This is a genomic window from Staphylococcus marylandisciuri, from assembly GCF_025519785.1.
Lineage (GTDB): Bacteria > Bacillota > Bacilli > Staphylococcales > Staphylococcaceae > Staphylococcus > Staphylococcus marylandisciuri.
Map to the genome: position 1 here is coordinate 1 of NZ_JAOPKZ010000011.1, position 57,671 is coordinate 57,671.

Sequence of the window (57,671 nt, forward strand, 5' to 3'; positions counted from 1 at the left end):
ACAGATTGTGTGTAGGCATATAAAATAATTTTCAACATCATTTTGGGGTGATATGAGGTAGCACCGCGATGATGCTTGAATTCATCGAATTCATTTTCAGGAATTGTTTCAACGATTTCATTAACATGTCGTGATAGATCATTTGTGGGGATTAGAACTGATGTTTCTATTGGTAGTGTAAGTTGAGTCATGTTATAATTTTTATACATAAGGCACCTCGTTAATTTAGTTTTATGGACTTAATTAAATTATACGAAAGGGCCTTATTTTTTTAAAGTATTTTGATGTAAATTTACATGTTAACACTGAGTATTTGTGGCGAGACTCCTGAGGGAGCAGTGCCAGTCGAAGACCGAGGCTGAGACGGCACCCTAGGAAAGCGAGCCAATAATACGAAGTATGGAATATGAAGAAGCACTCAGATGAAATGAAATAAATCATCTGAGTGCTATTTTTTTTGGGATTTATGTCCCAGCCTCTTTCTCTCTAGTCAAAGACCTTTATGTCCCAGCCTCTATGTTGGGGCCCACCCCAACTCGCTGTGCTTGTTGGGGGCGGGACAGAAATCTAATTTGAATAAAATGATTTCGTAGTCCTGCCCCGGCAAGGATGACTAGAATTGAAAAAAGCTTAATACAAGCGCATTTTCAAATCAGTCATCTACTGCCAAGATGTTGAAGAGGCTGGGATTTATGTCCCAGTTTCTCTTTGTTGGGGCCCCGCCCTCAGGAGTCTAAACACTTCGAATTAACATGTCATTTTACTTTTAAGGAGGTCGGGACATAAGCATTTCTGTCGACAATCCTGCTTTGGGACGGTGTTAATCGGTTTCCCAAAGCACAGAAACTTTATGTCTCAACCTCCGTTGAAATTGATTAACATCTTCTTAGATGATTGGTTAATCCCATAAGTTCGTCAATAAGTTTGTTTGGTTACGATCAGGACCCACAGAGAAGATTGAAATGCTTACGCCACATATTTCAGAAATACGTTCTAAATAACGACGCGCATTATCTGGTAACTCATCTAATGAGCGACAAGATGTGATATCTTCAGTCCAACCTGGAAGCTCTTCATAAATTGGCTTACATCGTTGTAACTCATCTAAGTTAGCTGGGTATTCAGTAATTCGTTCGCCATCAAGCTCATAAGCTGTACAAATCTTCACTGTTTCTAAACCTGTCAACACATCAATAGAATTGATAGATAAGTCTGTGATACCACTAACACGACGTGCATGACGGACAACGACTGAATCAAACCAACCCACACGTCTAGGGCGACCTGTTGTAGTACCATACTCACGTCCTACTTCGCGAATGTGGTGACCATCGTCATCAAATAATTCTGTTGGGAACGGACCGTCGCCTACGCGAGAAGTGTAAGCTTTACATACTCCAATCACTTTAGAGATGAAGGTAGGACCTACACCTGTACCTACTGTAACGTTACCTGCCACTGGGTTACTAGATGTAACGAATGGGTACGTTCCGTGGTCTATGTCGAGCATCACGCCTTGCGCACCCTCAAATAATACTTTCTCATCTTTCACAAAGGCATCATCTAATGTCTTCGCAGTATCTGTCACGAACGGAGCTAAACGTTGTCCTGCTTCATAATATGTCTCGAATATCTCATCAAACGTTGGACACGATTTATTGAACATACCTTGGAAGTAAGCTTCTTTATAATCAATATTTTCTTGCAGACGTTTTTTAAAGGACGCTTTATTTAGTAAATCAGCCATACGGATACCCATGCGCTGTGCTTTATCCACGTATGCTGGACCAATACCTTTCTTCGTTGTACCAATCTTATTATCGCCACGACGTTCTTCTTCGTATTCATCTTGCTTTAAATGGTAAGGCAAGATGACTTGCGCACGATTAGAAATGCGTAAGTTGTCTGTGGAAACACCGCGTTCATTTAAGCCATCTAATTCTTTTAAAAGTGCTACAGGATCTACTACTACACCATTACCGATCACTGCGAGTTTATCTTTATAAAAAATTCCAGACGGTACTAAGTGTAATTTATATGTTTCTCCATCAAACTTGATAGTATGACCAGCATTATTTCCGCCTGAAAAACGTGTAATGACATCTGCTTGTTCTGCTAAGAAATCTGTAATCTTCCCTTTACCTTCGTCTCCCCATTGTGTCCCAACTACTACGATTGATGACATATGAGCACCTCCAAGTTTATCTCATTTTAACCATTCAGTATTTTACCAATATTACTTTAAGATTGCAAATAAAAATCGAACATTATCATAAGTAATCAAAATTCTGTCCATCGAAGTTTCAACCTATCTTTACAGATCTTGAAAACTTTAATATCAAGCTATTATGTAGCTTAGCAAACATTATTTTAGCCGTACTTCCTAGTTTTAATAAGGCACCTAAACAAACATAAACCGTACAATAATTACGAATACGCAATTTATCGTACGGTTTAACACTTATTAACGATGTTTACATGTCTGCATGTGCATAATCGATATCAGTGAATTTATTATATTGTTTCATGAAGTGAAGCTTAACTGTACCTGTTGGGCCGTTACGCTGCTTAGCGATAATGATTTCTATTTCTCCATTATCATTATTGACTTGAGGTTCCATGCCTATATCCTCATCGTCATCATCTTCTCCTGCACGCTCGTAATAATCATCACGATATAGAAACGCTACGATATCAGCATCTTGCTCAATAGAACCAGACTCACGAATATCACTCATCATCGGACGTTTATCTTGCCGTTGTTCTACGCCACGGGAAAGCTGACTTAAAGCGATAACAGGACATTCAATTTCTCTGGCTATTGCTTTAAGTGTGCGGGATATTTCAGATACTTCTTGTTGACGGTTATCAGAGAAACGAGATCCACTACCTTGAAGTAACTGTAGGTAATCAATAACAACCATATCTAGCCCGTGCTCTTGTTTAAGACGGCGGCACTTAGAACGCACATCAGTTACACGAATGCCTGGTGTGTCGTCAATAAACAGTTTAGTATGAGATAGTTTACCAATAGAAGTAGTGAATCGATTCCAATCTTCCTCTTCCATGGTACCTGTTCTCAATCGATTTGAATCAATGTTACCTGTACTGCACAGCATACGCGTAACGAGTTGATCAGCGCCCATCTCTAGGGAGAAGATGCCGACGGTAAAGTTATCTTCGTGTGTTGCTACTTTTTGCGCAATATTTAGAGCAAAGGCAGTCTTACCCACTGAGGGACGTGCTGCTATGATGATTAAATCATTGCGATTAAACCCGGCAGTCATATTATCTAAATCACGATAACCAGTAGGGATACCTGGAGTTTGACCGCTATTTTGATCGAGCAACTCAGCGTTTTCATACACTTCTCCTAAGACATCAACGATATCTTTAAAGCCTTCACTTTCACGTGTAGAAGATATTTCTAAGATTCGACGTTCGGCATCATTAAGTACTTCATCTAATTCTAATTCGCTGTTATAACCATCATTTGCGATGCTCTCTGCTACTTGTATCAATTTGCGTTTAGTAGACAGTTTGAGCACGATGTCTGTGTAGTATTGAATGTTTCGAGTGGTCGGGACGTTGTTAGCTAGTTCTGCGAGATATTGAGGCCCACCCGCTTCACTTAGACATCCTTCTTGAGACAGTTGATCTACTAATGTGACACTATCGATATTCTTATTATCTTCATGAATGTGCATCATCGCACGGAAGATGTGTTGATGTGCACCTCTATAAAACGACTCAGGAAGTAAGACTTCCTGAGTTGCATTCATGAGTTCGGGATCGAGAAAAATGGCACCTAAAACAGATTGTTCCGCTTCATTACTATGCGGCATTTTGTTTTGTTCATACATTCCGTCCATTTGTTCTACACCTCATATCTCAATCCGTAATTAGTTTTGTTCTACTGTGTGCACGCGTATTGTTCCTTCTACTTCTTTGTCTAGCTTAACTGGAACATTCGTATAACCTAAGGCATGGATACCATGAGGTAAATCCATCTTACGCTTATCGATTTTAATATCATGTTGGTCTTGTAGTGCTGAAGCAATTTGTTTAGTGCTGATAGAACCGAAAAGCTTTCCACCTTCTCCAGTCTTAGCACTCACTTCTACTTCAATATTTTCTAGGCGTTCTTTTAATTCTTTGGCCTCGTCAATTTCTTGTTGTCTTTCTTGTTCAGCCCGTTTGTTTTGTTGTTGTAATTGTTTTAGATTGCCACTGTTAGCTTCTACAGCTAAGTTCTTTTTAAATAGGAAGTTGTTAGCGTAACCTACTGGTACATCTTTAACTTCACCTTTTTTACCTTTACCTTTAACATCTTGTGTGAATATTACTTTCATGCTTCGTCACTCCTACTTATTTGTTCTGTTATTGCCTGTTGTAATTGTTCTATCGCTTCATCTACTGTAACATCTTTCATCTGTGTAGCAGCATTCGTTAAATGCCCGCCTCCACCAAGTGCTTCCATAGTTAGCTGAACATTAAACGCACCGAGTGAGCGTGCAGACATACCTACTAAATTATCTTCACGTCGCGCTACTACATATGATGCCTCTACACCATCTAAACTTAACAACTCATCGGCAGCTTGTGCAACGGTGACGGGATGATAGATCTTGTCATCCGGTCCATGCGCTATAGCGACGCCATTATCTTGAAGATCTACTGTACGTATTAATTCAGTACGATTAATATAGGTATCTATATCATCTTTAAGGAAGTGTTGCGTTAGAATCGTATCGGCGCCGTGTGCTCTTAAATAGCTAGCAGCGTCAAACGTTCTTGAACCTGTGCGCAATGTAAAGTTACGAGTATCCACAATGATTCCGGCAAACATGACGGTTGATTCAAGTCTAGTGAGCCGTTGCTCAGTTGGTTGATACTCTAATAGTTCTGTAACCAGTTCTGCTGTAGAGCTGGCATAAGGTTCCATATAGACAAGTAGCGGATTAGATACAAAGCTTTCGCCCCGTCTGTGATGATCGATGACAACTTTTCTATTAGATTTATTTAGAATATTTTCATCGAGAACCATTTCAGGTTTATGCGTATCAACTACGACTAATGTTGTCTTAGAAGTCATGATATCCCAAGCTTCGTCAGAGGTAATGAAACGCTCTTTTAACTCTGGTTTCTCATCGACAGCATTCATGACCCGTCTTAATGTCGGATCGATATCGGACTCGTTAAGGACGACGTATGCATCGAGATTATTCATCATCGCAAAGCGCGTCACACCGATAGCAGCACCGATAGCATCTAGGTCAGGACGCTTATGACCCATCACGATCACTTTGTCGCCTTCCATAATAATATCTTTTAACGCGTGAGAAATAACTCGTGCTCTAACACGCGTACGCTTTTCCATAGGATCAGTCTTACCGCCATAGAAACGTACGTTACCGTTAATATGCTTAATCGCTACTTGGTCACCGCCTCTTCCTAGAGCTAAGTCTAGCCCGGACTGAGACAGTTCACCTAGATCAATCAGATTCTCAGAGCCTTCTCCCACACCGATACTGAGTGTGAGCTGCGCGCGATAACCGACGCTTTTCTCTCTTAATTGACTTAAGATATCAAAGTTACTATCTTCTACTTCATTTAATATACGTTGATTCAAATACGCCACAAACTGATCAGAACTGTAACGTTTAAAGTAAATATTGTATTCAGAAGCCCATCGGCTAATTACACGTGTTACCATTGAGTTAATTTCTGAGCGTTGCGTATCATTCATATTTTGCGTAATTTCATCATAGTTATCTAAGAAAAGCGTTGCAATGATCGGTTTTGATTCTTCATATAACTCGTTCGTTTTAACCTCTTCAGTTATATCGAAGAAATACAGGATGTTTTCATCTTCTGCATGGCGTACACGATAATGATAGCCATGATCTTCAATTTCAATTTCTTGCGTCTTCTCTAACTGCTTTAAAATATTTGGATAAACCTCATTGACTGGATCTGAAATCACATTACGCTCAGAACGTTCAGTCATAAATTTGTTCATCCATTCAATATTTTCATTCTCATCTAAAATAATCATTCCGATAGGTAATTCTTTAATTGCAGTATCACTGCCAGCTGATATGTGTCCACTTAATTCTTCAACATAATTATCCATTTTTAACAAAGCTTTACGTACTAAGTATACCGACACGCTGATCATGACGATAAGTACGATAGCCGCAATCGTTGCCCAAACGTGGTTAAAGACAAACCAAGCGATGACAATTGCTACACCTGTTAACACCATTAAGATAAATGGCAAGATTAAAGCTTTTTTAGTGGATTGCCGGTTCATTCTTCCACCTCAAATCATTTTTTAATGATAGCTTTTAAATTCATCAGTAAGTCTACCATACCAATTAAGATAATGATTGGTGCAATTAATGAGATCAATGACCCTATCACCATCAACAGAATAATAATTGCTAAAGGCATCGCTTTCGACTTACCAAAGAAATGAATGACACTTAATCCCTGAATATACATACATAATGATAACACAACTTTAAAGTTTAAGACGATACTTTGAAAGGTAGAAGGTTCACTCACCGATGTAAACATAGTACATACAATTGCGATCACATATATGAACAGTAAAAAACGTGGCATTTGCCAAGCATAAAGCGGTTTAAATACCGGCGTTGCCACTTTAAATTTGCGTAAGATAGGAAAAGTAATCAACAAATTAAGTAACACAATGATGAAGATACTCACAATGATGTGACTTGGAAACTCCATTAAGAATTGATTCGTTGCAACATCTATTACCTGGTTATATTGATCTAACACACTCGTGCTCAGCTCTTTATCACTAAGAGTTGTGGGAAGATCTAACATCGTTCTTAGTGGTTGAACCAAGTCTTGTCCCTTAGGAAAGCGGTGAGTTACTTGTAAGATAAGTATAGCTATTAAAGTAAATAAACTTAAGTATGTAGTTGTGACGTAGAAAATACGCTCTTTAGTTGCGCGTTCTTTCAATAATTGTCCTATTACCCATCCTGTAATCAAGACGACGACCATAGCACTTAGCGTGATAACGTTACCGAACAAAGTAGTAATGATCACTGATACTAACGCTACTATGCCAAAACTTTCTTTATATTTATGCCATAATACAACGCCAGGAATGGTTGCGAAGAAACACAACACGAAACCTAGTGGAGGCAATAAATTTGTGACTAAAGCTACAATAGCAAATACGATAATACCTATGATGGTAGCTTTAGGATTTACTTTTGAAAACAATTTCGCCACTCCTATACTAAATTTGACTATAATAACCATTTTAACCTCTTTAAAAGGTTTATACAATTATTGTCAATTCTCCAAAGCGAATGTAAGAAGTGTTTTTTCTAGAATATAAAATTCAAAAATTAACGTCTAACTTTAGATATTTTTAAGAAATGATATAAGTTAGGTGCCCAATCATTAAAATTAAGTAAAAAACCATCGTGGCCGACATTATCGGGTACAAAGAAATGACGATGATATTTAAAGCGACGCCCCATCGCTCGTACTTGATCATCTGGATAGAGCAAATCATCAGTAAATCCAAGTGTTAATACTTTCGTTTCAAGAGACCCTAACACTTCATCTACATCATCCCGTCCTCGATCCAAATTATGACTATCTAAGACGTCAAGCAGCGTATAATAACAGTCTAAATCAAAGTTCTTCTTAAATTTATTCCCTTGATGTTTCTGATAGGAGACAACTTGATCAGGTGTGAACCGTTCATCATAACTTTTAGAGGAACGATAAGTTAAAAATCCTAGTTGACGAGCTATGCTTAACCCTTCTACTCCCCCTATATCCATCGCTTGTCTTGCTATTTCATTGAAAGCGCGGCTATAAGAAGACGTCTTATCCGTGGCAGCTAGAATGATCGCTTTATCCACTTGAAATTGTCTATTATATAAGAGTTCTTGAGCTTGCATACCACCTAAAGAGCCTCCGATTAATACGTTTATACGCTCATAGCCTAATGTTTTAATACCTAATTCTATGGCACGCACAATATCTCTCAGTGTTAGTTGGTGGGGAAAGTGCTCATCAGTCAGAGGTGAACTTGAACCAAAGGGGCTACCAATCACGTTGAAAGTTAAGAACTGATAATCGTGTACAGGCATGTAGCCACCATCAATAATTTCACGCCACCAGCCGGGGGCATCGTCAGTTCCATATGTGAGGTGATTGCCTGTTAGAGCATGACAAACGAGCGCGAGCGGCTGCCCTTTGTAACCTACGTGCTCATAACGTAACTTTAAATTCTGGATCAGTTCGCCAGATTCTGTCTGAAACTCACCTAGTTCTAAAGTATCAACGGTATAATACGTCATTATATTCGCCCCCTATTATTGAATAAACTTCTAGACTTTCCTCATTATTACTTAAAAGCTGACAGGTTCTGCGATATTTCGAATCAAAAAGGAGGTTGAGACGTAAGTTTCTGTGCTCTGGGATACCGATTAACGGCATTTCAAAAGGGAGCGGGACAGAAATCTAATTTGAATAAAAAGATTTCATAGTCCAGCCCAGGCAAAGACCATTATGTCCCAGTTTCTCTGTGTTGGGGCCCCCTGCTCAAACCCTCATCGCTTGTGTCCCGACCTCCATTAAATACTTATTATCCGAGTAACATATCGTTGGTAGTAGCACCGTGCTAACATAGTTGGTTGCTGAAGCTTCTCAGGGCCAAATCCCTCCGCTTCTCTGAATAAGATCATATTCATAATGTCATATTTTTAGATTAGTATAAGTTAGACTATATTCTAATAGAAAATTGCGAATAGTTCAATAAATATTCTTAGGGGTTAGACTTCCGTTTGTCTGATGTTAGACATACTTCTGTATTAAATCTCCTAGTCTTCCCTTTTCACCGCCTTAGTGTGATCGCTAGCACTTAGACTAGGTACTAACAAAAAAGGTTAAGACGTTAAGTGCTAGGTCGAATATCAATCTATACACTATCGTCTTAACCTCTCATTATACAGCACGACTATTATTCATCGACGCGTATTTCAGTCTTTCCACCCATAAACGGTACGAGTGCTTCAGGAATAGTTACTGATCCATCTTCATTTTGATAATTTTCAACAATAGCAGCAAACGTACGTCCCACTGCGAGACCGCTACCATTTAGTGTGTGTACAAATTCTGGGCGCGCATCTTTATCGCGTTTGAAACGAATATTTGCACGTCGAGCTTGGAAATCAGTAACGTTTGAACAAGAACTGATTTCTTTATAATCATTATAGCTTGGCAACCACACTTCTAAATCATATGTTTTACTCGCTCCGAATCCGATGTCACCAGTACATAAATTCACGCGACGGTATGGGAGTCCAAGTTCCTCTAAGATAGCCTCAGCGTTCAATGTTAGTTCTTCAAGCGCATCCCATGAATCTTCAGGCTTCTCGTAACGCACCATCTCAACTTTATCAAATTGATGTAGACGGATAAGTCCACGTGTATCACGTCCGGCAGATCCAGCTTCACTTCTGAAGCAAGCAGTCTGACCTGTAAATTTAGCAGGTAACTGATCTAAATCAATAATTTCATTACGGTAGAAATTAGTGAGTGGCACTTCAGCAGTTGGAATGGTATATAATCCTTCTTTCTCTACTTTAAACAGATCCTCTTCAAACTTAGGTAATTGTCCTGTACCGTACATTGAATCGGCATTGACTAATTGGGGCGCCATCATTTCAGTATATCCATGTTGTGTCGTATGTTTAGTAATCATGTAGTTCATCAAAGCACGTTCTAGTAAAGCGCCATCTCCAGTCAAGAACACAAAGCGAGCACCAGACACTTTAGCTGCACGATCAAAGTCTGCCATCTTCAAATCTTCTACTAAGTCCCAATGCGGTTTCGCTTCAAATTCAAACTCTCTCGGAGTACCCCAACGTTTCAACTCTACATTGTCTTCATCTGACTCACCTTCCGGCACATCATCATGGATTAAGTTTGGAATGCTCGCAAGCGTGTCTTTAAGTTCTTGGTTGACTTCATTTAGAGACGTGTCTACTTCTTTAATCTTGTCTCCTAACTCACGCATAGCTTTGATCACATCGTCAGCATCTTCTTTGTTGCGTTTCTTCTCAGCAATTTCACCGCTTACTTTATTACGTTCTGCTTTCATCTCTTCAGTCTTACTAATGTAATCACGACGCTTTTCATCCAATTCAAGGACACGATCGACAACAGATGGATCCATGCCACGCTTCGCAATCTTGTCCTTTACCATGTCTGTCTCAGTACGGAATAGTCGAATATCTAACATTGCTCTATCTCCTTCTTTAAATATATTTAGAGTTAGACGCATAAAAAATACCACGTCCCTCACAAGGGACGTGGTCTACGCGTTGCCACCCTATTTAACAGCTTAATGACTAATGATTAAGTCTGCACTCTCACTAAAATAACGGTTATTGCCGATTGTTCAAATATGTAGGTAGATTCACATTAAGGACGAATACTTGTTCACACCACCCACAAGTTCTCTGAAATCATCTCATTAATACTACTTAGCCTACGAACAATTTTATATTGAATTAACCTAAATATAGCAAATTGTTTAAAAACTTTCAAGCAGTCCCATCAGAGTTAATTTCGTTCTCTTTCAAATTATTGGGGGGAAGGTCACTATGTAACGCCTCTATTTAAAGGATATTCAAGTGAGTGGTCCCTAGATTAGAACCTCAACTTACTGACCTCCATCTATACTTCCCTTATAGGCACCTTCCTTTAAATAAGTAGCCACAGCTTCTATATCTTTATGAAACGGTCGATCTTCGGTTATTGAAGGTACTATATTTCGCAACGCATCATATTTAACACGCGTCTTAGGCGATAACTTATCTATACCTTGATATTCAACTGCTTGAAGCGCGATAATACTCTCGATAGCTAAAACACGACGCGCGTTTTCTACAATCTTGTAGCCATGGCGGGCAGCTATAGTTCCCATAGAGACGTGATCTTCTTGATTGGCCGAAGATGGAATTGAATCGACACTTGCCGGATGGGCTAACGTTTTATTCTCCGACACGAGGCTTGCAGCTGCATATTGCATGACCATAGCCCCACTTTGTAAACCTGGTTGGGGGCTCAAGAAGGCAGGCATACCATTATTTAATTGGGGATTAACTAATCGTTCCAGTCGCCGTTCTGCTACATTAGCTAACTCACTCATACCAATTTTTAAGAAATCTAACGCAAAGGCTACCGGTTGACCGTGGAAATTACCTCCAGAAATAACTAATATTTCGTCATCATCATCAAAGATAAGTGGATTATCATTCGCCGCATTCATTTCAAATTCCAGCTTTTCTTTAACATAATTAAATACTTGGAAGCTTGCCCCATGGATTTGCGGGATACAGCGTAAAGTGTAAGCGTCTTGAACGCGTAGTTCTGCTTGACGTGTCGTCAATTGAGATCCGTCTAACCAGTCTCTCATGCGCGCTGCTACCTCGATTTGTTCTTGAACATTTCGCACTTGATGCACTTTATCATTATAAGCGTCTATAATGCCATTTAACGCTTGATGTGTAAGTGAAGCAATCCACTCTGCTTGATAGCCTAAATGTTCCGCTTCAATATAACTTAACACACCCTGAGCAGTCATTGCTTGCGTTCCATTGATAAGTGCTAGACCTTCTTTGGCTTGTAATCGATGAGGAGCATGGTTTAACTCTTGTAGAACACTGCTACTAGCTCTAATTTCACCCTGATAACTCACATTACCCTCACCAATCAAAGCTAACGCTAAATGCGATAATGGTGCTAAGTCACCCGAAGCTCCAAGTGACCCTTGTTGTGGTATAACTGGTAAGATGCGCTGATTGATGAAGTACTTAAGCTGCTCAATTAGCTCTACTGTAACCCCTGAGTGACCTTTCAATAAAGTATTTAAACGTAAGATCATCATGACTAAGCTGACTTCTTCCTCAAAAGCTTCACCCACACCACACGCGTGGGAACGAATTAAATTGACTTGTAATTGATTGTATTCAGCATCATCAATGCGAACATCACTAAATAGGCCGAAGCCTGTAGTAATCCCATAAACCTTTGCTTTGCCTTTAATGATACGCTCCACAGTAGCACAACTTTGAGCTACTCGCTTCAGTGAATCTTCTGTTATTTCTACTTGTCCTTCTAAAGCTAAGAAGTGTTGAATATCACTAATAGATAATGTTTCCCCATTGAGCTTTAATTTCATAACCCATTCCCCCTTACGAGCATTTGTAAAAAGTATACGCTTACATTTCATTAGTGACAATGCTTCTTCCACAATCCGTAATGAGGTATTGAGTTAACATATTAGTAAGATAAAGTAGGGTGATAGCACTTCCCTTTCGAGTGCCTTGATTGACCTATATAAAAAATAGTTAAATTCTATTGACTATTAAGTTTACGAGGTATAGTATGATTTATTGTATTTGAAACATAGAGGAAAAAGTCAGATAGAAATCTAATGCGTGTTTGTTACACTTTCGTACCGTTGACCAAGATTCTAACAGAGCCAAGCAACTAGCACACGAGTCAATGTGTATTCGCTAGTCCGCATAATTCTAGTGTTAAATTTCCAAGCTCTTTCACTAAACTCATAGTAAAAGAGGCAAAAGCATTAATACTTTAACTACGCTCATGGATAATGAGAATGAATCAATGGTAAATCATTCAATTTCTTCTATAAAAACGAATGAGGACTCAAAGTCTAAGGGAGGTTCTCCAATGATGAAAACTTTATCAACAACTACTATCCCTCGTCGTAACGATGAAACACATAAAGGTGATTACGGTCGCATACTCTTGATTGGCGGCAATGCCAACATGGGTGGTGCAATCATGATGGCCGCAACTGCTTGCGTCTATAGTGGTAGTGGGCTTATTACTGTAGCTACTCATCCTAATAATCATGCCGCGTTACATTCTCGTTGCCCTGAAGCAATGGTGATTGATATGAATGATACGAAGACGTTAACTCAACATATTGAGAGTGTAGATTGTATACTCATAGGGCCAGGCCTTGGATGTGATTTCAAAGGTAATAACGCTATTACATTTCTTCTACAAAATATTCAAGAACATCAAACCTTAATCATCGATGGAGATGCGATTACAATATTTAGTAAGTTAAAGCCTCAATTACCAAATTGTCGTATCATCTTTACTCCACATCAGATGGAGTGGCAACGTTTAAGTGGTATTGAGATTGCCGATCAAACGCCGGAACGTAATTTAGAAGCGGCGCGTGAATTAAATGCTACAATTGTGTTAAAGCAACATGGAACCGAATTATACTTCGAGGAAAACACTTATAAGCTATCTATTGGAACACCTGCCATGGCTACTGGCGGTATGGGAGATACGCTAGCTGGTATGATTACAAGTTTTGTCGGCCAATTTGATAATCTTGAGGATGCTGTGACGAGTGCAACGTACATCCATAGTTATATTGGCGAAGAACTCTCCAAAACGATGTATGTCGTTCCGCCTACAAGTATTATTAATGAAATCCCACGAGCTATGAAACAATTAGAAGAGTAGTGGAGTTTCATGAAGTTGAGACATAAAGTTTCTGTGTTCTGGGAAAATGTTTAACGGCGTCCCAACACCAGGATTGTCGACAGATACGCGCACGACGCGACAAAATTTACAAACCCATTGTGCTCATCGTTCGGTGCTGCTCAACTCCTCAACGCTTTAGTCCGACCTCATAAATTCTTAAAAGAGGGGAGCGGGACAGAAATCTCTTTATTCAAATTAGATTTCTGCCCCGCTCCCTCTTATTTATACCATAATAGCTTTGCGACGTTCGACTGACATTGCTCGTAGAAACTCATTAACTCGTGGTTTAGCGTAAAAAAATTGAGGCTGGGACATAATGTAATGTCTCAACCTCTTCAACATCTCGGCAGTAGATGACTGATTTGAAAACTCGCTTGTATCAAGCTTTTTTCAATTCTAGTCATCCTTGCCGGGGCGGGACTACGAAATCTTTTTATTTAAATTAGATTTCTGTCCCGCTCCCTCTTTCAGCATCTTGGCAGTAGATGACTGATTTAAAAAGGCGCTTGTATCAAGCTTTTTTTAATTCTAGTCATCCTTGCCGGGGCGGGACTACGAAATCTCTTTGTTCAAATTAGATTTCTGTCCCGCTCCCTTCAACATCTCGGCAGTAGATGGCTGATTTGAAAACGCGCTTGTATCAAGCTTTTTCAATTCTAGTCATCTTTGCCGGGGCGGGACTACGAAATCTTTTGTTCAAATTAGATTTCTGTCCCGCTCCCAATTGATCGATGAGTTTAACGTATTGAGCTACTCGTTATCGTCCTCATCCTGTTGAATATCCTCATTAACACGATCCATAAAGTCTTGTCTTAATTCTGTAGGCCCTTCGTCAGTAGACTGACCAGAAGCCTCTTCGTGTGTATCTAATTCTGTATGAATGGCATTACCTGGTGCGTCATCTTCAATGACTTCTTCTTGAGTTGGAGTGCCAGGTTCAACATTTTCACTGCCTTCCTGTGTATCCTCCGCTTCTTCTTCTTTAACTTTAGCTACGGTAGCGACGTGTTGATTCTCACCTAAGCGAATGAGCCTTACACCTTGAGCTGCACGACCATTCTGAGATATGTTTTGTACATCCATCCGTATGATCACACCATGATTAGTCACTACCATGATATCCTCGTCGCCGTTCACTGTAGTGATGCAAACAATATTTCCATTACGTTCAGTGACAGTAGCTGTCTTAATACCTTTTCCACCACGGTTTGATAGACGGTATTCATTAACCGGCGTCCGTTTACCATAGCCGTGTTCAGTTACTACGAGAATTTCATCTTCACTGTTCTCATGTGCGACATCTAAACCGACCACTACATCATTTTCTCTTAAACTAATCCCTTTAACACCAGCCGCATTTCGACCTAGTGGACGCAACGTACTTTCTTTAAAGCGAATTAGAGAGGCATGCGCAGTACCTAATAAGATGTCTTCTGAACCATCTGTTAAACGTACCGCTATAAGCTCATCATCTTCTTTGAAACTAATTGCTATCTTACCGTTTTTATTTATATGAGAGAAGTTACTTAATGCTGAGCGTTTGACGATACCGCGTTTCGTCGCGAAGACCAAGAAGTGATCTTCAGTAGTAAGGTCTTGAACAGCTATCATGGTGCTGATACTCTCATCTGTATCGAGCTCTATAGCGTTAACTACCGGTATACCTTTAGACTGACGTGAGAGTTCTGGCACTTCGTAACCTTTGAGTTTATACACACGTCCTTTATTAGTGAAGAAGAGCACGTGATCATGGGTACTTAACGTCACTAGCTGACTTACAAAGTCCTCTTCAAGCGTATTCATACCTTGTACGCCCCGGCCTCCTCGATTCTGAGAACGATATGTAGAGACGGGTAAACGCTTAATGTAATTATTATGACTTAAAGTGATGACAATTTGTTCTTCAGGTATGAGGTCTTCATCCTCAATGTTGTCGATACTACCGAGCTGAATTTCAGTTCTTCGCTCATCTCCGAAACGATCACGTATCTCAATCAATTCATCTCGCACAATTTGTAATAACAACTCGTCATCAGCTAAGATTTCTTTTAATTCTTTAATATATTGCACAAGCTCGTTGTATTCTGATTCAACCTTATCTCTTTCTAATCCTGTGAGGCGTCTCAAACGCATATCTAGGATAGCTTGAGCTTGTCTGTCGGTAAGTTTAAAGCGCTCTTGTAAACGCTCCATAGCGATCTTATCAGTTTCAGATTCACGAATTGTATTGATGATTTCATCGATGTGATCTAATGCTATTCTTAAACCTTCTAATATATGAGCGCGATCTTGTGCTTTCTTAAGATTATATTCCGTACGGCGACGCACTACTACTTTTTGATGATCTAAGTAATGTACTAAAGCCTCTTTGAGGGAGATCAGTTTAGGTCGGCCATTGACTAACGCGATCGTATTTACTCCGAAAGACGTTTGCAATGGCGTTAGTTTGTACAAGTTATTTAAGATAACGTTCGCATTGGCGTCTTTACGGATATCAATAACTACGCGTACGCCTGTACGAAGACTTGTTTCGTCTCTCAAATCAGTAATGCCATCTACTTTTTTGTCTCGTGCAAGTTCAGCAATTTTTTCAATCATACGTGCTTTATTAACTTGATAAGGAATTTCTGTTACAACGATGCGTTGGCGTCCTCCGCCACGTTCTTCTATTTCAGCACGGGCGCGCATTTGAATAGCGCCCCGTCCTGTTTCATAAGCTCGTCGAATACCACTTTTACCCATAATCAAGCCTGCAGTAGGGAAGTCTGGACCTTGAATATCTTCCATCAACTCTCCGACTGTGATGTCTGGATTATGACTTAAACTTAATACACCATTAATGATTTCCGTTAAATTGTGAGGTGGGATGTTCGTTGCCATACCCACTGCGATACCACTTGCACCGTTAACGAGCAGGTTAGGGAAACGTGAAGGTAAGACTACTGGTTCTCTTTCTGTACCGTCATAGTTATCGATAAAGTCGATCGTATCTTTATTAATATCACGTAACATTTCTAAGGTGATCTTAGTCATCTTAGCCTCAGTGTAACGCATAGCTGCTGCGCCATCGCCGTCCATCGAACCAAAGTTACCTTGCCCGTCTACAAGGGGATAACGATAACTGAAGTTCTGAGCCATTCTCACCATGGCTTCATATATTGAAGAGTCGCCGTGTGGATGGTATTTACCCATGACATCACCAACGATACGCGCTGACTTTTTATATGGTTTATCAGGCGTCATTCCCTGCTCATTTAACCCGTACAATATACGACGATGTACAGGTTTGAGTCCATCTCTTACGTCTGGTAAGGCACGCGATACGATGACACTCATCGCATAGTCTAAGAACGATTCACGCATTTCATTCGTAATATTACGTTCATTAATTCTTGATTCAGGTAGTTCAGACATCAAGGTGTCCTCCTTCAAAATTTCGGTTCATGATTTTAGAAATCTAGGTTGGCGTAAACTGCATTATCTTCTATAAATTGTCTACGATTCTCAACTACGTCGCCCATCAACATTTCAAACGTTTGGTCGGCATCTATGGCATCGTCTAAAGTGACTTGTAACATTGAGCGATGCTCAGGGTTCATCGTCGTTTCCCACAATTGATCAGCGTTCATCTCACCCAAACCTTTGTAACGAGAAATTGATAACTTTTGAGATGAAGATAACTCTGATTTCAATTTATCTAATTCACGATCGTTGAAGACATAGTATTTTTGCTTGCCTTGCGTCACTTTATATAAAGGTGGCTGTGCAATATAGACATAACCCGCTTCAATTAACGGTCTCATGTAACGGTAGAAGAATGTGAGTAATAACGTCCGTATATGAGCCCCATCCACATCTGCATCTGTCATGATAATGATGCGATGATAACGCGCTTTACTGAGGTCGAATTCACCGCCAATACCTGTACCGAAAGCGGTAATCATTGAGCGAATTTCATTGTTGTTAAGGATTCTATCTAAGCGTGATTTCTCGACATTTAGGATCTTTCCTCTCAACGGTAAGATAGCCTGAGTCGTCGAATCTCGACCTTCTTTCGTAGACCCCCCGGCAGAGTCCCCTTCGACGATAAATATCTCACTCACTTCAGGATCTTTACTTGAACAATCAGCGAGTTTACCTGGCAGGCTAGAGACTTCTAAAGCTGACTTACGGCGTGTCACCTCGCGTGCTTTTTTAGCAGCTACTCTCGCTCTTGAAGCCATTATTCCTTTATCCACGATCACGCGTCCTACTTGAGGATGTTCATATAGGAAGCGCTCAAATTGTTCCGAGAATAACTTGTCTACGATTTGGCGAACCTCAGAATTACCGAGTTTAGTTTTCGTTTGACCTTCAAATTGTGGATCACCATGTTTGATGGAGACAACTGCTGTCAGACCTTCTCTAGTGTCTTCACCGGATAACTTATCTTTATCGTCTTTAATAATCTTACTCTGAATTCCATAACTATTAAGGATGCGTGAAAGCGCACGTTTAAATCCTTCTTCGTGCGTGCCCCCTTCATAGGTATGAATATTATTAGCATACGTGAGTAAATTTGTAGCGAAACCGCTGTTATATTGCAAAGCGATTTCTACTTCGACATCGTCTTTAGTTTGATGAATGTAAATCGGTTCATCGTGAAGTGGTTCTTTATTCTCATTCATCATTTCAACGTATGACTTGATACCACCTTCATAGTGATACTTGTCCTCAGTTACTTCATCTTCATCACGTTCGTCACGCAACGTAATCATGATACCTTTATTTAAAAAGGCAAGCTCCTTAATACGTTGTTGTAAAGTATCATAATCATATACTGTCGTTTCCGTAAAAATATCAGAGTCAGCTTTAAATCTTATTTCTGTACCTGTATGATCGTCGTCTGTTTCACCTATTACTTTAAGGTCGAAAAGCGGTACGCCGCGTTCGTAAGCCTGATGATAAATCTTGTTATCGATATGTACATAGACTTCTAATCGTTCAGATAAAGCGTTAACCACAGAAGAGCCCACGCCATGAAGACCACCTGAGACCTTGTAACCGCCTCCGCCAAATTTACCACCGGCATGAAGCACTGTTAGTATGACTTCCACTGCTGGGCGCCCCATCTTTTCATGCATACCTACAGGGATACCACGACCATTATCAGTTACCTTGATCCAATTATCCTTCTCAATCGTCACTTCAATAGTATCTGCATAGCCTGCTAACGCTTCATCGATACTGTTATCTACGATTTCCCAAACGAGATGGTGTAGACCTCTCTCTGACGTTGAACCGATATACATTCCAGGACGTTTGCGTACTGCTTCAAGACCTTCTAATACTTGTATTTGTCCAGCGCCATAATTTTCCGTGTTGTTCACATCTGACAATGCTTCCACCTTCACTTTCTATTACTTAGTAATTTCGCCTTCTTTAATGCGATACAGTTTCGCATTTCTCATAATCTCATGATCAATACCATCTACTGAGGTTGTCGTCACAAATGTTTGTACTTTGTGTTGAATCGTGCTCAATAAATGCGATTGACGTGAGTCATCTAACTCACTTAACACGTCGTCTAATAGCAGAATGGGGTATTCGCCTACTTCTACCTTCATCAGCTCAATTTCTGCAAGTTTAATTGACAAGGCGGTCGTACGTTGCTGACCTTGCGAGCCATAGGTTTGTGTGTCCATGCCATTGACGTCGAAACCTAAGTCGTCTCGATGTGGTCCATATAAACACACGCCTCTTTCTATTTCCCGATCCATGTTATCGCTTAATGTCTTGAAGACGTCTTCAATTAATTCCGATTCCTTCCCACTCATATCACTTAATTTAATACTAGGTAAGTACTTGAGTTTGAGTTTCTCGCGCGCATCTGTAATACCTTCATGGATTGGTTGGGCGAGAGCTTCAAGTTCCTTAATAAATTGATTTCTGCGTATCGTAACTTTATAAGCGTATTCGGCAAACTGTTGATTTAAGACTTCCAGCATAGTGCTATCAGTCTTATTTCCATGTTGTAGTTGCTTTAAATAGTTGTTTTTTTGCTTGAGGATACGTTGGTATTGAGCTAGATCATTAAGATATACTGCTGAGATTTGTCCTAGCTCCATATCGATAAATCGCCTTCTAATTTGCGGGGAACCTTTAACTATATTTAAATCCTCGGGCGCAAATAATACGACGTTGAGATGGCCGACATATTGAGTGAGTTTGCTTTGTTCTAAATGGTTTACCTTGACCTGCTTACCCTTTTTAGTGATAAACATGGTGAGTGGCATCTCTCCGAATCGGTAATCTAGCGCGCCCTCTATCTTTGCGTAATCACTGTTGAAGCGAATGAGTTCTTTATCATGAGAAGTACGATGACTTTTCGCTAATGCAAGCACATAAATAGACTCTAGAAGATTGGTCTTACCTTGAGCGTTATCACCTATTAAGATGTTTACCTCTGGGTGACAATCAAGTTGAATCGATTCGTAATTTCGATAATTTTCAAGTTGGAGTGTGTTTAATTTCATTCTTCACCTTGATACGCAATGAGGTAAGAGCTTATTTCAGGTATTTCAGGAATATCAATTCTGTCTTGATGAGCAAGCTTCTTGCCACGTCTTGTTTCACGTACGCCGTTTATTAAGACTTCGAAATCTAGTAAAAACCATTTCGCTTGTCCACCAGATTCAATAATTGCTTCATTCTTTAAAAATTGACCTAAAGTAATCTCATTATCAACGACTACTGTTTCTACCAACTGACTCACTCCAATCCATGTTGTTACTACATCATTATACCTTTTTTCAGCTAAAATTTCATGTCTTGACGGGTTAAAATCAACTGATTTTTACGCATTTACAACTTAATTATTTATCTGCGCGTACGATAAAACTTTGTAGTATCAACTATTGAGTATGTATTGATAGTAATCTACTGAATTTTGAATTTTAAGGGGGTATTTAGAGTAAATAACCCATTCTTGATAGATATATCCTTTTTTAAAATTATAGCTAAAATTAAAGCTCTAAATGTATTTAAAATCTAAATATGGATTACCTTTCTAATATTTTAGCTCACTTAGAATAATAAATAGGAAAACTCGGCCTTTACGTTTAGAGCCACTAGATGATCAGGGGGCCCCAACAAAGAGAAACTGGTAAACCAGTTTCTACAAGCACAGCGAGTTGGGGTGGAAAAGCAAAGCCATTCAATATGAATTATTGATTATAAAGAAGTAGGGAGCGGGACAGAAATCTAATTTGAATAAAAAAATTTCGTAGTCCCGCTCCGGCAAGGATGACTAGAATTGAAAAAAGCTTGATACAAGCGCATTTTCAAATCAGTCATCTACTGCCAAGATGTTAAAAGGCTGGGATTTATGTCCCAGCCTCCTCTGTTTCGCTGATATTATATTTTAAAAGATTTACGGTTGCTAGATTGAAGACGATGTAGAAATTGTTAATAAGTACGAATCGGTAATATCAATTGAGTGACTGTGTCATCATCCTTAGGTTTGAGGATGAATGGTTTCATCGTTCCAAAGAATTCTACATCTACGTCATCATTATCGATGGCTTTTAAGGCGTCCATCATGTATTTAGAGTTAAATGAAATCTTAAGGTTACCACCTTCAACTTCATTTGCTTCAACTTCTTCTTTCACCGTACCAATTTCTGGAGAAGTAGAGGAAAGTTCAACTATTTGATTACCTGTACTTAATTTGATGACATTGTTTCCACCTTCACGCGCTAATAAAGAAGCTCTGTCAATCGCGTGGTAGAATTCCCCATTATTTAACCCTAATTTAATCTCATAATTCTCAGGGAATAAACGAGACGTATCAGGATAATGGCCTTCTAGTAAACGAGAGATAAAGTTAATATGACCTACGCGGAATAAGACTTGATTTGAAGCGAAGAAGATATCTATCGTTTCGTCACTATCTGAAACAATCTTATTCAACTCAGCTAGAGCTTTACCTGGAATGATGACATTTTTATCATCTGATTCATCTTCTAAAGCAAGCTTTCTTACAGCTAAGCGATGAGAGTCAGTTGCTGTGCATATTAATTCATTGTCTTGTATAAGCCAATTCACTCCCGTTAATACTGGCCGTGTTTCTGACGTGGACACTGCAAAATTGGTTTGTGCAATTACGTTTTTTAGCACTTTTACCGGAATTTGAATAGCGTCATCTCTTGAAACTTCAGGTAACAGTGGATATTGGTCTGGGTCTAAACCGCTTAGGTTAAATTCAGAATGACCAGAAGTGATAAGTGTTTGGAACTGTTCATTAGTTGCTAATTTAACATCTCTGCCTGGCAATTTCTTGATGATATCCACAAAGAAACGACCAGGGAGGACAACTGAGCCTTCTTCAGAAATAGTGACAATGTCTTCGCCGTCAACTTGTTTAGGTATAGTAATTTCGATGGAGATTTCAGAGTCCGAACCGGTAAGTATGACTTCACTTTGTTTAGCGTCGATCTTAATACCGGTAAGTACAGGTAAAGTAGTTCTAGGTGAAATGGCTTTGAGTGTGTCATTCAGTTGATTAATAAAGTAATCACGTTTAATTGAAAATTCCATTATAATTCTAAACTCCTTCCAGTCGTTTATATTAATTATATAGGTTTTAAATTCGTAGTAATAGTAGTAGGGCCTGTTAATTAGTGGATAACTCGATTCATTTCAGAGTCGCCAAGGTTATGAACATGTGGATAAAGTGTGGGTGGTCTGTTTCCTTTTTCCACAATATCCACAATTACACGTTTAGTTTTACCACTTTTTTTACGTCATCAAATCTAAATTTATTATTTTGTACTCAATTATATTTATAGATTACGAACTTCTTTTTCTAAGTTCTCAACTTCCTGTTTAAATGTAGGATCGCCTTGCATATCTCGAGCAACTTTATCATGCGCGTGTATCACTGTAGTGTGGTCTCTGCCGCCAAATTCCTCACCGATTTTAGGTAAAGAAAAATCAGTTAGCTCACGTGATAGGTACATAGCAATCTGCCTTGGATAGGCAATGGATTTCGTTCTCTTCTTAGCACTAAAGTCCTCTATGCGCACGCTATAATATTCTCCCACTACTTTTTGGATGTCTTGTATAGTAATCTTTTTAGATTTAGGGGTTTGAATTAAGTCTTTCAGAGCAGTGGCCGTCAGCTCTGTAGTGACAGGCTCGCCCTGTAACTTAGACAGTGCGATAACGCGTGTTAAAGCGCCTTCTAACTCTCTGATATTAGTCTGGATTTGATTCGCAATATAAGTTAATGCTTCGGTTGGAATCTCTAAATTCTCTTCCTCAGTTTTCTTCTGTAAAATTGCCATCCGTGTCTCATAATCTGGTGGCGTAATATCAACGATTAGTCCCCATTCAAAGCGCGAGCGTAAACGATCTTCTAATTTAGAAATCTCTTTAGGTGGCCGGTCACTTGAGATCACAATTTGTTTATCCGCTTGATGTAGCTCATTGAAAGTATGGAAGAACTCTTCTTGTGTTTGTTCTTTATCTTGAATAAATTGAATATCATCAATGAGTAAGACGTCGATGTTGCGGTACTTCTCTCTGAACTTATCTGATTCATTTTGACGGATGGATTGAATAAACTCGTTCGTGAACTTCTCACTTGAGGTATATAACACTTTCATATTTGGATTTCGCTCAAGCACGTTATGACCAATGGCTTGCATGAGATGCGTCTTACCTAGTCCTACGCCTCCATAAATAAAGAGTGGATTGTAGGCTTCGGCTGGAGCTTCTGCTACTGCAAGGCTTGCAGCGTGCGGGAAGCGGTTACCTGGCCCGATGACGAACGTTTCAAATGTATTGTGGTCATTAAACTGTTCTTTACCTATAGAAGCTTCATCTACACTTGGAGTCGGCTGCGTATTGAGTTGTTGCGTGCTGGGTGCTTTAGCTTTCTGGACTTCTGCATATTCTTCTTCAGAGTAGAAGATCGGTGCAATTTCATGATCGAGCGCTCTGTAAAGTATCGTTTGAATGAGTTCGAAATAATGTTTATTCAACCATTTAGCTTCAAAGCCACTTTCTGTAAGAATGACAGCTTCATCATTCTTTAAGGATTCTAATCTTGTAGGCTTGAAGAAAGTGTTGAAACTAACGTTAGAAACTTCTTCTTTAACCAACGAGAGCACTTTGTCCCAAATTTCTTGTTCTGACATAATCACTAACTCCATTTTCATAAATTTTTAGTTATACACATTACTAACAATAGTTTGAGTAAAAAACTAACAGGGTGTGAATAATTATCCACAACTTAATCACAAACAGTGGATAACTTTCTCAATTTATTCTATTATACACAATAAATATGACTTTTTTCAGATAATATAATTATTGATGTAGCAACACTTTAGATGAGTTATCCACACAATTATACTTTTTAACAAATACTACTGTCAAATAGGTGTGAATATGTGCTCATTTTATGAAAAAAACTGTGGATATTATTATTTTATCCACAAAATATTATAACTTATCTGTGTATAAGGTGGATAACTGCAAGGTCTTTTAGCACACTTTTTGGGAAATAATTGCTCGACTAAATAAACAACGATGTATAAAACTGTTATAATACACGTGGGAATTGTTATAGTCGTGAATCATTTCGTTAATATAAATCGCAATATAGGGGCAGCTATGCGAGGTAAAAATCTGCTTGCTTTATAAAATTGAATTTGTTATATTGTAGTAGTTGCTTGAATTATGAGTAGAATTCACATTAATTAAATCAAGACATAAACGATCAGACGATAGGATCGTATCTGTACGGTAACCAATTATCGATTAATATGGAGGTGTACTGAATGGTCAAACGTACTTATCAACCAAATAAACGTAAACACAGTAAAGTTCATGGTTTCAGAAAACGTATGAGCACTAAAAACGGACGTAAAGTATTAGCACGTCGTCGTCGTAAAGGCCGTAAAAAATTATCAGCATAAGACTGATGGAGGCTGGGACATAAAGGTCTTTAACTAGAGAGAAAGAGGCTGGGACATAATGTAATGTCTCAGCCTTTTTCAGCATCTTGGCAGTAGATGACTGATTTGAAAATGCGCTTTTATCAAGCTTTTTTCAATTCTAGTCATCCTTGCCGGGGCAGGACTACGAAATCTATTTATTCAAATTAGATTTCTGTCCCGCTCCCTTTTTTATGGGGAGAGTAAACGATTCTTATATAAATGAATAAATAGCAGGTGAACCCTAATGGAAAAAGCATATCGAATTAAGAAGAATAATGATTTCCAAAAGGTATATAAAAAAGGGAAATCTGTGGCGAACAGGCAATTTGTGGTTTATACGAGAAAGAATAAGGACTTAGAGCACTTCAGGTTAGGTATCAGTGTTTCTAAAAAATTAGGTAATGCAGTGCAGCGCAATAGGATAAAGCGGGCTATTAGAGAAAACTTTAAGGTTCATAAAGATGATATTATTCCTATCGACCTTATAGTGATCGCTCGGCAACCTTCTAAAGAAATGACTACGCTTCAAATTCAAAGCAGTTTAGAGCATGTATTGAAGATCGCTAAGGTCTTTAATAAGAGGATAAAGTAGTTAATAGACTGCGGGCAGTGTTAGGGCAGACAAACGTCACACTAACCTGTCAAATAATTAAACAAGTTGCTCGCATTATTACACTAAAGTGATTACAATATTATAATGATCATTTCGTAAGCGAGGAGGCGAGAATATGATGGATTTAGATACGATAACGAGTATTTCGACACCTATGGGAGAAGGAGCCATTGGTATTGTGCGTTTATCTGGACAAGATGCTATTCAAATCGTAGATAAGTTATATAAAGGTAAGAAAAGCCTTGCTGAGGTGTCTACTCATACCATTAACTATGGACACATCGTAGATCCTGAGACAGGCGAGGTAGTTGAAGAAGTCATGGTTTCAGTGCTTCGAGCGCCTAAGACATTTACGAGAGAAGATATCGTAGAAATAAATTGTCACGGTGGTATCCTTACAATTAATCGAGTATTAGAACTTACTATGACACACGGCGCTAGAATGGCTGAGCCTGGTGAGTACACGAAGCGCGCTTTTCTCAATGGACGTATTGATCTATCACAGGCAGAAGCGGTGATGGATTTCATCCGTTCAAAAACGGATCGTGCCTCTAAAGTAGCGATGAATCAATTAGAAGGCCGACTTAGTGATATGATTAAACGCCAACGTCAATCTATTCTCGAAATCCTTGCGCAAGTCGAAGTTAACATTGACTACCCTGAGTATGATGACGCAGGTAATGCGACGACTGAGTATTTACTTGGTAAATCTCGTGAAATTAAAGAGCAATTAGAGCGACTGCTTCAAACGAGTACGCAAGGCAAGATCATGCGTGAAGGGTTATCAACAGTTATTGTAGGTAAGCCTAACGTTGGAAAGTCCTCAATGTTAAATAATTTAATTCAAGATAATAAAGCGATAGTTACAGAAGTAGCCGGCACAACGCGTGATACGCTTGAAGAATATGTCAGTGTTAGAGGTGTCCCATTGCGTTTAGTAGATACTGCTGGTATTAGAGACACTGAAGATATAGTGGAGCGTATTGGGGTGGAACGTTCTCGAAAAGCATTAAGCGAAGCTGACTTGATATTGTTTGTACTTAATTATAATGAACCGCTCTCTGTTGAAGACCGTAAATTATATGAGGTTATCAAAGATGAAGATGCTATTGTCATCGTAAATAAAATGGATTTAGAGCAGAAGCTTGATTTAGAGGAAGTTAGAGAAATGATAGGCGATCTTCCGCTGATTGAAACGTCTATGTTAAAGCAGGAGGGTATAGACGAGCTTGAAACGCAAATTCGCGACTTATTCTTTAGTGGAGAAGTCCAAAATCAAGATATGACGTACCTTTCAAACTCACGCCATATTTCGTTGATCAAACAAGCAAGTCAATCAATTCAAGACGCTATTGAGGCAGCTGAAGCAGGTATACCAATGGATATGGTACAAATAGATCTTACGCGAACTTGGGAAATTCTAGGAGAGATAATTGGAGAATCAGCAAGTGATGAGTTAATCGATCAATTATTTAGCCAATTCTGTCTCGGTAAATAAGAAGGAGGTTTAAAGATGGCACAACAATATGATGTTGTAGTAATCGGAGCGGGTCATGCAGGTATTGAAGCGGGCTTAGCTTCTGCTCGTCGTGGTGCAAAGACACTCATGCTAACAATTAATTTAGATAATATTGGCTTCATGCCGTGCAACCCTTCAGTAGGAGGTCCTGCTAAAGGGATAGTCGTTCGTGAATTAGATGCGTTAGGCGGCCAAATGGCTAAGACAATTGACCGTACTCATATACAGATGCGTATGTTGAATACAGGTAAAGGTCCGGCTGTGCGTGCGCTACGTGCTCAAGCTGATAAAGTGTTATATCAACAAGAAATGAAACGTGTGCTCGAAGATCAAGATAATTTAACTGTTATGCAAGGCATGGTGGATGATCTGATTATAGAAGATGATCAAATCAAAGGTGTGCGGACGAATATAGGTACTGAATACCACGCAAAGGCAGTAGTTATAACTACAGGAACTTTCTTGCGCGGAGAAATTATACTAGGTGAAGTGAAATACTCTAGTGGACCGAACCATCAATTACCTTCCATTTCACTTGCAGATCAACTGAGAGATCTCGGTTTTGAAACAGTTCGTTTTAAAACAGGAACGCCGCCGCGTGTAAATTCTAAAACTATTGATTACAGTAAAACAGAAATTCAACCAGGTGATGACGTAGGGCGGGCGTTTAGTTATGAAACTACAGAATACATCTTAGACCAACTTCCTTGTTGGCTCACTTATACAAACGGCGATACTCATCAAGTTATCGATGACAACCTTCACTTATCGCCGATGTATTCTGGAATGATTAAAGGTACCGGGCCAAGATATTGTCCATCCATTGAAGATAAGTTTGTGCGTTTCAACGATAAGCCACGTCATCAACTATTCTTAGAACCTGAAGGTCGTTCGACAAATGAAGTTTATGTACAAGGATTATCTACAAGTCTTCCTGAAGATGTTCAAAGACAAATGTTAGAAACGATTCCAGGATTAGAGAAATCAGATATGATGCGCGCAGGTTACGCGATAGAATACGATGCGCTCGTACCGACCCAATTGTGGCCAACCCTCGAGACGAAGAAGATTAAAAATCTCTATACAGCGGGTCAAATTAATGGCACGTCTGGTTATGAGGAGGCCGCTGGTCAAGGGATTATGGCAGGCGTTAACGCAGCCGGACGCGTGTTAGGTAAGGAAGAGAAAATCTTAAGTCGCTCAGATGCTTATATCGGTGTGTTAATAGATGATTTGATTACAAAAGGAACGAATGAGCCTTATCGCTTACTCACATCACGTGCTGAATACCGTTTATTGCTGCGCCATGATAATGCTGACTTGCGTTTAACTGATTTAGGATATGAATTGGGTCTAATTTCAGAAGAGCGTTACGAGTCTTTTAATAAAAAAAGGGAAATGATTAAATCTGAGCAACAACGCTTGAGTGAGATACGTATTAAACCGCAAGCCCACGTACAAGAAATTATTGAAAAACATGGTGGTTCTAAACTTAAAGATGGTATACTTGCTATTGATTTATTAAGACGTCCAGAAATGACTTACGACATCATTCTTGAACTACTTGAAGAAGAACATCGCTTGCCTAAGGAAGTAGAAGAGCAAGTCGAGATTCAAACTAAATATGAAGGTTATATCAATAAATCATTACAACAAGTCGAAAAAGTTAAAAGAATGGAAGCGAAAAAGATTCCTGAAGACCTCGATTACAGTAAAGTGGATAGCTTAGCATCTGAAGCGCGAGAAAAACTAGCGGAAGTGAAACCTTTAAATATTGCTCAAGCCTCACGAATTTCAGGTGTTAACCCAGCAGATATTTCAATTCTATTGGTTTATCTAGAACAAGGAAGAATTCAAAGGGTGAAACAATAACATGAGTTTAGATTGGCTAACAAAGAGTTTAAGCGAACATGATATTGAGTTAAGTGATAAGCAAAAAGAACAATTTCAAACGTACTATGAGATGTTAGTAGAGTGGAATCAGAAGATGAATTTGACTAGTATTACTGATGAAGCGGAAGTATATTTGAAACATTTCTATGACTCACTCACGCCTAGTTTCTATCAGGATTTCAACCAGCCTTTATCTATTTGTGATGTAGGAGCTGGGGCAGGATTTCCTAGCATTCCGTTAAAAATAGTTTTTCCTGAAATTAAAGTAACTATTGTAGACTCATTAAATAAGCGAATACACTTTCTAAATCAACTTGCAGATGAATTGAAACTGACTGATGTCAGCTTTGTACATGACCGTGCAGAGTCTTATGGTAAGGGAGACTATCGGGAGTCTTATGATATTGTCACGGCGCGAGCAGTTGCTCGTTTAACTGTGTTGAGTGAATTGTGTTTACCTTTAGTTAAAAGGGGAGGACAATTTATAGCAATGAAGTCCTCTAAGGGTGAAGAAGAACTTGAAGATGCCCGCTTTGCTATAGGTCTTTTAGGTGGTAAAGTACGTGAAATTGAAACCTTTGAATTACCTGAAGGTGCTGGAGAACGGCAGATGATATTTATAGATAAACGCACTAAGACACCGAAAAAATATCCACGAAAACCAGGAACACCAAATAAATCGCCTCTGGTTGAATAAAGTATAAATGCTGAATGTACAACAAATCATTTAGAGGGAGCGCATAACTCATGAAAAAACCTTTTTCTAAACTATTTGGTTTGAAAAATAAAGAGGAAATACTCAGCGATGTTGATGAAGACAAGAATAGCAAAGTGGAGTCTGTACCTGTAGAGCGGATTGTTCCCAACCGCTATCAACCGCGACAAATCTTTGAACCTGAGAAGATTAAAGAACTTGCTGAATCAATAGAAGAACACGGTTTATTGCAGCCTATCGTAGTGCGTTCAATCGAAGAAGGTATGTATGAAATTATAGCGGGTGAAAGACGATTTAGAGCTTTATCACTACTGCAATTTAAATATGCAGATGTTATCATTCGTCAATTAAATGATGAAGAAACTGCTGTAGTAGCGCTCATCGAAAACATTCAGCGTGAAAACTTATCAGTAGTTGAGGAAGCTGAAGCTTATAAGAAACTATTAGATATCGGCGATACGACGCAGGGAGAATTAGCCAAAAGTGTAGGAAAGAGCCAAAGTTTTATTGCTAATAAGCTGCGTTTGTTGAAATTAGCTCCTAAAGTATTAGATAAATTAAGATATGGTAAAGTAACTGAGCGTCATGCTCGAGCATTGCTCAGTTTAAATCATGAAGAACAGGAACAATTCGTTGATATTATCATTCAGCAGAAATTAAACGTCAAGCAGACTGAAGCGCGAGTCAAAAATAAAAGTACTTCTGAAAAAGTAAAAGCTCAAACATTTGGTTTCACAAAGGATCTGACAGAAGCTCGTGATAAAGTTGGTCAAAGTATTGAAAGCATTGAACAAAGTGGCGTTCACGTCGAACACCAAAGTAAAGAGCATGATGATTATTACGAAATAAAGATTAAACTATATAAGCGTTGATTGTGATAGAGGTAAAGATGTAAGTGCTTATCATTGTAAGAGATGAGGAATTTAAGCACTTTATGTCTTTACTTTTTTTATTGAGAGAAATGTTTAACGTGAAACATAGTGGTGAGCTTACCTTATCGCATGCGGAAATAGAGCTATATGTGATAAATTTAAACAAACTCAACGAATATATTAAGGGGAGGACTTGTTATGACTGAACGTGAATTGCCAACGCTTGAATACAAAGGGGATGCCACTAGCGCTGTACCATTGCTTGACAGTGAGAAAGGTATTCAGACAGTTACTGCAGAGCCGTGGTTAAAAATCTCAGATGAAGGACTGCAATTAGAAGGTCTGTGTTTTGATAGAGATCATAATTTGTTTCTATGTGAAGTATTTGGTGGGAAGATCTTTAAGGTAAATTTACCGGAGAAAGAAGTCCAGCACGTGTTTACTTCGGAAAAGGATAATCCTGCTTCAGTTAAAATTCATAAAGATGGTCGCCTTTTCATCTCTTGTTTAGGAGACTTTAAAGATTCTGGGAGCATTATTGCGACCCAAACAGATGGGAGTCAACTTGAAGAAATCATCTCTGAAATTAATACAGAATACTGTGTGGATGATCTGGTATTTGATAGCAAAGGTGGCTTTTACTTTACAGATTTCCGAGGTTATTCGACAAATCCATTGGGCGGTGTTTACTATGTTTCACCTGACTATCGACAAATCACACCAGTTATTCAGAATATCGCTGTAGCGAATGGAGTTGCTTTAAGTACTGACGAAAGAATATTATGGGTGACTGAAACGAACGCTAATCGTTTACATCGTATTGAATTATTAGACGACGGGGTAACGATTGCTCCGTTTGGTGCAAAGATACCATATTACTTTACTGGTCATGAAGGCCCAGATTCATGCTGTATTGATAGTGATGACAATCTATATGTAGCTATGTACGGGCAAGGGCGTGTGCTTGTATTTAACAAATATGGACATCCAATTGGACAAATCTTACTTCCTGAACGAGAAAAAGGTAAAATGTTGAGATCGACGCATCCGGCCTTTATTCCAGGCACCGATCAACTCATTATCTGTTCGAATGACATCGACAATGGGGGAGATTCTTGGTTGTTTACAGCACGCGGGTTTGCTAAAGGCCATGATAGTTATCAATTTCAATAAGTAAGGGTAAAAGTAGGATCATAGTTAATTCAAACTTTGAATATATCATTCTACTTTCTAATAAGCGGAACTTTAATACAATGGCGAGATTTCTATATTTTAATTGGTTATATGAAGCAACAATTATTTGAATTTGTTAGCTCTATATTAAGTAGGAGTAGTGATTCAATTACCGATCATATTTAGTTTAGAGTATAAATATTAGCTATGAAGAAATCTATTGGTATAGGTTTCTTCATAGCTAATCTAAGTATGTGTAATCTTGTAAGTAATAAATTTGGTTTTTTCAAAACACCATCTTACATTAAAATTTTTAAAGATTTATTTCTATAATTAGAGATAGATTAAATAATCCAATTAAAATCAATTAATATTTGTTTTATTTTCTTATACTTTTCTGGAGTGATTTTAATCGAATTATTACTGTTTGATTTTAAAATGTAACATTTATTATACTCGTCGAATACTATACTTTTAATACTTTTTAAAGAAATAAGTAATGATCTACTTACTAAGATAAATCCATAAGAATAGAGCTTTTTTTCTAAATCTTTTAAGGATCCACTATACGAAAGTGTTTCTTTATCATTTAAATTTATATTTATTTTTCTATCACGATATTCTACAGTTGTAATTTTATCAATTTCTAAAAAATATAGAGAGTTTCCTTTTTTAATACAAATTTTCCTATTTTTCAGATTATTAAGGTCAAATTTATTTTTCCATCTATATTTGAAATGAAGTAAACACTTCTCTAATTTAATAGGCTCTATTGGTTGTATCAAATAATCAAATGGGTGAGCTTCAAAACTTTTATGAGCATGTTTGGAATCAGACGAAAGGAAAACTATTTGAACATGTTTATGTATTAAACTTATATTATTGGCTATATCTATATAGTGATTATTATTTGGATTTATTTTTAAAAATATTAAATCTATATCTTTCTTATCAAGGATATTTTTACCTTCAATATAATCATTAAATGTGCCTTTACACGATACAAATGAAAAATAAGACAAATATACTTTTAATTCCTCTCGAGTAGTTACGTTGTCGTCTATAATAATAGTGTTTATCTTCTTCATAACCTCAAATTTCATCCCTTTATCGATAAAGTTAAAACTAAGCTCGCCTTATCAATATAGCATAATCATTGCTTAAAATCATTATTATTAAGTTAAATTTTAAAAAAAATATTGATGATTCATAAAATTAAATTGGTAAGACATATATTAGACTATAGGCTATTGTTATAAATAAAGTGACTTCAATAGAATTATCTCTCATAAAAAAATAAAATATTTAAGTACCTGTGTTATCCAAGGTACTCTTAAATTAATATATATTATAGTTCAAAAAATCCGTAGCTCTTTTAAAAACTACGGATTTCGCCTTTTCATGATACTAATATCATATTAATAAGTAAAAAATAAACTTTCACTTTATGATATTTTATTAGCGGTTTAACATATTCATATTTACGAGCAACAAGTAAAAATAAATTGGAAAGAATTCATATGGCATTCATGTGATACAGTTGGTATTACTCCTGACTTCCTCTTCTTCTTCTTCTTAGCACCTAAGATTTCATTTAATTCATCCTCTTGAACCTCTTCTAATAAACTTACTACTTCACTATCTCTCATAATTTTAGAATCTTTCATGATTTTTACCTCCTATCTTTAATGCTTAATACACTTTTAATATTACATGATATTTATAAAGTGTAAAATTGCATAAAACACCTATCTTCATAAACAAAGTCTACAATTAAGGTAATAATATGTGGTTCTACATGATTAAATAAATATATCTATTATTATTAGTTTTAAGCTGCAAAATTCTTCTTGTAGTATGAGCTTAGTCATTTAATAGTAGAAACTCATCAAAAAGGTAACGATCTACTTATTTTTTATAACTTTATAAAAGAGAAATATTCATACATTCTAAACCTAATTTCATTCATCAGGAAGGTATGTTAAAGCAAATTTATAAAATGTCTGATATGGATTAAGATAGTTAATAATAGGAGATGGTAATTACTATGAGTAGCGTTAAAATTGAACAATTTAGAGGTTTTTCAAATTTCATTTTAAATAATTATTCTAGACAAGAACTTAATACATTAATTGATTGGAAATATTTAAGATCTATCATTTTAGATATTTGTGGGAAATCATTGATTGTTTTAATTAACGAAAAAAGATTGAATAGAAAACTCGAAGGAAAAACGTCTGAAGAACGATATAAATATTTTGATGAAGAGTTATGTGAAAAAGGGTTTATATATGAGGAGTTAAAGCAGACTTACCCCTCAATAATAGATGATTTACATCATAGTTTGAATTCATATTTTTCTTTGTTAAAAGAAATTGAAAATAAATTCAATCAAGATAAAAAGAAGCTTTTAGAAGCAAACTTAATAAAAGACGAAAATGAAAAAATTTGCCACCTCAGTATTTTAGGGGATTTGCATGGAGGTAAAGCAGTGACCAAAGTTACCACTGATAAATCCCAAATATTATATAAACCTAGATCATTAGAAAATGATAGTTTCTTTTTAAAATTTTTAGAATTTATGTACAGTTTTCAGAAAAATGAAATATCAACATACTATAAGTTTAAATTCATAGGTTATACTAACCATGGTTGGATGGAATATATTGAAAAACAACCTACCTCTAAAAGAAAAATAAGTATGTATTATAAAAGATTAGGATACTTATTATCCATAGGGTATTTATTAAATATAAGTGATTTACATTTTGAAAATATACTATGTTCCAGTAATTTTCCGATATTAATTGATTTAGAAACTATATTTCATACTTCTATATATGATCCAGAATTTCGTAATTTTGCTACAAAAAATATAGAAGAAGAAGCCAGTAATTCTGTATTCGCTACTGGAATGTTACCGATATCAAAAAAAGATAAAAAATACGGTGGTGATATAAGTGGTATATTAGGTGGAATATTTAATAAACATGAAAGAACTATAATTAATCCTAATAGAGATGATATAAAATTTCAAAAGAGGTTAATAAGAGTAAAAAGAAACGATCATATCCCATTTTATATAGAAAATGGTAAAAGAAAGAGTTTTTCTCCTGAAATATTTATTGAAGATATACAAGAAGGTTTTAAATATGGCTACAAATTGTTTCTTGATAACAAAAAAGAAATAATGCGCTATATAAGAAAAATATCATCAGAAGTTGAAGTAAGAATTCTGCCAAGAAGTACAATTGAGTACTCAGTACTAATACAAGCTGCTAAATCACCTCTTTATGCTAATAATAGAGAGAGCTTGTTTAGCAAGTTAGAAAAATATGGAGGAGATTTATTAAATAGTAAATTAATAAGCTCAGAAATAAAACAAATAAAAACCCTTTCGGTACCCTATTTTTATACTAAGGTTCAAAGTGTATCGGTAAAGGATATTGAAAATAATACTGTACATTATTTGCCGAAAAATCCACTCAATGTATTTTTAGAAAAAACTCAAAGATATTCTTTGAAAGATTTATTATTTCAATGTAAGTTAATAAGTTTTTCATTAGAAAGTCAAGATAAATTATTTATTAACGGTAAAAAATTTATAAATTATGAATATGAAAAATCAAATTTAGATAATATTGATAATGCAATCGATAATTTAGTAAATATTATTATTGATAGTGCAGTGATAGATGAAATTGATGGTTCTGTAAATTGGATGAATTTAGGGATATCGAAAGAAGAAGAGATTATCTTTGAAAGCTTATCTGATGATATATATAAGGGATTGTCTGGAATAGGAATAGCTTTGTTAAAATACTATGAAACTAACAAAAACCTTAAAGATACCCCTAGGCTAATAAGAATACTAAGAAGTATTTATTCTTCAATATTAAGTGATTTAAGTATTAATTCTAGTGAAAATAAGGATTTATCTTTTTTTAATGGCGAAATGGGTAAAATTGCATTTTTATATAGATATCAGATTAAGTTCGAAAGAAATTGCGATATGAGCAAAAAGTATATGAAGTCTATTTTAGACTCTATTTTAACTAGTGAGTTTGAACTGAATGATATTATAGCTGGTTTGCCAGGTATTATTTCATATTTATATAATCAAGAAATATTTTCTCTAGAACTTGTTAAAATGGGAGATAAACTATTAGAAGGTTTAGATAGTAACCTAACTATGGCTAGCTATGCTCACGGTAAAAGTGGGCTAATTGTATCATTATTATACTTATATGATTTAACTAAAGAAAAAAAATATCTAGTTAAATTTTATGAGGAATGGAAAAAAGAGAATACATTAAAGTTGAAAATTGGATGGAAAGATTTAAGACAAGATAAGGATACTTATTCTGTATCGTGGTGTCATGGTGTTACAGGACAACTTATAAGTAGACTAGTTGCTTTAGAAATTAATGATAAAACAAAAATATTTAATACTGCAAGTAAAGAATTAATACAAAAAGAAATTGACGAGTTACTTTGCTTATTGAAAGAAGAAGGATTAGACCAAAATAATTTTTGTCTATGCCATGGAGTTATGGGGAATTTATGGGTTTTAAATTACTATCAAAAAAAATATGAAAGCACAAATATTCAGTTGAAAAATGAAATAGAAAGCCATTTTTGTTCAGTAGCAAATTTTGGTTTAAATAAAGGATGGATATGTGGTTTAGGAGATCACTTTTATTCTTTTAGTATTATGACAGGAATATCAGGTATTTTATATGCTTTTTCAAAATACAAAGCAGAGGATAATGAATTAGGTATTTTGTTACCAAACGTATAGTTTGAAAGAAGGTGATGATAATTGAAAATTGCATTACAAAATAATGATCAAGACTGTTTATTAGCTTGTTATTCAATGATTTTGAGTTATTTTGGTAAAAATGTATCTATAAGTAGACTATACAAAAGAGAGATGATACCACCTGATGGACTATCGATATCTTATTTAAAAGATTTAAACATTAAGTATAAACTAGATATGAAAGTATATAGAATTAAAGATAAAGAAAAAACATTTCAAGTAATGAGTAAAATAAAAAAACCCATAATAGTGCATTGGGATTTGAATCATTTTGTCGTAGTAATGAATGTTAAGAAAAACTATGTAGAAATAGTTAACCCAGAAATAGGAAAAGTGAACGTTTCAAAAGAAGTATTTTTGGAACACTTCTCAAATGTTTTATTAATGTTTAACCCTCAGAGAGGTTTTATAAAAGGAAAAGAAGATCTCGAGTTCTTTGGCTATTTAAAAACTGTTTTAATTAATAAAAATATAATTTTATTTTCGGCATCAGTGATATTAGCCCAAATTGTAGTGCTAATTTTTTCAATAGTTATTAGAAATATAATAAACCAAAAATATACATACCTTATATCATTATCAATGATAGTAATAATTATTATCATTCAAATGTTTTCTTTTATTTTTAAGCAAGAAGCCCAAATCAAAGAGAATAAAATATATGAAAAAACTATTTCTTATAATATGTTTAATGCATTATTTAACAAGCCATTATTATACTTTAGAAATAGTACAATAGACACTGTGATGGAAAAGATAAATTTAAAAACTATCATAAAAGATACTATACTACTTAAAATATTACCATCGTTTTTAAGCTTCTCTACCGTTTCAGTATTGTATTTATATATGTTAACTGTCTCACTATTATTATCATTATTACTTCTAGGTATGTTTATTATATATTCGTTAATCAGTATATTTATATATATTAAGAAAAATCAATTGAATATCGAGTATGGGGAGAGAATAATACAATTTAGCTCATTAGCTCAAGAATCATTAAGTCAAATTGATCAAATTAAGGCTCAAGCTCAAGAATCATCAACTATAAACACATGGAAAGACAATAACTGGAAAATAGTTAATGCTTATAATTCAATTTTGAAAATTGAAGGAATATCATATACATTTAATCAAATTTTTAATTACAGTAGTGTAATACTTTTAATGATTATTGGTATTCATCTTACAAAATATGGAAATATAACTATAGCAGATTTAATTTTATTTCAATCTGGTATCTCTATATTTAATTCATCCGTTTCACAATTACAAGATGTTATGTTTGAATTTTCAAAAATTAAAGTTACAGGCGAAAAAATCAACGACTTATTTATAGAAAGTAATACTCAAAGAATAGTAAGTGAGCAAGAATCTGATAAAGCAGTATCACTTAAGAATGTTAAGTTTGGTTATGTTGAAAATAAACCTATATTTGAAAATATCACCTTCCAAATAAAAAAGGGGGAAAGAGTAGCTATAGTGGGTAACTCGGGGTCTGGTAAAAGTACTATGTTAAATATTTTATTAAGTCTTTATACATACACCGGTGAAATTGTATACGGTTATAAAGATTTCAGGAAAGTAACAGGAGTTGTCTTACAAAATATGACGTTAACTAAAGAATCCATTTATAATAATTTGGTAGATGGAGGAAAAGCCGACAATATTCATAGACTAAACCAAATATTATGTGATGTAAACATTATAAACTTAATAAATTCTTTACCTAATAAAATATACTCGTGTGTATTGCAAAATGGCAAAAACCTATCTGTTGGTCAAATTCAAAGATTATTAATCGCAAAATCTTTATTTAATAAAAAGTTGATTTTTTGGGATGAAGCTCTTAGCAATTTAGACCCTAACAACCGTATAAATATATATAGAAATGTTTTAAAAAATGATCAATATAACGATAAAACTATAATACTCATAAGTCACCATTTAGATGTTTTATCATATGTCGACAAAGTAATATTCATTGAAAATGGAAACGCATTTTTTGGAACACATGATGAATTAATTAAAAGTAATAAAGGTTATAGGATATTTCTAGACCTTGCTAATACTAATAATTAAGGAGATTCAATTATGATTAATAATATTATACAAACCCAAAATTTAACAAAAAAGTTTTCGGATAGTTATTCAGTGGACAACCTATCACTTAATGTTGGGGCGAAAGAAATATATGGTTTTTTAGGACCAAATGGAGCTGGTAAAAGTACTACCATGAAAATGCTATTAGGGCTCATGCAACCAACTAAAGGTAATATTAAAATATTTAACCAAGATATTTCAAATAATAGAGATGAAATATTAAAAGATGTCGGGGCGTTAATTGAAGAACCCTCTTATTATAATAATTTAACTGGACTAGAAAATTTACAAATTATTCAAAGATTACTAAACTTGCCTTCTAAAAATGTTAAAGAAGCTCTGAAAATTGTCCGTTTAACTGAACACAAGGATAAATTAGTCAAAAACTATTCATTAGGTATGAAGCAAAGGTTAGGTATTGCTTTAGCTATAGTAAAATTTCCCAAGCTATTAATATTAGATGAACCAACTAATGGCTTAGATCCTTCTGGTATACACGAAATTAGAGAACTAATCAAATCTTTCCCCAAAAACTACGGTATGACTGTATTTATATCTAGCCATATATTATCTGAAATTGAACATATGGCTAAAACAGTAGGTATTATTAATAGAGGCAAACTCTTATTTGAAGGAAAGTTAACAGAATTAGAAGAACAGAACAAAATTTTGATAAATACTAATAATAACAGGGAGTGTATCAACTTCCTACAATCAAAAGGATATAAGCTAGAAAAAAATGAAAATCCTATTCTATTAGATATAGACCAAAAAGATATATCTACTGTAGTTAAATTGTTAGTTTACAATCATTTTGAAATTTACCAAGTACAATCAGTTCAGAAAAGTTTAGAAGAAAAATTTATAGAAATAACTAATGATGGAAAGGAATACTTATAAATGTTAAAAGCTATAAATCTAGAATTTTTCAAAATGCGAAGAAGAAAATTTATCCTTCCAATAGTTCTGATTACCTTTGTTGGTATATTATGGTCTAGTGCTATATCAATTAAAGAACTAAAACTTACAGATACTAAATACGGTATATATATGCTTACTTCTAATATTTTAACTGTTGACAGTATGATTTACCCAATCTTAATAGGTATCTTATGTTCAAGACTAGCAGATATAGAACACAAAGGAAAAACCTTCCAGTTATTAAATACAAGTAAACAAAGTGTTTTCAATTTGTTCAGTAGTAAAGTTATTGTTTCGCTTATTATTTTGTTTGTAATTGACATTATACAATTAATAAATATTTCAATAATTGCTAGTTTAAATAATATTAATTTGAATTTAGCAATTGTTTCAAAATTTATACTAAGCTTTATAATAGCTAGTTTTCTCTTAATATTAATTCATATGGCTCTTTCTTTCTTTTTTGAAAAGCAATCAATCAGTATTGTATTAGCACTAGTAGGAAGTTTTTTAGGGTTAGTAACAGGAGGAATGTTGCCATCATATATTAAAGTATTTCTACCTTGGCAATACTATTCATTATTAAATCCAGTCCATAAAAAAATGATTCATAAAGGGTTTGAATACTCCTATAATACTTATTATCTTATTTACATTTTCGTTTCTGTAATAATAATAGTAATCTTATTTCTTGTTATTAAGTTGTTATTAAAAAGGAGGGATTTAACTTGATAGCTTCACTAAAAATTGAATTACGAAAACTAAAAAATAACTATATTTTAATTTTCTTATTAATTTTTAATATATTAAGCGTGTCTATAGGATGTATGATATTTTATTTTAATCAAAGTGCTTTTCCTAACTTAAATAATCGAGATTTAATATTATGGGGACAAGAAACATTATATACTTCACAACTTTTCTTCCCCATACTGATTGGTGTTTTAGTTTCAATAAGTTGGCAATTTGAGGAATCTAATAATAATTGGATGAGAATGAAAACTATACCTTTAAAAGAGAGTAAGATAATTGTATCTAAATTTTCATCTATTTTCTTACTTACTTTGCTAAACCAAATTATTTTTTTTCTATTATTTTGTATCTCTGCGTCAATAGTAAATGTATCTTTAGAACAATTACATAAATTTATATTCTGGGATCTTATGGGGTGGATAGGCACGGTATCTATTATTGCTTTACAACTATATTTATCAGTAACCACTAGAAATTTCACTTTTCCAATTTTAATATCAACAGTTGGTGGTGTAGCAGGTCTTCTAACATTGTTCATTAGTAATTTTATCTTTAAAATATTTCCATACTCGCAAATTACAGTTGGTGTGAGGTCTAGGTCTTTAATGAACTTTAATTTTTCAGAGATGTTACTTTTTCTTATAATAAATGCAATTTATATAGTAACGTTTTTAACACTTACTATTTTAAAGCTTAAAAAAAGAGAGGATTGATTAAAAATGAAAAAAAGATATCACTTAATTTTTGTGATTGCACTTTTGCCTCTAATTACTTTGTTATTACAATTAATGAGCTTTTCGTTTATCCATAATCATCAAAGTTTTTTCTCAATATTTAATGTTATCTGCATACTTATTACTATTACTTACTCAATTATTTTATTGAAGAACACTAAGGAAAAAAATAATGTGCAGAAAACCATTCTTACTTTGTCTGTTATCTATCTAATGAATTTTATTTTCATCATTTTTGGAGTGATAATTAATACGTTTAATTGAAATAGTAGGACCAATAAACAACTATTAAAATTTTATTTTATATAGAATATACTAAGGTTTGCTATGAAGCAATTTTTCATGATAAATTTTTTTGACTCTACTCTAAATAGGGCTAGTGATTCAATGATGATCACCCCAAAGGGAGCGGGACAGAAATCTAATTTGAACAAAAAGATTTCGTAGTCCCGCCCCGGCAAGGATGACTAGAATTGAAGAAAGCTTGATACAAGCGCATTTTCAAATCAGTCATCTACTGCCAAGGTGTTGAAAGAGGCTGAGACATTACATTATGCCCGCTCCCATAAGGTACATTTTTATGAGTACATTACAAATACGAATTTAAAAATTCAAGTAGTTAAAGAATATTTAAATTAAGATACAACCCTTTGTAGTTTTACTTATCCTTACTGATCGATTGAATATTTTATTACCTTTTATGCTGAACAATTATTAGCCAATGAGAGACCTTAGTTAGACTGAAAGCGCTAACAGTATAGTGTTATTAAAGAGCACAGAATTACTGGCAAATAGAGTAATTGAAATAAAATAGATATTGATTAGTTATTTACATTTAGCTATAATTGATATTAATTATCAATTAGGGAGTGTCTTTTTGAAATACTTATTAATAACAATTGGTATTATATTTACTATCATTGGTTTTGTAGGAGTTGTATTACCTTTGTTACCTACTACACCATTTTTGCTAGTAGCTGTTATTTGCTTTTCTAATAGTTCTGAGAAGTTTAAGAATTGGTTAGTTAATACTAAAGTTTATATAAATTTTGTTGAAAGCTTTAAAAAAAATAGAGGATATACTTTAAAGAATAAGTTTAAACTTTTGCTTAGTTTATATATTGTTGTAGGTTTTTCATTTTATATGTTAGATCATTTTATTATTAGAATAGGTTTAGTAGTAATGGTTATACTTCAAACTATTGTTTTATTTACTTTCGTAAGAACACTTCCAGAAACTACGAAGGAGATATAAAAATATGTTTATGGCAGAAAATCGTTTAGAACTAAAAAAAGGGAGCGCTGAAGAAACTACTAAGCGTTTTTATAATCGACAAGGTATTGAAAATATTGAAGGTTTTAAAGATATGTTAGTGACTGTGAGTCGTGAAATTGAAGATATTGAAGAAGTTAAAATACTAACTATTTGGGATTCTGAGGAATGTTTTAAAAATTGGCTTAAATCAGACGAATTTAAAGAAGCTCATAAAAATGTTAGACAAAACAAAGAAGATAGTCAAAGTCCTATTTTAAAAAATGAGGTTTCTACTTATTCAATAGCTTATAAATATGTTGAGTATTAATATATAGGTCTTTATTCTTGGTTTTTAAAATGAGTTTCTTCTCTTGATAATAAGGATAAACAAGAATTTATGAAAATATTTTCCAAACATTTAAAAGTCTCATCCGAGCATAAAAAATTTTCTTAATGAATATAATAGTCACTTTGCAACTGGTTTAGAAAATGAAAAGGGCTGAAGATATTATGCACAAAATTAGATTAACTCCAGTATTATTATTATCTCTATTACTAATGATAAATCTTTACTCATGCGAAAATAATCACAATAGCACTTCTAAATCAGATTCTTACAAATCTAATAAAAACAATAAAAATTTGAGTAGTAAGAAGATGAAAGTTGAAACAGAGGCATATCTACAAAGGAACGAAAAAATAGTTTCAAGTATCCAAAAAATGGATGGTAAAGACTTGAAAGAGCAAAGAACTATCATCACTAAAGCTAAGAGTAGACTTAAAGACAATAACGACAATTACTCTAAATTAATTAACGACCATAACATACCTGAAAGTTATTATAAAACAAAGGATATACTTAAATATTTTAAAGATGTATATGGCTTATTGGACGACTTAGATAGAACCCTAAAAGATATCGAACAAAATAAAGATTATTCAAAAATTAAAGATTTGTCTAAAATTCAAGATAAATACTATAAACAATTTAATGGTAAAAAAGAGGCAGAAATAAATGAATTTTTAGAAAAACATGATATTAAAACAGAGCTATTCAAGCAAGATGAGTTTTAACTTCAGAAACATAACAGTCTGGGATATAAAGTCTTGAATAAGAAGAAGCACTCGGATGAAATGAATTAAATCATCACGAGTGCTATTTTTCTGGTATTTATGTCTCAGTCTCTGATCTGTAGTTATCCGTCGAGGTTTCACGGGAGCGGGACAGAAATCTAATTTGAATAAAAAAGATTCTGTCCCGCTCCCATACATACGATTCCTTTTTCATTGAAATATTATTATAAAATCAATTTTACAACAGAAACGTTATTTTTCACCTAACCTTTTTGACTGTTCTAACTGATGGAAGACATTCTCTATCTTTCCGAATGGTTTAATCCATTTAACCTTTATATAATTAGGACTAAGAGCAGATAACTTGTAGTCAATGTGTTATTTCTTCAACATAGTAGAGAGATACAACAATTATTATAGTTTCCAATTTAATAAGTGATAAGCGGCGGAAGATACTAAATATGAGTTTGATTTGTCATAATTAGAGGTAAAAATAAGCTATATCAAATGTATTGCATGGGAGCGGGACAGAAATCTAATTTGAATAAAAAGATTTCGTAGTCCCGCCCCGGCAAGGATGACTAGAATTGAAAAAAGCTTGATACAAGCGCATTTTCAAATCAGTCATCTACTGCCAAGATACTGAAAGAGGCTGGGACATTACATAATATCCCAGCCTCAAATTAAAAGTATTAGTTAATGATTTCAAGGTTAATGCAGAGACTGTAAAGTATATAAACATAAATATTGCATTAGATAAATGTATGAGAGTAGAATGGTAAAGTTGGTTTTTATAAGTAATGTAATTAAGTAGTTAACATGTTGTTCCTATAAAATCTGTTGAAACGAAAGAAGGGTTATATGTGACAGAAAATAATTCATCAAGTGTGAAACAGAATATACCGTTGTTTATCGTGTTACTTTCAGGTGCGTTTATCACCATTTTAAATCAAACTTTACTCGGTACTGCACTCCCACCAATTATGAAAGATTTAAAGATAGATGAGAATACTGCACAGTGGTTGCAATCTATCTTTATGCTTATTAATGGTATCATGATTCCAGTAACAGCATTTTTAATTGAGCGGTTTACATCTCGACAACTATTCTTATCTGCAATGACTCTATTTGCTATAGGGACAGTGTTCTGTGCTGTGGCGCCAGAATTCACTACTATCTTAATAGGTCGTATCTTGCAAGCTGCTGGTGCTGGTATAATGATGCCGCTTATGCAAACCCTGTTGTTTATGCTTTTCCCTAAAGATAAGAGGGGAACAGCGATGGGGCTATTTGGTCTCATCATTGCCTTTGCACCTGCGATTGGCCCTACACTTTCTGGTATACTAGTTGAACATCTAACTTGGAGAAGTGTGTTCTACGTTATCTTGCCTATAGCGATTATTAATATCATTACTGCTTACTTCCTACTACGAAATGTCACAGAGTTAAAACATCCTAAATTGGATAAACTCTCTGTACTATTATCAACGCTCGGATTTGGTGGTTTACTTTATAGTTTCAGTAGTGTAAGTGGTTCAGGATGGATAAGTGTCCAATTTATCTTACCGATGATTATTGGTATTGTCTCATTATATTTATTCATTACACGTCAATTGAAATTAGAGCAGCCTATGTTAGAATTCCGAGTGTTTAAACATACCATATTTACATTAGGTACTGGGCTGAGCATGATCGTCTTCGGTGTGATGATTTCAACAAACGTTATTCTGCCACTATATATGCAAAATATGTTGCAATTTAGCGCTTTAGAATCTGGTCTAGCATTGTTACCCGGCGCAGTTATAATGGGGGCTATGAACCCGCTCACAGGATACCTCTTTGACAAATTTGGAGGGAAATGGCTAGCGCGTATTGGATTATTTATCTTATTCGCTTCAAGTTTAGCCTTTATCAATTTGGATAGTCATACAAGTTTTGCTTACGTCGCTTCAATGAACGCTGTACGTATGATATCTATAGCTATGGTTATGATGCCGATGACCACATTATCTATCAACCAATTGCCTGATAATTTGATTCCACATGGCACAGCGATGAATAATACATTTAGACAGATGGCCGGTGCAATTGGTACGGCTGTATTCATTACTATTATGTCTATGAGTGCAGATCCTTCTAAAGGTATGGACGGCATGGTACACGGCGTAAATATGTCATTCTTAGCTTCAGTTATTCTAGCTGGTCTAGCCTTCTTATTATCATTTAAGTTAAAAGACGAGAACGAAGAAGGGAAGAAGACACGGCGTAGAACAGCGGACTAATAGAAATAGAGGAAGTCTGCCCGTGGTGTAAAAATGTAAATAGATGAATAGTTAGTAAGCTAAAAAACTATTTTTATATACTGTAGTTAATTGAGCCTTGAGGTTCTATCCATTCTTGAAGGAAGGGCGAAAGTTTGCAGCTTTAAATATTTAAGCTCCTCATGATTAGTGTAAAAATCTAATGATGAGGAGTTTTCTTATTTATACTTCTTAAATGAGGGTGTATGATAAAAGGTAAGATAAAGTGGGAGTTTTTATAAGGAGTACCAAATTATGAAGATATTTATTGTCGAAGACGACTTGGTTATTGCAGAGAGTTTACAAGCAGAACTACAGAAGTGGCATTATGAAGTAGATATAGCATACGATTTCAATGCAATATTTGAAGAGTTTCAACGCAGTCAGGCGCACCTCATACTACTGGATATTAATCTGCCTTCATTTAATGGTTTCCATTGGTGCCAGGAAATTCGAAAGATCTCCAATGTACCTATCGTGTTCATTAGCTCTCGTACAGATAATATGGATCAAATTATGGCAATGCAAATGGGCGGAGATGATTTTATTGAAAAGCCCTTTGATATGTCCTTAACGATAGCGAAAATACAAGCCTTATTACGGCGGTCTTATAATTTCGCGGTTACACAAAACACCTTAGAAGCAAAAGGGTGCAAATTGTATATAGACGAAGCGAAAGTAGAATACAATGGTCAGACAGAAAGATTATCATTCACTGAGCTCCAAATAGTGCAATTACTTTTCCAAAACGAAGGAAAGTTTGTAAGTAAGACAGATTTGATTGAAAAGTGTTGGGAATCAGAACATTTTATTGATGATAACACGTTAGCTGTAAATATTAATCGTCTGCGTAAAAAGTTGCATAATTTAGGCTTAGAACATTTTATTGAGAATAGGAAGAATGTCGGTTACCGCATTTAGGAGGGGATGCGTATTAATTTTTTAAGATATGTTGGTAAAGAGTTATTTATTACCATAGTCCTATTGTTACTCTTTTTATATACTTTTTACGTCTATTCTTTACCTTTTGCTCCATTTCTCGTTGTGCTAGCTATTACGGTATTCATTTTCTGCCTGTACCTATTTTATCGCCTCATCACTTTTAAAAATGAAATCAGTCAAAAAGAATATATAGACAACCTTCAACATGAGATGCATGAAATTAGAAATGAGCAACTTCAGTATAAGAAAGAGGTAGAGGCCTATTTCCTAACATGGGTTCATCAGATGAAGACACCTATCACGGCCTCTAAACTATTGTTGTCCCGGAACGAAGAAGGAATGGCCAACAGAGTTAGACAAGAGATTATTCAAATCGATAACTATACTAATCTCGCTTTAAGTTATTTAAAACTATTAAACCACAAGGCAGATATGGTTATGAATCCTGTGAAAATTGACGATTTAATACGTCCTTTAATTAAGAAGTATTCAATTCAATTTATAGATAACAACACGCGAATTCATTATGAAAAGGTAGAAGAAACAGTTATCACAGATGCGCGATGGTCATCTATCATGATCGAGCAAATATTAAATAATGCTTTAAAGTATGCGCGCGGTAAAGATATATGGATTTATTTTGATCGAGAGGATAACATATTAAGCATTAAAGATAACGGGATTGGGATAAGTAAAGCAGATTTACCCAAGATATTTGACCAAGGTTATTCAGGGTATAATGGTCGTCTAAATGAAAGATCAAGCGGTATTGGACTATTTATTGTGAAACGCATTTCGAGCCATTTAAGTCACAATATTGATGTTTCCTCAACGCTTGGCGAGGGATCAATATTTAAGATTCAGTTCCCTCGGAATAATGGTTTTTAACTTAATTGATTGAAAGGGTTGAGTACATTATCTAGTAGTTGGAAGACATATCGCATGAATAGGTAAAGATGTGGGCAATGAGGAATGATTTTTTCAATACAGATATGCTCATGAAACTATAATACAATATGGCAGGGGACTGTTTATAGTTGAGAGTCACTGAAATAGTATGATGTAGCGTTATAGTATACAATGCTAGCGTGAGGAATATGAGAGATACGTTAATGTGAAATGGTTTAAATTTAGGTTAATCAATGTATCTTATTCTCAATCACTGCAGTTCTAATTGTATGTCTTTAACTTTATCATCTTCAGCTTCCCAAGCATAGTTAATGTAATTCTCAACCCTTTTTGAATTACCACTTTTAAATGAGTGCGATTTACCTTTCATTTATTATCCAAAAGTATAGTTACAACGTCACTCAATTTTGGCTCATATGAGCTGTGTTGAAGGGTATAAAGTAATCTGACTTAATGATGAGCCAGTCGATCTGTACACTTCATTTAAAAGTATAACTCTAGATTGAGGAATTTCTAAACTATCAATCACAACTTAAATATAAGCTACACACTTATAATGAGAGTCACATGGAAGAAAGTTAGCGTGTGCAAACGCTTATCAGTTATACATGATGTGATAGTGAGCTTAGCGGCTATCGCATGAAAAAGCATGCTCATAAATAAACGTGCTAGATATGACTTCTGCAACCATGAGGGTGGCACTCACTCTCTGTTGATATAAGTTTGAGTAGCCGAAATGGGTAAGCAAATTTATTTAAAAAGAGTTGAAATAAGAAGTGCCGCATTTGGGGAGAGGGGATTATGGTTTAAGACAAATAACATAATTTTAAATAATAACTGAGCTTACGACGCTTAAAGTTTTCTGATATTTCTAAAAACTAAAACTAAAACTTATGGATATCTACAGTGTACGCTATATTTTGATATCTGGATATACCCAATTTTATATCATTTTACTTTTTAAGTTGTAGGCTGTTTAATTTTGCGATTTTATCAACCTAAAATACTAAAATTATAACCAAAAAGAGAGGCTGGGACATAAATCCCAGCCGCTTTCAGCATCTTGGCAGTAGATGACTGATTTGAAAATGCGCTTGTATTAAGCTTTTTTCAATTCTAGTCATCCTTGCCGGGGCGGGACTACGAAATCTTTTATTCAAATTAGATTTCTGTCCCGCTCCCTCGAAAATAATTTTATGATAGGCATTGTATAAAAAGTTAATAAACGTCTCTTTGATAACGTTGTTCCTTACGCATCTTAGTAGTAAATTTCTCAGCCTCTTTTTCTGTGAAATGCCCTTCTTTTTGTAACACTTCTAAGATTGCATCATGAACCCCTGTAGCCATTTGATCTTTATCGCCACAGACGAATAGAGCGGCGCCATTGATGATCCAGTTATAGATGGTCTCGCTGTTCTCTAAAATAAGGTGTTGAACATAAACTTTATCTTTTGTTTCACGTGAAAAGGCTAAATCAAGTTTAGTTAGATAGCCTTTATCTAACCAATGTTCTAGTTCTTCTTGATAAAGATAGTCAGTTTTTCTATATTGATTACCAAAGATAAGCCAGCTATCTTTCTTTAATCCGCGATGCTCAGCCTCTTGTAAATAAGCTCGATAAGGCGCGATACCAGTCCCCGCACCAATCATGATAACTGGTGTCTTATCTTCAAATGGGAACTTGAAGTTTGGATTCTTTCTGAAATAAATAGGTATCTCATCTCCAGGCTTTAATCGATCTGCTATCTGAACGGAACATACACCGTGTCTATCGCGTCCATGAGAGTGATAGCGAACCGCACTCACTGTAATATGAACTTCAGAAGGCGTAACTAAATTACTACTGGAAATAGAGTATTCTCGTGGTGGCATCTTACGTAGAATATCTTGTAATAATTTAGGTTCTAAATGCTCTGGAGGGAAGTCCCTTAATAAATCTACAAAGTCTCTTCCGTAGGCATATGATTTCGCCCAGCCATCATCTAATAGGCTTTCTGATAGAGCGGCATTATTAAACATATCTCCAGCTTTAGTTAGAAGCGCAGGCGTGAGTTTCGTTATTTCAAAATGATAAATCAGAGCTTCTTTAAGCGAAGCCACCTCTCCTTCAAGATTAACTGGGATTTCTGTATCAGCCTTCCAATCAAGCGTTTGAATGAGGTCATCAACTAACTCTGGATCATTGTGGGGAATAATAGCTAAGATATCCCCGGGTTCATAAGATGTTTTTTCGGGATCTATTTCTAGCTCTAAATGGTGTACTTCTTTATTTGATCCAGGTTTATTTAACAGCACGTTATCAATGACTTTAGATTGGAATGGGTTAGCCTTTGTATATTGTTCGGAAGGTGTAGCGACGTCGCCTTTAGTCACTGATTCTTCTGGGCTTGAAGTGATGACACAAGCTGGACTACTTGGATCATGCATAGCTTCGTTAGTATGATCAGATTCACTTGAAACTGTTGTTACTGCGCTAGGTTCAGAGGGAGTAGTCTCTTTACTACACTCCTTTTCAGTTTCATTCACACGATCACTATTTGTTTCTTTACTATGAGAAACAGGACCACTAGCATTAAGGATGTCTAACATTTTATCCATCCATTGCTCAGAAGTTTCTTCGAAATCAAAGTCACAGTCTACACGAGGTGATAAACGGTTACCGCCTAATTCACCTAGAATATGATCGAAATCTTTTCCTGCTTGGCAGAAATTATCGAAATCTTGATCACCTAGAGCGAGCACTGAGAAGTTGACTTGAGACATGTCGGGAGCTTCATCGCTATGCAAGTACTCATAGGTATCTAAAGCATTAATTGGCGGCTCCCCTACACCTTGTGTTGAACAAATGATAAATAACGGGGAAGTGTGAGGGAGGTCTTCCGTTGAGAACTCGTCCATTTCATATAAATGAGTCTTAAAATCATGAGCTTTCAGCTTTTCTTCAAAATCTTCAGCTACACATTCAGCATTTCCAGTTTCAGTTCCAAAAAGAATCGTAATTTCTTCTGGCCGTTCAGTAAGCGTCGCACCCTTACCTTCAGAAGAGCTGTCTTTGTTCGTCTCTTGAACTTCATCACTCGAATTACTGTTATCTTCAAGGGATTGTTCTTCGGCCATAGTCTCGTTAGGCTGCGTTTCTTCAGCTTGAGTTCTTTCAGATTGGCTTAACAGGTAACCACTTAACCAGTTCTCTTGTTCTGGACTTAAAGTCGGCAATATTTTATTTAATAAAGACAGTTGTTCTTCGCTAAATGGACTGTTAGTTGAATTTAATTGCAACACATCTCACCTCTTACTTTCATTGTAATCCTATCTATTTTACTGTTAAAATATTCCGTTCATTATTAACACTACTACATTAATATAAGTTTATGCGTTAAACGTTATTAGCGCAACAGGGTTAAGACTGATGAGAGAGGGGGCCTTAATTATATTACTATCGCGTAAGGCTAACTACACTTCTATAATAGCGGAAAATGAGGTCTACTAGAAAACCTCTAGATTATTTAAAAAACCTTACTCCATCATTATCTCACACATCCAGTTACTATAAATCTACTTCTAACCACAATAAAAGTTCCCTCTGTAAATTCACCTAAGAATATCTTACAGAGGGAATAATCATATTCATCAAAGGGGAGCTGGGACATAAAGGTCTTTGCCGGGGCGGGACTACGAAATCTTTTTATTCAAATTAGATTTCTGTCCCGCTCCCATTTAGGTTTTCAAACATTGTGTATCGTATTTCAGACTTCAAATTTGTTTAACAATAATTAGGTTTAAGTTATAGGGCATCAATTGAATGATAAATATTATTATACATCATGCATTAGGTTTAATCGCAAATGCTCGAACTGGGAAGCCTGGTGCATCCTTAGGTTTTGGACTAATAGCATAGATGATAGCGCCACGTGTAGGGAGTTGGTCTAAATGGGCTAACAGTTCTACTTGGAAGGTATCTTGACCTAAGATATAACGTTCCCCAACGATATCACCATTTTTAGCTACATCCACCGATGCGTCAGTATCAAATGTTTCATGGCCTATAGCTTTGACGCCCCGTTCTTCTATTAGAAACTTTAATGCATCAAGCCCCCAACCGGGCAAATGTTGGTTCCCTTGAGCATCTTTATTTTCAAAGCGTTCACTATCTGGCCAACGCTTAGACCAATCTGTGCGTAGAGCTACGAAGGTATCGCTTTCAATTTTACCATGTTGACCTTCCCAGGTTAATAAATGATCTTTAGTTAATATGAAATCTGCATTGTCTTGGGCTTCTGTTGAATAATCTAACACGATAAGCGGTAATACTAATTCTTTCAAATCTAATTCATCAAGATAACGTTTATTCTCCACGAAGTGTATAGGTGCGTCGATATGTGTACCATATTGTGTTACTAAATTCCATCTCTGAACGTAGAAACCATGTTCTTTGACGGTAAACAATGTAGAAACATTCGCTTTTTCAAATTCACTAAATCGTGGAATGTCTTCATCAAACGTGTGAGTCAAGTCGACCCACGTTGCGGATTTGAGTTCATTTAATTGATTCCATAGAGGATACGTCATACTGGTCACCTCTTATACATTAATAAATGTTATTTCGCTGGTGCTGGGTCGTTAGTTTCTCTGAGTTTCTTAACCGAATCTACTAGGACAGTTAATGCTTCTTTAACTTCCTCTTCTTTACGCGTCTTCAAACCACAGTCTGGGTTAACCCAGAAGAGTGAGCGATCGATATTTTGCAATGCACGCTCTATTGCAGTAGTAATTTCCTCTTCTTTAGGAATACGTGGGCTGTGGATATCGTAAACGCCAAGACCGATTCCCAAATCATAAGTAATATCTTCAAAGTCTTTAATTAAATCACCATGGCTACGAGAAGTTTCGATTGAAATAACATCTGCGTCTAAGTCACGGATAGCATGGATAATTTGACCGAATTGAGAATAGCACATGTGTGTGTGAATTTGTGTTGCATCTTTCACTGACGATGTTGCTAATCTGAATGAGTGAACGGCTTTCTTCAAGTAGTCTTCATGATATTCAGAACGTAGTGGTAAACCTTCACGCAAAGCAGGTTCATCAACTTGAATTACTTTAATACCCGCTTCTTCTAATGCAAGGACTTCTTCGTTAATAGCGAGTGCAATTTGGTCTTGAACTTGTTCTCGAGGAATATCCACGCGTTCAAATGACCAGTTAAGAATAGTTACTGGACCAGTTAACATACCTTTAACAGGACGGTCTGTTAAACTTTGCGCGTATTTTGTTTCCTCAACTGTAATGGGTTCCGTCCATTTCACATCGCCATAGATAATTGGTGGTTTAACTGCACGAGAACCGTAAGATTGAACCCAACCGTATTTCGTTACTAAGAAACCTTGTAAGCGTTCACCGAAGTATTCCACCATATCATTACGTTCGAACTCTCCGTGAACAAACACATCTAAACCGATATCCTCTTGAATCTTAATCCAGCGTGCAATTTCATTTTCTAAGAACTCTCTATACGCTTCATCGCTAATACGGTTATTCTTCCAATCAGCACGTTTTTTTCGTACCTCTTGAGTTTGAGGGAAAGAGCCGATTGTAGTAGTTGGTAAATCTGGCAAGTTTAAGACTTCCTGTTGCGCTACTCGGCGATCTTCGAATGATGACTGACGAGCTGTGCGTACTGAATCGAAGTCGTATTCAGCGTTCTTAAAGTCTTGTTTATTAAAGCGTGTGTAGCGTTCTTGAAGATCATTGAATTTGCTCTCATCGTTGTCGTTAAATAAACGTTTTAATGCATCTAACTCTTCTAATTTTTCTGTAGCGAAGCTGATACCATCTGCAATTGCTTCATCTAATACTTCGTCATCAAGCGATACTGGCACGTGTAAGAGGGATGATGAAGGTTGAATAACTAATTCATCTGTGAACTCTTGAAGTGTTTCAATAAGTTGCTTTTTATCTTCTAAATCGGCAGCCCAAACATTTCGACCGTCGATGATACCTGCGTAAATAGCTTTATCTTTATCTAAATAACCTGATTGAATTTGAGCTAAATTGTAGCCGTTATCATGTACGAAGTCTAATCCATAACCTTTAACTGGCAAAGTATTTACAAACTCGAGATTGACGCGTTCAAAGTAAGTTTGAATGACGAGTTTCTCACCAAGGCCTGCTTCACTGAAGTAATCGTAAGCTTTCTTAGTGATCGCTTCGTAGTCCTTACTTTCATCAGTTACTAGGATAGGCTCGTCAATTTGAATATATTCAGCACCAGCTTCAACGAGTTCACTTAATACTTGTTTATATAATGGTAAAAGTGTTTCTACTTTCTCCTCAAAGCTTTGATTACCGCCTTTAGATAATTTAACGAAAGTAATTGGACCTACAATAACCGGGTGGGCGTTTACATTCAATGTTTGAGCGTATTTAAAGCGTTCTAGTAAAATGTTATCGTTCACTTTTGGTTCCACGTTATCCCATTCAGGAACGATGTAGTGATAGTTGGTGTTGAACCATTTAATTAAAGCGCTTGCTACATTTTCTTTGTTACCGCGTGCAATATCGAATAATAGATCAGTATTAACTGGATTGCCTTGGAAACGCTCAGGAATAATGTTGAACAAGAGCGAAGTATCTAAGATGTGATCGTAAAGTGAGAAATCACCTACGGGAACACTATCCAAATTATAATTTTTTTGAAGCAATAAATTCTCTTTGTGTAAATCTGTTAGAGTAGTATTTAATTCGTCTAACGTAATCTTTTTTGACCAATAACTTTCAATTGCTTTCTTCCATTCTCTTTTTCGTCCTAATCTTGGAAATCCTAAATTTGAAGTTTGAATTGTCATGATAATGCCTCCTGTTTAAATGAAGTTATATTCTTTGAATATTGTGCTAAATCTATAGAGAAATCCACGCGTTGAAACGGTGTAATGAGATATAAACCGTTAAAGTATTCGTGAACTGTATCTATCAAATCTTTAGATAACCTTAAGCTGAGTTCTCGTGTCTTTGCTTTATCGTCTTTGACGGCTTCAAATTGATTGAGAACCTCTTCAGATAGAGTGATGCCGGGCACTTCATTGTGAAGGAATAGAGCGTTATTATAACTCGTTATCGGCATAATCCCTATGAAGAAAGGTGTATCTAGGTGTTTAGTGGCTTCATATATTTCTTTAATCTTATCTTTGTGGTAGACAGGTTGAGTAATAAAGTAATGCGTGCCACTTTGAATTTTTTGCTCTGCCCTTTTTACAGCGCCTTCTATCTTTCGAACGTTAGGATCAAAAGCGCCTGCGATGTTAAAGTTGGTGTGCTTTTTCAACTCTGCGCCGTCAGTGTTGATACCTTGATTGAAACGAATAGCCATTTCTGTTAATCCTTTAGAATTTACGTCGTAGACATTAGAAGCGCCCGGTAAATTACCGATGCGGGCAGGGTCACCGGTAATGGTAAGTATTTCATTAATACCTAGTAGAGATAATCCGAGAAGATGAGATTGTAGACCTATTAAATTCTTATCTCTACAAGCGATGTGCACTAGTGGTTCTAATTTGTAATTCTGTTTAATGATACTCGCTGCAGCTATATTACTTATTCTTACTGTGGCAAGCGAGTTATCAGCGAGTGTAATTGCATCGACATCAAGTTGATCTAATTTTTCAACATTTTCGAAAAATTTATTCGTATCCAAATGTTTAGGCGTATCGAGTTCAACGATGATAGTTGGACGTTTCTTTACGAGTGATGTAAGGTTGTCCTTTTGGGTGTCTGCTTGATGTTTATTCTGGTGTTTTTTAATCGGTATGACATTTTTTCTAGTCACTGGTGATAGATCTTTCACGGCCTCTTTGATATATCTTACGTGATCTGGTGTAGTTCCACAGCAACCACCGATTAGGCGAACACCTTCGTTAATTAACTTTTTAGCCTTTTTACCAAAGTATTCGGCATTATCGCTATAACGAATTTCAGTGTTCTCAATATCTAACATGCTTGCGTTGGGGTAACATGAAAGGTAAGCCCCTTTGGGTAGTTCGATATGTGAGAACGACTGTTGCATATGATGAGGGCCGTGATGACAGTTGAGGCCCACTACATTGGCGCCGCTTTGAACTACTTGTTTTAACGCTTCGTTAATCTCGCTACTATCTCTAAGATAATTGGTATTTGAAGCGGTTAGTTGGGCGATAATTGGGATGTCTGATTTTTGTCTTGCAGATTTAACCACTTCAGTTAATTCTTCTAAGTCGTAGTAAGTTTCGAAAAGGAGGGCATCAACGCCTGATTCTATTAAGGTATCAATTTGTAATTCGGTATGGTAAAGAATCGTTGATAGATTAAGTTCTTCTTGAGTCACTCCTCGAAAACCACCTACCGTACCTAGTATGATCGTCTCTTCATTAGCAGCACGTTTAGCTATCTTTACAGCAGCCTGATGAATCTGTTTAACTTTATGTTCAAGACCGAATGATTTGAGTTTTTCAAAATTTGCACCATACGTATTGGTTTGTATGACATCCGCACCGGCTTCTATATATGAGCGATGGATGGCTTCTATCTTACTCGGATGGGTGAGGTTATAAGCTTCTGGACAGGTATCAAGACCCTCTGAAAAGAGGATCGTGCCCATCGCGCCGTCACCAACTAGAATGTTGCTCTGGAGCTTGTCTAGAATTGGATTCATGGAAGGCCTCCTTAAACGCGTAGTTGAAGTCAGCTATGAGCTCATTAGGATCTTCTAAACCTACGCTAAGTCTGAATAATCCGAATGTTATCTGGCGTGCTTCTCTTACTTCTTTCGGGACAGCTGCGTGTGACATCGTAGCTGGATGGGAAAGAATGGTTTCGACACCGCCAAGACTGACTGAAACAAGAGGGAGGGTTAAAGCATCCACTAAAGCTTGTGCTTTCGTTTCATCTTTAAGGCGGAATCCTAATACTGCGCCCCCATGTTTAGCTTGAGCAAGGTGCTTATCATTCAATCCTGGATAATAAACTTCAGCAATCTCATCTCGTGATTGGAAAAAGTCAACGAGTTTCTCTGCATTTCTTACGGATTGGTTGAAGCGCACCGGCAACGTTTTTAGATGTTTAACCAAAGTCCAACTGTCTTGAGCAGATAGAGCTGTTCCGGTGCCGTTCTGCAATAGATATAGTGAATCTGCTATTTCTTTGTTATTAGTTATGGCAGCGCCGGCAATGATATCACTATGACCGCCTAGGAACTTCGTGGCACTATGCACGACAATATCAGCACCCAGCTCTAGAGGTGATTGACCAAGCGGTGTCATAAACGTGTTATCTACCGCGACAATTAAATTGTGGTCATGCGCAATCTTAGAAGCTTCGCGAATATCTGTCACTTTGAATTTAGGATTAGATGGTGTTTCAAGGTAAACGAGTTTCGTATTACTTTGAATAGCGTTTCTAATCTCGTCAGTATGGGTGGTATCTACTGTACTGAATTGAATGTTGAACCGAGTGAGAATCTGTTCTGTTAATCTGAATGTGCCTCCATACACGTCATCTGGTAAGATCACGTGATCGCCACTATTCAATGACAGTAGAACTGCTGAGATTGCTGCTATACCAGAAGCATAGGCAAAAGCGTAATCGCCACCTTCTAATTTAGCTAGTTTTTCTTCTAGTAATTGCCGATTTGGATTACCGCTACGAGCGTAATCATATTCTGGGTTGCCACCTAATACTTTTTGGTGAAAGGTCGATGAGTCGTAAAGCGGTGGATTAGCAGAACGATAATCGTGGCCGCGATGGGAATCAAATATAACTTCTGTGTCTTTAGATAAACTCATGTCATCACTCCTACTCTAGATTTATCAAGCGCTTGGATAATGTCACTCTCTATATCTTCATAATCCTCAATTCCAATTGACAGGCGAATTAAATATTCATCAATACCACGCTTATCTTTCTCTTCATCAGGCATATCAATGTGTGTCTGTGTATAAGGGAAAGTTATAAATGTTTCTGTGCCCCCTAAGCTCTCTGCAAAAATACAGACTTGAATGTGTTCTAAGAACTTACCGACGTCATAATCTTTCTTTAAACGGAGGCTTAACATTCCTGTGCGTCCGCTATAGAGGACTTTATCAATAGCCTCTAGTGAACTACAGCGTTGAGCAAGTCTTTTCGCATTACTTTCAGAGCGATCTATTCTTAAGTGCAACGTTTTTAAACCACGTTGTAATAGATAGCTATCGAACGGTGACAGCGTGGCACCAATCATATTGTGAAAGCTCGCTAGCTCTTCAGCGAGTTGTTCGTCTTTAACTGTGACCACTCCAGCTAATACGTCATTATGTCCGCCGATGTACTTTGTAGCTGAGTGCAAGACGATGTCTGCCCCTTCTTCTAGCGGTGTTGATAAGTACGGCGTTAAGAATGTGTTGTCGATAATAGTTAGTAACTGATGTTCTTGAGCTAATACGTAATAAGGTTCTACATCTACTTCAATCATTTGTGG

The 57,671-nt window shown here is 36.0% G+C and carries 42 protein-coding genes, 1 riboswitch and 1 other annotated feature (1 of these 44 running past the window's edge); of the genes, 19 read left to right on the forward strand and 23 right to left on the reverse strand.

From position 1 onward, the window contains the following. The 9 genes from N9R04_RS07190 to hutH all read right to left on the reverse strand — a co-directional run. Positions 1-209, reverse strand: a 209-nt coding sequence (locus tag N9R04_RS07190) for a transposase (protein WP_506005088.1), incomplete at its 3' end; no start/stop codon positions are given. A 689-nt stretch (positions 210-898) separates the two neighbouring features. Continuing rightward, complete coding sequence (locus tag N9R04_RS07195) at positions 899-2,185, reverse strand: adenylosuccinate synthase (protein ID WP_262856041.1); 1,287 nt, start codon at positions 2,183-2,185, stop codon at positions 899-901. Positions 2,186-2,474: 289 nt separating this feature from the next. Continuing rightward, a complete protein-coding gene (gene dnaB / locus N9R04_RS07200; protein ID WP_262856042.1) occupies positions 2,475-3,872 on the reverse strand; it encodes a replicative DNA helicase in 1,398 nt (465 codons plus the stop codon). A gap of 30 nt (positions 3,873-3,902) precedes the next feature. Beyond that, positions 3,903-4,352, reverse strand: coding sequence for a 50S ribosomal protein L9 (gene rplI, locus N9R04_RS07205; protein ID WP_262856043.1), 450 nt, complete (start codon positions 4,350-4,352; stop codon positions 3,903-3,905). Beyond that, the gene (locus N9R04_RS07210) at positions 4,349-6,316 is read right to left on the reverse strand and encodes a DHH family phosphoesterase (protein WP_262856044.1); all 1,968 of its coding nucleotides are present in this window, start codon (positions 6,314-6,316) and stop codon (positions 4,349-4,351) included. Before N9R04_RS07210 ends, rplI begins: the two co-directional genes overlap by 4 nt. 14 nt (positions 6,317-6,330) lie before the next feature. Next, a complete protein-coding gene (locus tag N9R04_RS07215; RefSeq protein ID WP_262856045.1) occupies positions 6,331-7,266 on the reverse strand; it encodes a YybS family protein in 936 nt (311 codons plus the stop codon). Between the two features lie 128 nt (positions 7,267-7,394). Beyond that, positions 7,395-8,360, reverse strand: coding sequence for a homoserine O-acetyltransferase MetX (gene metX / locus N9R04_RS07220; RefSeq protein WP_262856046.1), 966 nt, complete (start codon positions 8,358-8,360; stop codon positions 7,395-7,397). 281 nt (positions 8,361-8,641) lie between these two features. Beyond that, positions 8,642-8,744, reverse strand: a riboswitch (SAM riboswitch). Positions 8,745-9,022: 278 nt separating this feature from the next. Then, entirely contained in the window at positions 9,023-10,306 is a 1,284-nt protein-coding gene (gene serS / locus N9R04_RS07225) for a serine--tRNA ligase (RefSeq protein WP_262856047.1), read from the reverse strand. A gap of 61 nt (positions 10,307-10,367) precedes the next feature. Beyond that, positions 10,368-10,572, reverse strand: a binding site (T-box leader). 157 nt (positions 10,573-10,729) lie between these two features. After that, entirely contained in the window at positions 10,730-12,250 is a 1,521-nt protein-coding gene (gene hutH, locus N9R04_RS07230) for a histidine ammonia-lyase (RefSeq protein ID WP_262856048.1), read from the reverse strand. Positions 12,251-12,768: 518 nt separating this feature from the next. Between hutH and N9R04_RS07235 the strand changes: the two genes are divergently transcribed. Next, positions 12,769-13,581 carry an NAD(P)H-hydrate dehydratase gene (locus N9R04_RS07235; protein ID WP_262856126.1) on the forward strand — a complete coding sequence of 271 codons (813 nt, stop codon included), beginning with the start codon at positions 12,769-12,771 and terminating at the stop codon, positions 13,579-13,581. Positions 13,582-14,352: 771 nt separating this feature from the next. Here N9R04_RS07235 and gyrA read toward each other — a convergent pair. The 6 genes from gyrA to dnaA all read right to left on the reverse strand — a co-directional run bounded on the left by gyrA (position 14,353) and on the right by dnaA (position 23,783). Next, positions 14,353-17,016, reverse strand: a complete 2,664-nt coding sequence (gene gyrA / locus N9R04_RS07240) for a DNA gyrase subunit A (RefSeq protein WP_262856049.1) — start codon at positions 17,014-17,016, stop codon at positions 14,353-14,355. Between the two features lie 35 nt (positions 17,017-17,051). Next, a complete protein-coding gene (gyrB, locus tag N9R04_RS07245) occupies positions 17,052-18,989 on the reverse strand; it encodes a DNA topoisomerase (ATP-hydrolyzing) subunit B (protein WP_262856050.1) in 1,938 nt (645 codons plus the stop codon). A gap of 12 nt (positions 18,990-19,001) precedes the next feature. Continuing rightward, a complete protein-coding gene (gene recF / locus N9R04_RS07250; RefSeq protein WP_262856051.1) occupies positions 19,002-20,117 on the reverse strand; it encodes a DNA replication/repair protein RecF in 1,116 nt (371 codons plus the stop codon). Further along, positions 20,114-20,347 carry a S4 domain-containing protein YaaA gene (gene yaaA, locus N9R04_RS07255; RefSeq protein WP_262856052.1) on the reverse strand — a complete coding sequence of 78 codons (234 nt, stop codon included), beginning with the start codon at positions 20,345-20,347 and terminating at the stop codon, positions 20,114-20,116. The genes recF and yaaA overlap by 4 nt, the downstream gene beginning before the upstream one ends. A gap of 701 nt (positions 20,348-21,048) precedes the next feature. Continuing rightward, positions 21,049-22,182 (reverse strand): DNA polymerase III subunit beta, encoded by a 1,134-nt coding sequence (dnaN, locus tag N9R04_RS07260; protein ID WP_262856127.1) that lies wholly within the window; start codon positions 22,180-22,182, stop codon positions 21,049-21,051. Between the two features lie 242 nt (positions 22,183-22,424). After that, a complete protein-coding gene (gene dnaA, locus N9R04_RS07265) occupies positions 22,425-23,783 on the reverse strand; it encodes a chromosomal replication initiator protein DnaA (protein WP_262856053.1) in 1,359 nt (452 codons plus the stop codon). Between the two features lie 645 nt (positions 23,784-24,428). Between dnaA and rpmH the strand changes: the two genes are divergently transcribed. From rpmH to N9R04_RS07300, 7 genes are all read left to right on the forward strand, one after another. Further along, entirely contained in the window at positions 24,429-24,566 is a 138-nt protein-coding gene (gene rpmH / locus N9R04_RS07270; RefSeq protein WP_262856054.1) for a 50S ribosomal protein L34, read from the forward strand. Between the two features lie 265 nt (positions 24,567-24,831). Then, on the forward strand, positions 24,832-25,179 hold the full coding sequence (gene rnpA, locus N9R04_RS07275) for a ribonuclease P protein component (RefSeq protein ID WP_262856055.1): 348 nt from the start codon (positions 24,832-24,834) through the stop codon (positions 25,177-25,179). Positions 25,180-25,318: 139 nt separating this feature from the next. Continuing rightward, positions 25,319-26,698, forward strand: a complete 1,380-nt coding sequence (gene mnmE / locus N9R04_RS07280) for a tRNA uridine-5-carboxymethylaminomethyl(34) synthesis GTPase MnmE (RefSeq protein ID WP_262856129.1) — start codon at positions 25,319-25,321, stop codon at positions 26,696-26,698. Positions 26,699-26,713: 15 nt separating this feature from the next. Next, positions 26,714-28,591 carry a tRNA uridine-5-carboxymethylaminomethyl(34) synthesis enzyme MnmG gene (mnmG, locus tag N9R04_RS07285; RefSeq protein WP_262856056.1) on the forward strand — a complete coding sequence of 626 codons (1,878 nt, stop codon included), beginning with the start codon at positions 26,714-26,716 and terminating at the stop codon, positions 28,589-28,591. A 1-nt stretch (position 28,592) separates the two neighbouring features. Further along, entirely contained in the window at positions 28,593-29,309 is a 717-nt protein-coding gene (gene rsmG / locus N9R04_RS07290; RefSeq protein WP_262856057.1) for a 16S rRNA (guanine(527)-N(7))-methyltransferase RsmG, read from the forward strand. 50 nt (positions 29,310-29,359) lie between these two features. Further along, positions 29,360-30,199, forward strand: coding sequence for a nucleoid occlusion protein (gene noc, locus N9R04_RS07295; RefSeq protein WP_262856058.1), 840 nt, complete (start codon positions 29,360-29,362; stop codon positions 30,197-30,199). A gap of 198 nt (positions 30,200-30,397) precedes the next feature. After that, positions 30,398-31,372, forward strand: a complete 975-nt coding sequence (locus tag N9R04_RS07300; RefSeq protein ID WP_262856059.1) for an SMP-30/gluconolactonase/LRE family protein — start codon at positions 30,398-30,400, stop codon at positions 31,370-31,372. A gap of 344 nt (positions 31,373-31,716) precedes the next feature. Here the strand turns inward: N9R04_RS07300 and N9R04_RS07305 are convergent, their stop codons facing one another. Further along, positions 31,717-32,475: a LytR/AlgR family response regulator transcription factor gene (locus N9R04_RS07305; RefSeq protein ID WP_262856060.1), complete on the reverse strand. Its 759-nt coding sequence runs from the start codon at positions 32,473-32,475 to the stop codon at positions 31,717-31,719. 378 nt (positions 32,476-32,853) lie between these two features. Next, positions 32,854-33,039, reverse strand: coding sequence for a lacticin 481 family lantibiotic (locus N9R04_RS07310; protein WP_262856061.1), 186 nt, complete (start codon positions 33,037-33,039; stop codon positions 32,854-32,856). Between the two features lie 380 nt (positions 33,040-33,419). Here N9R04_RS07310 and N9R04_RS07315 point away from each other — a divergent pair, with 380 nt between their 5' ends. The 11 genes from N9R04_RS07315 (at position 33,420) to N9R04_RS07365 (ending at position 47,167) form a co-directional block, all read left to right on the forward strand. Continuing rightward, positions 33,420-36,173: a type 2 lanthipeptide synthetase LanM family protein gene (locus tag N9R04_RS07315; RefSeq protein WP_262856062.1), complete on the forward strand. Its 2,754-nt coding sequence runs from the start codon at positions 33,420-33,422 to the stop codon at positions 36,171-36,173. Between the two features lie 21 nt (positions 36,174-36,194). Beyond that, the gene (locus N9R04_RS07320; RefSeq protein ID WP_262856063.1) at positions 36,195-38,279 is read left to right on the forward strand and encodes a cysteine peptidase family C39 domain-containing protein; all 2,085 of its coding nucleotides are present in this window, start codon (positions 36,195-36,197) and stop codon (positions 38,277-38,279) included. Between the two features lie 12 nt (positions 38,280-38,291). Continuing rightward, positions 38,292-39,200 (forward strand): ABC transporter ATP-binding protein, encoded by a 909-nt coding sequence (locus tag N9R04_RS07325; RefSeq protein ID WP_262856064.1) that lies wholly within the window; start codon positions 38,292-38,294, stop codon positions 39,198-39,200. Then, the gene (locus N9R04_RS07330) at positions 39,201-39,953 is read left to right on the forward strand and encodes an ABC transporter permease (protein ID WP_262856065.1); all 753 of its coding nucleotides are present in this window, start codon (positions 39,201-39,203) and stop codon (positions 39,951-39,953) included. It abuts the gene before it with no gap. Beyond that, positions 39,950-40,687 carry an ABC transporter permease gene (locus tag N9R04_RS07335; protein WP_262856066.1) on the forward strand — a complete coding sequence of 246 codons (738 nt, stop codon included), beginning with the start codon at positions 39,950-39,952 and terminating at the stop codon, positions 40,685-40,687. Before N9R04_RS07330 ends, N9R04_RS07335 begins: the two co-directional genes overlap by 4 nt. 898 nt (positions 40,688-41,585) lie before the next feature. Next, positions 41,586-41,963 (forward strand): YbaN family protein, encoded by a 378-nt coding sequence (locus N9R04_RS07340; RefSeq protein ID WP_262856067.1) that lies wholly within the window; start codon positions 41,586-41,588, stop codon positions 41,961-41,963. A gap of 4 nt (positions 41,964-41,967) precedes the next feature. Beyond that, positions 41,968-42,291 carry an antibiotic biosynthesis monooxygenase gene (locus N9R04_RS07345; RefSeq protein WP_262856068.1) on the forward strand — a complete coding sequence of 108 codons (324 nt, stop codon included), beginning with the start codon at positions 41,968-41,970 and terminating at the stop codon, positions 42,289-42,291. 161 nt (positions 42,292-42,452) lie between these two features. Beyond that, on the forward strand, positions 42,453-43,037 hold the full coding sequence (locus tag N9R04_RS07350) for an NDxxF motif lipoprotein (RefSeq protein WP_262856069.1): 585 nt from the start codon (positions 42,453-42,455) through the stop codon (positions 43,035-43,037). Positions 43,038-43,900: 863 nt separating this feature from the next. Beyond that, complete coding sequence (locus tag N9R04_RS07355; protein WP_262856070.1) at positions 43,901-45,319, forward strand: MDR family MFS transporter; 1,419 nt, start codon at positions 43,901-43,903, stop codon at positions 45,317-45,319. Positions 45,320-45,592: 273 nt separating this feature from the next. Continuing rightward, positions 45,593-46,258: a response regulator transcription factor gene (locus N9R04_RS07360; RefSeq protein WP_262856071.1), complete on the forward strand. Its 666-nt coding sequence runs from the start codon at positions 45,593-45,595 to the stop codon at positions 46,256-46,258. A 6-nt stretch (positions 46,259-46,264) separates the two neighbouring features. Beyond that, positions 46,265-47,167 (forward strand): sensor histidine kinase, encoded by a 903-nt coding sequence (locus N9R04_RS07365; protein WP_262856072.1) that lies wholly within the window; start codon positions 46,265-46,267, stop codon positions 47,165-47,167. Positions 47,168-48,406: 1,239 nt separating this feature from the next. On the opposite strand, the gene N9R04_RS07370 is transcribed toward N9R04_RS07365, so the two are convergent. The 6 genes from N9R04_RS07370 to N9R04_RS07395 all read right to left on the reverse strand — a co-directional run. Next, positions 48,407-50,467 carry a diflavin oxidoreductase gene (locus tag N9R04_RS07370; RefSeq protein WP_306439850.1) on the reverse strand — a complete coding sequence of 687 codons (2,061 nt, stop codon included), beginning with the start codon at positions 50,465-50,467 and terminating at the stop codon, positions 48,407-48,409. A gap of 543 nt (positions 50,468-51,010) precedes the next feature. Continuing rightward, complete coding sequence (locus N9R04_RS07375; protein ID WP_262856074.1) at positions 51,011-51,757, reverse strand: cyclase family protein; 747 nt, start codon at positions 51,755-51,757, stop codon at positions 51,011-51,013. Between the two features lie 29 nt (positions 51,758-51,786). Next, the gene (gene metE / locus N9R04_RS07380; RefSeq protein WP_262856130.1) at positions 51,787-54,036 is read right to left on the reverse strand and encodes a 5-methyltetrahydropteroyltriglutamate--homocysteine S-methyltransferase; all 2,250 of its coding nucleotides are present in this window, start codon (positions 54,034-54,036) and stop codon (positions 51,787-51,789) included. Beyond that, on the reverse strand, positions 54,030-55,871 hold the full coding sequence (locus N9R04_RS07385) for a bifunctional homocysteine S-methyltransferase/methylenetetrahydrofolate reductase (RefSeq protein WP_262856075.1): 1,842 nt from the start codon (positions 55,869-55,871) through the stop codon (positions 54,030-54,032). Before N9R04_RS07385 ends, metE begins: the two co-directional genes overlap by 7 nt. Next, a complete protein-coding gene (gene metC, locus N9R04_RS07390; protein ID WP_262856076.1) occupies positions 55,825-57,000 on the reverse strand; it encodes a cystathionine beta-lyase MetC in 1,176 nt (391 codons plus the stop codon). The genes N9R04_RS07385 and metC overlap by 47 nt, the downstream gene beginning before the upstream one ends. Next, positions 56,997-57,671, reverse strand: partial view of a PLP-dependent transferase gene (locus N9R04_RS07395; protein WP_262856077.1) — the 3' portion only. It continues 429 nt past the right edge of the window; the window shows 675 of its 1,104 coding nt (coding positions 430-1,104); its start codon lies off the right edge, out of view; it ends in the stop codon at positions 56,997-56,999. Before N9R04_RS07395 ends, metC begins: the two co-directional genes overlap by 4 nt.

Excerpts from the sequence above, each read along its gene's own strand:
- N9R04_RS07350 (WP_262856069.1), top strand. The coding sequence starts at position 42,453 with ATGAAAAGGGCTGAAGATATTATGCACAAAATTAGATTAACTCCAGTA.
- N9R04_RS07300 (WP_262856059.1), top strand. The coding sequence starts at position 30,398 with ATGACTGAACGTGAATTGCCAACGCTTGAATACAAAGGGGATGCCACT.
- N9R04_RS07325 (WP_262856064.1), top strand. The coding sequence starts at position 38,292 with ATGATTAATAATATTATACAAACCCAAAATTTAACAAAAAAGTTTTCG.
- gyrA (WP_262856049.1), bottom strand. The coding sequence starts at position 17,016 with ATGTCTGAACTACCTGAATCAAGAATTAATGAACGTAATATTACGAAT.
- N9R04_RS07210 (WP_262856044.1), bottom strand. The coding sequence starts at position 6,316 with ATGAACCGGCAATCCACTAAAAAAGCTTTAATCTTGCCATTTATCTTA.
- rnpA (WP_262856055.1), top strand. The coding sequence starts at position 24,832 with ATGGAAAAAGCATATCGAATTAAGAAGAATAATGATTTCCAAAAGGTA.
- N9R04_RS07310 (WP_262856061.1), bottom strand. The coding sequence starts at position 33,039 with ATGAAAGATTCTAAAATTATGAGAGATAGTGAAGTAGTAAGTTTATTA.
- serS (WP_262856047.1), bottom strand. The coding sequence starts at position 10,306 with ATGTTAGATATTCGACTATTCCGTACTGAGACAGACATGGTAAAGGAC.
- recF (WP_262856051.1), bottom strand. The coding sequence starts at position 20,117 with ATGAAATTAAACACACTCCAACTTGAAAATTATCGAAATTACGAATCG.
- N9R04_RS07330 (WP_262856065.1), top strand. The coding sequence starts at position 39,201 with ATGTTAAAAGCTATAAATCTAGAATTTTTCAAAATGCGAAGAAGAAAA.
- mnmG (WP_262856056.1), top strand. The coding sequence starts at position 26,714 with ATGGCACAACAATATGATGTTGTAGTAATCGGAGCGGGTCATGCAGGT.
- rsmG (WP_262856057.1), top strand. The coding sequence starts at position 28,593 with ATGAGTTTAGATTGGCTAACAAAGAGTTTAAGCGAACATGATATTGAG.
- metC (WP_262856076.1), bottom strand. The coding sequence starts at position 57,000 with ATGAGTTTATCTAAAGACACAGAAGTTATATTTGATTCCCATCGCGGC.
- rplI (WP_262856043.1), bottom strand. The coding sequence starts at position 4,352 with ATGAAAGTAATATTCACACAAGATGTTAAAGGTAAAGGTAAAAAAGGT.
- N9R04_RS07305 (WP_262856060.1), bottom strand. The coding sequence starts at position 32,475 with ATGAAATTTGAGGTTATGAAGAAGATAAACACTATTATTATAGACGAC.
- N9R04_RS07360 (WP_262856071.1), top strand. The coding sequence starts at position 45,593 with ATGAAGATATTTATTGTCGAAGACGACTTGGTTATTGCAGAGAGTTTA.
- N9R04_RS07195 (WP_262856041.1), bottom strand. The coding sequence starts at position 2,185 with ATGTCATCAATCGTAGTAGTTGGGACACAATGGGGAGACGAAGGTAAA.
- rpmH (WP_262856054.1), top strand. The coding sequence starts at position 24,429 with ATGGTCAAACGTACTTATCAACCAAATAAACGTAAACACAGTAAAGTT.
- N9R04_RS07345 (WP_262856068.1), top strand. The coding sequence starts at position 41,968 with ATGTTTATGGCAGAAAATCGTTTAGAACTAAAAAAAGGGAGCGCTGAA.
- dnaB (WP_262856042.1), bottom strand. The coding sequence starts at position 3,872 with ATGGACGGAATGTATGAACAAAACAAAATGCCGCATAGTAATGAAGCG.
- N9R04_RS07315 (WP_262856062.1), top strand. The coding sequence starts at position 33,420 with ATGAGTAGCGTTAAAATTGAACAATTTAGAGGTTTTTCAAATTTCATT.
- N9R04_RS07365 (WP_262856072.1), top strand. The coding sequence starts at position 46,265 with ATGCGTATTAATTTTTTAAGATATGTTGGTAAAGAGTTATTTATTACC.
- dnaA (WP_262856053.1), bottom strand. The coding sequence starts at position 23,783 with ATGTCAGAACAAGAAATTTGGGACAAAGTGCTCTCGTTGGTTAAAGAA.
- hutH (WP_262856048.1), bottom strand. The coding sequence starts at position 12,250 with ATGAAATTAAAGCTCAATGGGGAAACATTATCTATTAGTGATATTCAA.
- N9R04_RS07375 (WP_262856074.1), bottom strand. The coding sequence starts at position 51,757 with ATGACGTATCCTCTATGGAATCAATTAAATGAACTCAAATCCGCAACG.
- metX (WP_262856046.1), bottom strand. The coding sequence starts at position 8,360 with ATGACGTATTATACCGTTGATACTTTAGAACTAGGTGAGTTTCAGACA.
- noc (WP_262856058.1), top strand. The coding sequence starts at position 29,360 with ATGAAAAAACCTTTTTCTAAACTATTTGGTTTGAAAAATAAAGAGGAA.
- N9R04_RS07385 (WP_262856075.1), bottom strand. The coding sequence starts at position 55,871 with ATGAATCCAATTCTAGACAAGCTCCAGAGCAACATTCTAGTTGGTGAC.
- mnmE (WP_262856129.1), top strand. The coding sequence starts at position 25,319 with ATGGATTTAGATACGATAACGAGTATTTCGACACCTATGGGAGAAGGA.
- N9R04_RS07235 (WP_262856126.1), top strand. The coding sequence starts at position 12,769 with ATGAAAACTTTATCAACAACTACTATCCCTCGTCGTAACGATGAAACA.